This is a genomic window from Bacteroidota bacterium (genome assembly GCA_030017895.1).
Taxonomy (GTDB): Bacteria; Bacteroidota; Ignavibacteria; order UBA10030; family BY39; genus JASEGV01.
This window is the reverse complement of the sequence record JASEGV010000013.1, coordinates 1-43,775: the sequence shown is the minus strand read 5'-3', so window position 1 is coordinate 43,775 and position 43,775 is coordinate 1. Positions and strand designations below refer to the sequence as shown.

Sequence of the window (43,775 nt, the reverse complement as noted above, 5' to 3'; positions counted from 1 at the left end):
AATCCACGTCTTCGATTTTGGCACTGGTTCAATACCGATGAGAACTACTGGTGCAATGGTGCGGATATTGGTTCCGTTCAGATTAAAGTTGGAACAGGTAATTGGCAAACCATCTCACCTCAATATTACCGTTACAGTGGTTGTTGGACATACACATCCATCGATCTGACATCCTATGCTGACTCCGTTGTAAAAATTGGTTTTCTTTTCACTTCCACTAACTGTAATGAATTGGCTGGTTGGTACATAGATGATATTGCACTTATAACCGGTCCCGTTGTGTTTAACACATTTGAGAATTGGGAATCAGGTATGGGCGATTGGTATGCTGAGAGTGGAACATGGCGAGTTGGTATGGCCACAGGTGAATGTTCAGGTGGTCCATCCGGACCAAATCGTTTATGGACAGCATGTCCGGGAACTACAAACTCAAGATTCATCAGTCCATTTTTTAATGTATCAAGTGCCAGTACAAATCCAAATTTAAGATTCTGGCATTGTTATAGTTTCGGTGGGGGTACTGCATATGTACAGATTCGAACTAAAACAGGAACTTGGCAAAACCTCCTTTCATACACACAAAGCGGAGGTGGAGTATGGTCAAGACCTTATGCCGATTTAACACCCTACGCTGACTCAACTGTACAAATAGCTTTTCTCTATACAGGCGGTTCTTGGTATATTGACGATATTTTAATTACTGGTATGATACCACCGACCCCCAATCCCGTATCACCACCCAATAATAGCATTTGCGCTCCGCTCAATCCACTACTAAAATGGTCTGCTTCTGCGGGTGCAACTTTATACTATTTACAGGTGGATACTGCAAATACATTTCCAAATCCTATTTTTAGTGACTCAACATTAACTCAAACCACACATGTTGTTGGACCTCTTGAGCCACTTAAATCTTATTACTGGCGCGTAAGAGCAAAGAATGATTTTGGTAGAGGAGAGTGGTCGAATATTTGGAAATTTACAACTGTTTCAAATCCGCCCTTGGTCCCATTGTTATTATCACCCAATAATAATGCCGTTGAGCAACCCACTTCTCTTACTTTCAAATGGAACGTATCGTGCGGTGTGAGTACTTATCACATACAAATTGATACGAGTCAATTATTTAATACAACAATAATAAATGATTCGCTATTAACAGATACTTCAAAGTTAGTGAGTACATTTTCTGTTGGCACAAAATACTATTGGCGTGTTAGAGCAAAAAATGAGTTTGGTTCGAGCGATTGGTCAATTGTTTGGAATTTTACTACTATCATTGGTCCGCCACCAACCCCATTACTTATGTCTCCCGACAGTGGAGCAACCAATCAACCAACAACAATTACACTCCGCTGGCATCCAGCAAGTGGTGCAAGTAAATACTTGCTGCAAGTTGATACAAGTATCTCATTTGGTTCTTCCGTACTTAAAAGCGATTCAACAACTGGATCGTCTTATATAATTAGTTCACTCGATACTTCAAAAAAATACTATTGGCGGGTAAGGTCAAAGAATAATTATGGAGTAAGTGATTGGTCGAGTGCCTGGAATTTCACTACAGGTTCATCAACTGTAACGTGTTCAGTTTCGATTGCAAGTGGTTGGAACTTAATTTCTGTACCGGTTACATTAGATAATTATAAAAAGGAAAATGTATTTCCTTCTGCAACGTCGAATGCTTTTAAATATAATGCAGGATATATTGTCGCGGATACGCTTAAAAATGGAGTTGGTTACTGGTTAAAATTCCCAAAAGACACATCTATTGAATTATATGGAGGACGAATTGATGTTGATACTATCGAGGTTACAATAGGATGGAATATGATAGGTTCGATCTCATCTCCTGTTAATGTAAATTCAATTACATCTCCTTCTCCTATCATTGCTTCGCCATTTTACGGATACAAAAATGGATACATTGTTGCCGATTCGATTAAACCTGGAAAAGGGTACTGGGTAAAAGTAAATCAGGGTGGAAAGCTAATACTGTCAACTACCTCACCTATTTACTCCGCAAGTCGTATTAAAATTGTTGACGATGGGGAACTACCGCCCTCTGCACCTGACCAATTGAAGGAAGATATCTGTGTATCTCCAACAGAGTTTAAATTAAACCAGAATTTTCCTAACCCATTCAATCCGAGTACGGTGATTAGTTATTCAATACCAACACGTGAATTTGTAAGTCTGATAGTTTATAATACTCTCGGTCAGGAAGTTGCTGTGTTGGTAAATGAAATTCAAGATGCAGGATATAAGTCAGTAAAGTTCAATATGTTGTCATACACTGGTTTATCAAGCGGACTTTATTTTTATCGGCTAACCGCAGGAACATATATATCAATAAAAAAAATAATTTTCGTAAAGTGACACATAATTTTGTCTTATATTGTCGATTAAACCAAATAATAATAATATTATGGAGATGTTATGAAATACAATTTTTTCAAAATTATCATGATTATAGTCCTCACACAAATTGCCTTATCTCAACAAAACCGTTTACACGAAATTGTGAACAATATTGTTATAGAAGATAGCGTTAGGGGGATATGGAATCAATTACAAATTTCTGGTACTTTGCCTTACCCGCGAGTTTTTCCCACTGCAATCTATTTTCCCCCAACCGACAAAATGATAATATTTGGTGGATGGTCCCATGTACCGTTCAATTCATTAAACGATAGTTGGTCTTTTGATTTAGCTTCTAATACATGGACACAGTTGTCTACAACAGGTGGCCCACCGCCAACTCGCGCAGGTCATATTGCAGTCTTCGATAGTATAAGAAAAAGAATGATCATTTTTGGAGGAAATAACTGGTGGGGGACAGTATTTAATGATACTTGGGCGCTTGACTTGCAAACGAATACTTGGGCACAATTATCTACTTCTGGGGATCCGCCCCCAAAGCGGTGGGTTCATTGTGGTATATATGATTATTTCAGAGACAGGCTTATTATATTCGGAGGTTATTATGGACCAGCTGGAGGTCATCCTTACAATGACACATGGGCATTAAATTTATCAACTTTACAATGGGAACAGCTTAGTACCATGAATACTCCCTCACCACGAACAGATATAAAAGCTATTTTTGATAATTACAACGATCGGATGATAATTTTTGGTGGAGGTAATGGTGTTACTGGATTTAAGGAAACGTTAGCTCTTGATTTGAATACCTATCAATGGACCTCAATCGGTGATTTTGAAAATACCGTAGCAACGTATGGAAGTAATTTTGATTCTCAACGTAGATGGATGATATTGGTGGCTAGTAATGGTCTCTATGATCACGGTCAAGCAGCAGTATTCTCTACAAATGAAGATAAATGGCTACCCCTATCGATTTCCGGAAGTATCCCAAGCCAAAGAAATTGGGTTAGTTCAATTTGGGATCCCAAGAGGAAACGCGTAGTTATGTTTGGTGGTGGATTATCAAATTATGTAACTTATAAAGAAACATGGGAATTATTCTTGAATGAAGTAATTGACACGATTCGCAACGTCAATGTGAGTGACAAATGGAATATAGTATCGATTCCAGTTATTGTTTCTAATGGACTCAAATCAACTCTCTTTATAAACGCAATAAGCTCTGCTTTCGCTTACGAGGGGAATTACGTGGTAAAAGACACAATGATAAATGGAATAGGCTACTGGCTAAAATTTCCCGCCGCCGAAAGTGTTACCATTGCCGGGAAATATCTTACTACTGACACAATCAACGTTACAACAGGATGGAATATAATTGGTTCGCTGAGTGAACCAATGCCAGTGTATCTAATTACGAGCGATCCACCAGGAATAGTAACAAGCATATTATATGGTTACGAAGGAAGTTATATAATCTCAGACACTATTAAACCTGGAAAAGGATACTGGGTAAAAGTAAATCAGGACGGAAAGCTAATACTGTCAACTACTACGCCTATTTACTCCGCAAGTCGTATTAAAATTGTTGACGATGGAGAACTACCACCTTCGGCACCCGGACAACTTGTTGAACAAGTTAATGCTATTCCAACAAACTTTGAACTTAAACAGAATTACCCGAATCCCTTCAATCCAAACACAGTAATAAATTATACACTTCCCACACGAGAGTTCGTGAGCTTGAAAGTATATAACACGCTCGGACAGGAAGTAGCATCGTTGGTAGATGAGATGCAGGATGCAGGATACAAATCTGTATCATTCGATGCAGCTAATTTACCTAGCGGTGTATATTATTATAAGTTAACTGCTGGAACTTTTTCATCTGTGAAGAAATTGATTTTGATGAGATAAAAATCAAAAAAGCATATCCATTATTTAGAAAGGGATAAAATGAATTCCGTTACTTTAAGAATCGTTATACTACTTGTTCTGTTTAGAATAAATGTAGATGGTCAAGTAGTGGATAGCAAATATCCAACATGTGATAAAAGTTTACTAATTGGTGGTACAGTTAGCACATCTCTAAGTATTAATAAATCTAATAATTCTGCAACTACCATTGTGTTAGTACCTAATATTGTGCATTTTTTTTCTTCTGGAATTGGACTTGGATTAAATTTAAATTATACATTATTATCTGTTCAGGGAAGCTCGGTTGTCCAGAGGGCAATAGGTCCTAGATTTATGTTAGCTTTCGGTGATGAGAAAAATAGAGTATATCCATATTTTGGAGCCGATGTAAATTATTTAAATCTCCAAGTAAATAAAAATAATAAATCAGGTTCACTGATAAGTTTATACATTGGAATACTTGAAACCTTAAATATAAATGTTGCTATTCCTATTCAGTTAAGTATTACCTATATGGGTATAGAAAATAGTGGTGTTACAACATTTTCAATGAGTGCTGGTTTTGTAGGATTTTTTTATAGGTAATATCAATGGCTGGCATTATTCATCCGCGAAGAATTTAATTTTGATGAGATAAATAATTATTAAACAATCAAACAAACAACAAGGAGTAATAAATATGCGAGCTATCCTATTTCTCCTCTTTTTTCCACTGTTATTGATGGCTCAAACAGTAGAGATGAAGAGTATCAATAATTCCATGAACAATCTAAGTACATTTCGAAATACTAAAAAGATTGATTATTCAAATAACTTGAGTCTGAGCGAAAAATTTTCACGTTCATTTTATCAAGATTATACCAGTCCGTTCTCATTGAATTCTTTATCTGGTATTAGGGATGTTGGAACAAATCTGCAAAGCAGCGCCTATTGGCAGTATTCTTCCAACATTTTAGGATATTTATCATATTTAGGCATTAAAACAGAAACCCGAACGGAACGATCGGGTTATTATTCAACTGAAAAAACCGAAATAAAAGTAACGCCATTAGGTTATGCACTAAGCATAGGGTCAACAGTTTCGTCTTTAGTATCAATCTACAATACCGGAAGAGCAGGGGAGCGACTATATATAATCGGAAAAAATCTTCCATCAGAGTATGGGTATAAACTTGTAGACGCAGGTAACAATCTAAAAAGTTATCGAACGTTGAGTTATATAAGTAGTGGATTAGGATTAGCTTCAAGTATTTTGTTACAAAGTTCGTTAAATGAATTGAATAATGATAAAGATATTGAGGATGTGAGTGGACAAATTTATGCCGCAGGGGGTTTGGCATTAGCTGGTCTTGTTTTTAAAATTATTGCTGTTGATAATGTTGGAGAAGCAGGTGTACAGATAGAGAGTTTTTCCAACGATTTACATGATCCGCGTGCAAAGAATTATTTTTCTAACTGTGGAATAAAACTAAAGAAATTTGAAAAAAGATGGGATGCGGGTTTGATAGTAATTGGCTCAGGTTTAGTAGCGTTAATGATACCTAATCCTCTTGCTGCTCTAAGTGGGCTTTGTTTGATAATCGTAGGAGATATAATTTCATCTTGGATAGCTCCCTCTAATATGAGTTCTGCAGGCTCCGCCTTGTATGATTTTGAGGATAGATGAAAAACACATATCGTGACATTGACCTGCCCCTTTGAGGAGCATATAATTATAGTTATCAGTACTAAGCGAAAATATTAATCTTTTTTCCCTAATATGTTTCCTTCAATTTTCTTGGAAAATTGTTGAGATCCCCTGCGTGGATTTTTATTTATAGCTTACTTGTAACATCATCCTCTTTATATTGAGCATTTCTAATATACCTTCGAATTGATTATTCTTCAAATAATGTGTAAATTTGAATGAAAAATTTAATGTTAAACACGTATCTGAATATTGCTGTATTCGCCTCAGGGAAGGGGTCAAACTTCCGAGCAATTCTTGATGCAATTAAAGCGGGAAAAATTCAAAATGCTCAGATTGTTTTGGTGGTCAGTAATAATTCTGATGCAGGCGCATTAGCAACTGCCCGTGAGAATAATATTCCAACTTTGCATATTAGCCGAAAACAGTTCACCTCAGATGAGGATTTTAATGATGTGCTTCTCGCTAAGTTGAGCGAATACAATGTCAACTTTATCGCTCTTGCAGGTTATATGAAAAAAATTGATGCACGCATTGTTCGAGCATTCCAAAATAGAATGATAAATATTCATCCCGCACTTTTACCAAAGTATGGTGGGAGCGGGATGTATGGAATGCACGTACACGAAGCAGTAATAGCAAACAAAGATAAATATTCGGGCGCAACAGTTCATATAGTTGATGAAGAATACGATCACGGATCGGTTGTTTTACAGAAAACTGTACCAGTAGAAGAGAATGATACACCGGAAACATTAGCTGCGCGAGTGTTACAAATTGAACATGAAATTTATCCCGAAGCAATCCGTTTGTTTTCGGAAGGAAAGGTTGATATTTCAAATTAAATGAAAAATCCAATCATTATTAAAAAAGTATTAATAAGCGTTTCAGATAAAACCGGAATTGTTGAGTTTGCTAAACAACTCATGCGATTTGGTGTTGAGATTATTTCAACAGGCGGAACACTGAAAACGCTTCAAGACGCCGGCATAAATGCAAAGTCTATTTCCGACATTACTGGATTTCCAGAAATATTGGACGGAAGAGTTAAAACACTTCACCCAAAAATTCATGCCGGACTTCTGGCGGTAGTTGATAATCCACAGCATCAGCAGCAATTGAAAGAGTTGGATATCACACCGATTGATATGGTGGTTATTAATCTTTATCCCTTCGAGCAGACAATTAAAAAAGAAAGTGTATTGCTTGATGAAGCAATCGAGCAAATTGACATTGGTGGTCCATCAATGCTCAGAGCGGCAGCAAAGAATTATAAATATAAAGTTGTCGTAAGCAGCCCATCGAGCTATGGAAGTATCGCCTCTGAGTTTGAAAAGAACAACGGTGCAATCTCAGAAGAAACCCGTTTCGCTTTAGCAAAAAAGGTATTTCAACACACAGCAGAATACGATACAGCGATCTCGGGATACCTTGCTAAGGTGGAGGAGAATATCGCCCCTTCCTCTTTTCCAGAAACATTCGCGATCTCGTATCCAAAGACGGATGAGTTGCGATACGGTGAAAACCCACATCAAAAGGCAGCAGTATATGGTGATTTCTATAAATTCTTTGAAAAACTTCAAGGCAAGGAGCTTTCATACAACAATCTTGTGGATATTCAGGCGGCGATTGAGTTGGTTGAAGAATTCGATGAACCAACGGTGGTCATTATAAAACATACAAATCCCTGCGGCGTTAGCTCTGGAAAAACTTTAGCAGAAGCGTATGAAAAAGCATTTGCTACAGATACGAAATCGGCATTTGGCGGGATTGTAGCCGTAAACCGACCACTCGATTTAGAAGCTGCTCAGCTCATTGATAAAATTTTTACAGAGGTTATCATCGCATTCGAATTTATTCACGAACTCGGTATATCTCCAGCTCATCTGTTCTTCGGGAAAATAACGGTCTCGGACTTTTCTAACGCTAAGTCTGTTTTCGCTAAATTTAATTCCTAACTCTTCAACTAAATAGTTTTTAGAATCGGTGATTATATTCCCTCCATCCTCGACAAATTTTACTACAATATCAAAGTCGGAGGGTTTTAATGAATCAACAAAACTGAAAGGAACGAGTAAAAGGTTATAATTCTTTAAATCAATTTTTTGTCCGACATATATAGTATCAACATTTATATTTACACTCTGAAAAACCGAGACGAAAGATGCCTGATCATTGTAGGCAGCCCCTTTAGCATAATGATTCCACAATACTACCGGTCGTGCTTCATCTATATTGTCTGATGAGGGAATAATCTTATTGTAAAAATTTTCTAATTTGTAATAGGTGTTCTCATAAAAACTTACTTGTCTTTCCCGAAATTCCAGCACCTCTGCTTTGTAGAATTGCCCAGGTTTTAAATTGTCGCCTACTATAACAGTCCCGTTCAGTCTCTTTTCTGATTGTTTCCTTTTAATTATTTCACCCGATGAATTGAAGTACGCTTCTACTAAATATTGATCCTCAAGATTAAGTGTGTGCGATTGATTTCCACTTATTATTAATTTATCCTTTGTTTTTACCCAGTTTGTTCCATCTTTTAAATCAATGTATGTGTATCCCAAACCTTGAATACCATCAACTAATTCTTCTAACAAATCCAGATCAAGAAATGGATGGAAGAAACAAGAAGCAAAACCATCACGAACATATAGATTTGTTTTAGCTCCCTTAATAATATTTTGAACAGCATCCCGGCTTACTTGCTTGTTTGTTTCGTCAAGTGGTACGTATCCAAGATTTTCGGGATAAATTGTTTGTCCAAATAAATCTTTTTTTATAATGTATGGGAAGAACTGACTGTAGTCGAAATTTTCGATAGAAAGTCGCTGTTCGATACCCGTACTGAAATAATTTGAAACTGTTTTGTAAAATAAAAGCGAGGCGGTATAATGTGGAGTTTCCCAAATAAGCGGATACAATCCATTTTTCATAAACTCGTTAATCCCCATCTCTATCTTTTTTGAGAATGCTTCCGCCGATTCATCCTTAATCGGTGCATTAGTGCTTTCATCCCAGAACTCAAAATCTGCTGCCGACATTCCTTTGTATTGGTGGGTTACTCCGTGCATAACCAAAGTCCCGCCGTTTCGGACCATATATTTTAACGCATCAACTAATTCTGGCTTATCTGATAAACTGACCCGAATACCTTCGGCTGGATTTACATAAAAGGGATAAATACTGAACAAAAACGGAATACCTCGGTCGCCTAAAAAATCTGCAATATCTCTTAATTGATTTGGATTGTCGAGCGGACCTATGTCTTCTATTCTTAATATCGCAGAGTGTGATGCTTCGTGTTGTTCATTTAAAATATCGTGAAGCATATCAGCAAAAAGGAGATAACGGTCGGACTCGCTCGCCGACGCGAACGGAGAATCGGCAATATAATAAAAATTATTAGATTTGACTATGTATGGAATTTCGATTCCATACTTTGAGGAAATTGCGTGTGCGAGAACGCTGACCATTCGATTATCGCTGACATTAATAATGTTTGCATTTGGCTCGCCCTTAGTAAATACTTTTTTCCCGGATTTCACTAAATCGTATTGAGTTGCTGTATCTAAATGAGAAACATCAAAACCAAATATTTTATGTAGATCATAATTTTTTGAAAATTCTTTAAATCCTGTATTAAGCCAAATAATCGCTTTAGATGATTTAATTACATCGTTTAAGAATTTTGATGGTACATTATTATCTTTGTGGAAACCGATGTAGAATGTGAAATCATAATTATTTATTTCACTCTCGGAATAATCAACTATACCTTTGATATCAGTTTTTGTATCAAAGTGCCCAAGAAGCGTTGCGAGTTGTCGCCCATCTCCCATTGCGATATTATTAATCAGCGAAGTCCCTTCTACAAGGATAAGAACTTTTTTAGTATTTTCAATCTCCGCAAATGCGTAACTCGATTTTAATAAAAATAACAGGATGATAAAAACAATTTTGATATGCTTAATCATCTAAATTAAAACCCCAGTTCAAAATTAATAGCCCCAACATTATTTTTATGCTTGTAAAATAGATCATTGGAATTGTTGTCGATGTAATCGTACAACAAGCTGATGCTGAAGCTGTTGATAAATCCTGTAGTCGAAAAGGTTTTTTCGAGCATGAATGATGTTACAAATAGTTTATCGACTCGTTGGTTTGAAATTATGTTATCGTTTAAATCGTATGCGGGACGATTCACATAATTCTTATTCCCATACGAAGCAGAAAGAGAGGACATCATCGACCAAGGGAGGATTTGTGTGAGAGTAAGTTCGAACGAAGTTCCCTCGTATCCATAGTTATCATCAAAAATCTCGTCGTCTGAAATCATATACCCCGAAGACAAATAGCGAGTTTCTTCCTGAAGATTTTTTTGATATTGCATCGCAAAACTCAATCCTGTATTCTCTAAAATTGATTGAGCGACTCGGGCAGTTCCGATAAACTGCATTACACTTGGCGATGTTTCATTAAGAGTTTGCCGCGGCCTGCCACTGCCTATCGTCGATAATGTTTCGGGTGGTGCATTCGTGTAACTCTTTATACCTAAACCTGTCTCAAATATTAAAGTCGTTTTACTCGGTAAAAATGTGGTAACTTGTGCAAAACCGTAGTTCTCTAAATTACTTAATTCTTGTAATTCATCGTATCCCAAATATTTTAAGCGATAACCTAACTTGCCCACAACCCTTTCACCTAAATAATGCTTCGCATTAATATAAGCGGTGTATTGATTATAATTAATAAGTGAATAAGATGAGCGGTTCGATCGCGTGTTATAAGTGCCACCCATATTTAAAGCCGATTCTAAATCTTCACCAAAAAGTTTTGTATATACAAGTCCCGCTGAATGTGCATAAAATGTGCGGTCGATTGCTTTTTGAAAATAATTAAACGAACCCATGTAAAACAATTGTGTGTTTGATGATTCGCTCGTGAAATCGTAAGCCGACGATAAAGAAAACTGTGCAACTTTATCGTCTATGTTAAGATAATTATTACTGATATTATCATCGTATGATGTGTGGATACTTGTGCTTAGTAGAAATTGTGCAGAAACAGGTTGAATAAAAAGTAAAATTAGGAACACTACTCCCATGGAGATATAAATTGTTGATTTCATATTTTTTCCTATCTACGATGTCGTTTACCGGGTGTTGTTTGATCTCCTTGATGACGCAGCCGCAAGCCAATTCCGCTTGAACGGTTGTCGCAAACTCCGTCGCCATCGCGGTCGATGAACTTTTCCTGCCGACGCCCCTTCTGAACTTTTGCTTCTGTCCTATCGTCTATGCCGTTAGCATTTTCATCAACGAACTGCGAGCGCCGATTTTCCTTTTGTGTATTCCGGTTTGCAATTGAGTCGCTACCTGTTTGAGAATAAATCGGGATATGTAAAAATATTGTTATGGTTAATATTGTTAGAAATATTTTCATAGTTTTGTTTAAATATAATAAAATTAGGCGGCACATGTTTGTACCGCCCGAGGAGTTATTTTAACGCCGTCCGCTTGCGGACTTACTTTTACCACGCATACCTTTACCGCGTTCGGAAGACCATTTAGGTTTTCCTGTTTCATCGGCGAAATTCATCGCCTTTCCATCCTGCACAATTTCCCACGGATAAAATTCGAACTTGCCTTCAACTTGTTTTACTTCGCCTTTTATCTGGGCTTTTACATTATGCTTCAGTTGATATTTTTCGCGTTCCCAGTACCACTGCGGTCCCATGTGTACGCGATACTCTTTACCGTCTTCCGATTTGAATGTAGCATACGGATGTTTTACTTCTGTGATTGTGCCTTTTAATGTTTTAACATCATCAACATCCCTTTTCTCAGAAGCTTGTGTGGCTCTGCCTTCGGTTTGTACATATACTAAACTGGGCAGCAAAAGTGAAATTACCAATGCTACCATAATTATTTTTGTTTTCATTTTTTCACCTCTTGTTGTTAATTTATTGTTTCTGAAATTAGTTTAACTATTTGAATAGGAGCAATATTTTTTTCGTTCGCTAAATCCTTTAGCTTGCTGTTACTATCGGCGGTGATTCCGTTCTTTTGTAATCTCTCAATACCAATCTCCAATGGGATATCTAACTGTTCACATACGTCTTGTACTGTCTTCCGGCCATATCCGCCACCTTCGCCGATCGCAACCTTAGGCTTCTTCTCTGCCAACATTTTTTTCGATAATTGAGCAGGTGTTAAATTGTTCTGTGATGCAATTGTTTCCAAAGTTGTTTCGCTGTCATTCACCTTTATGTTTGCATTTTTTAAATTCGAGATTATTTCTTCATACGGGATATTTGTTTTCTCGGAATATTCCTTCAATGTTAATAATTCTGCGTGCGGAATGGGAGGTTCGGAAAGATTTTTCCCCCACGAATTTGAAATGTCATCGCCAAAATCCATTACTGTGCTGAATGGTGGAACATTGCCGATCGTTGCTACGAGTATAAATATGCTGAGAATAAAGGATGCTAATAATTCTTTACGAATTTTAATGCGCGAAGTAAATTTTGAAGACAGATAAGCGATGATTGGTTTCCAGTTGAAATATATATGGAATGCTGCAGCCGTTACAAAAAGAAATGTAAATATTGTATGCACTCCTTTCCATTCGTGTTTAGTAAGAAAAAGTAAAGTCCAGTTACTCCAGTTGGCAATCCTTCCGGGTGGTGTAATAAAAAGAATTATTCCTGATATGCTAATTACTATGAAAGATATAACAACGTATAAACTGATAAATGCGCGAAAGCTAAATTTTTTTCTATTTGATGTAGTCATATTTTTTTAACGTGTTGATTATAAATGAATAAAAGGCGGCAAGCATTCGCCCACCGCCTTCAGGAGTTATGGGTTAAATTATTTACCTCTACGACCTAAGTTACCTTTTGCGCCTGTTCCATCGCAGTTACCAGTACCTGTGCCTGGTCCATAACCTGAGCCATCTTTTGGACCTACACCACTTTTTCCGGTTCCGTCGCCAGGACCGAAACCGCCTTTACCTGATTTTGCAGTTTTACCGTTCATCATTTTTCGGCCGGTTCCATCTTGTGGTTTTACGAAGTCAGGATCTTTTCCGTTTGGAATTCCATCACCGTCGGCATCGAGTGCGTGGTCGTTGATTCCGTCGCCGTTGAGATCGACAAATCCTTTTACGCCGTTGCCTTTACCTGTTGTTTGTGAATTAGCATCTGAAGATGCTGCGAAAATGAATAGTGCGAACAATGCGACTATTGCTGCTGTGAATTTTAAGTTTTTCATTTTTTTAATCCTTTATTTGTTGTTTGTTTATTATTTAATTTTTTAGCTACGATTAGTATATGTTCTAATACCGTGCCAAAGACTAAAACAAATAAAACTTGCAAATATTTAATGTTTTAAAGGATTTTAAAAATAAGTTTGAGGAAGGCGCTGTACTACTCGTCAGAACGGTCGAGTGCATTCGGCAATTGTGCCGAATACTTAAAGTGATAGTATTATTTCTTCAAGCCCAACTTTTCTAATTTGTATCGCAAGTTCCTCTCTGAAATTCCTAACAACAAAGCGGCTTTAGATTGGTTGCCATCTGTTTTTTGGAGCGCCTCAAAAATTAATTCTTTCTCTAACTCTTCAACCCGCTCACCTAAATTTTGTAATTGAGTAGATTTGGAGATTGGCTGTTCACTTGGTAAATTTCTTAAGTTGATAGGCAGTTCATTGGTTGTGATGAGATTTTCCCGAACAAGTACTACTGCGCGATGGATTATATTTTCCAGCTCACGCACGTTTCCCGAATAATGATATTTTATAAGTATATCGATTGCTTCCTTCGAAAATTCTACCTGTTTCTTGTTCACTTCTTTTGAATACTTCCCGGTAAAATATTCTACAAGCGGAAGAATATCTTCTTTTCTTTGATGCAGCGGAGGAATTTCGATGGTAACGACATTGAGCCGATAAAATAAATCTTCACGAAACTTCCCCTCTTTCATTAACTCTTCGAGGTTTCTGTTAGTTGCTGCAATTACACGGACATCTACGCTAATTGTTTGCGAGCCACCGACTCGTTCGAAATTTTGTTCCTGTAAGACGCGAAGCAGTTTAACTTGAGTTGAAAGAGGTATATCGCCGATTTCATCTAAAAATATAGTTCCACCGTCGGCTAATTCAAACCGTCCTCTCCTCTGTTTATCGGCGCTGGTATAGGCGCCCTTCTCGTGCCCGAATAATTCGCTTTCAAGCAAGTTCTCGTTTAATGCAGAACAATTGACCGCTACAAAGGGTTTAGCGTAGCGTTGACTTGCAAAATGAATAGCTCGGGCAATCAACTCTTTTCCAGTTCCACTTTCACCCCTTATGAGCACCGATGCTCGACTCTTTGCCACCCTTCCTGTAAGATTTAATACTTCTTCCATCTTGGTTGAATGCGCAATGATGTCTGTAAACTTATATTTTTCAGCAAGCTGTTCCCTAAGTAAAATATTTTCCGAAATAAGCTTCTGCCTTTCACCAAGCCGTTGAATGAGCAATTCGAGTTCATCGAAATCGATAGGTTTTGTAATGTAATCGTATGCACCCGCACGCATCGCGTCGACGGCATTTTCGATTGTCCCGAATGCCGTCATTATTACAATTGCCGCTTCAGGGTTATTTGCTCGAACTTCTTTAAGCAGGTCTAATCCTGTTTTACCGGGCATCTTAAAATCTGTTAGAATTAAATCAACCATATTTTTATTCGCTAATTCAATTCCTTGTTCAGCAGAACTGGCTTCTATTACATTGTAATCTTTCTTCTTTAAATGTCCGGCGAGTATTTTCCGCTGATTCGCTTCATCATCTACTATTAAAATTGTTAGCTTAAACATTTTTAACTCACTTTCAGAGGTAATTCGATTATAAACTTTGTTCCTGTACCTTGCGCGCTTTTAACATTAATAAGACCATCGTGCTGAGATACTATTTGTTGAACGATACTTAATCCCAATCCTGTTCCTTCTGCCCGTGTAGTAAAATAGAGGTTGAATATTTTGCTTAAATTTTTCTCAGGTATTCCTATTCCCGTATCTTGGAACTCAAATATTCTTTTATCTTCATTGCAGAAAAGTTTTAAAGATATTTTGCCCCCTTGCGGCATCGAACCGATACTGTTCTGTAAGAGATTTAAAAATACTTGTTTCATCTGTTCACGGTCGATGTTGAGTATGCAGTTTTCCGTCGAAGATATTTCAAGCTCAATATTTTTCGAGGAAATTTGGACTTCGAATATATTTTTTAAATCAGTTAAAAACTCCAAAGATGGAATGCTTGCGATGTTTAATTTAGGAGGACGGGCAAAGCGAAGGAATTGTTGAACTATGTTGTTTACGCGTTGAACTTCGGAACGAAGTATTTTTGTAAGTCCGTAGTATTCATCATGGTTTGCTTGTGGAACGAATTCTTTCTCATATCTCTGAGCAATCATATTTACTGAATTCAACGGGTTGCGAATTTCGTGCGCGACCCCCGATGCAAGCTCACCCATTGCAACCAATTTTTCGCGCTGTTGTATATGCCGCTCCATTGCACGTGTCTCAGTAACATCCTTCAAAGCGGCGGTAAACGAACTTAAGACATCGCCCTCGTTGTAAACAAACGAAGTATTGATAGCAAGAATTCGACTGCCTTTATTGGGACATACGACAGTTAACTCAATATTTTTTAACGAGTTGCGGGTATTTAAACTTTCAGCCAAAACAACCAACTGATTGTTAAAAATTTTTGATATATGTTTCCCAATAACATGGTGTGAATCTGTCGCACAAAGATTCTCCGCTTGTTTATTGAAGATTGTTATAAATCCTTCGGCATCAGTAGTGATCAGTGCATCAGCCATATTTTGAATGACGCTGCCGGTGTAGGTTTGGATTTTTTCGTATTCCCGAGAAACGAATTTAAGATTTTGGTTGACGATAATTACTCCGATTACGAGTGAAGCAAGCACAAACAATACGAGAGATATAATTACAGTACGACGCGACATCCTGTCCTCAAGTGCGTGTATTTCGTCCATATCATTAAAGGAAGATACGCGGGTATGGACTGATTTTCTTTGAAGTGCATTTTCCAAAAATTCATCACCCTCAATCGAATTTATTTCGGAAACTGATTTACTCGCCGCAAGTATTCCATCGCTGTCTTGTAAAACTATGTATTCGATACCTGCATTGTTGCCTATGTCCTGAAGCATTCTTCCGAAACCGATTTTTTCACGAAAACTCAACAGATAAGCTGCATCGATATTTACGACAACAGCACCGCGTTCATTTGATTTACGGCGAACCGCAACTGCAAATCTTTTCCCGTTCTCGTATCGCGCTTCTTTCAATCCGATAATCAGTTCGGTAACTTCACCCTTGAGTATCGGTTGAATAAAATCGGAAGGCGAATGTTTGGCTTTTAAACTTTCGTGTGTGGTATCATGAGTGTAACTGCTTGCGATCTTATTCCCCTTTACGTCAAAAATATTTATCCTATCAACCTGATTCTCATCGGCAATCCTTTTTAAGTATTTATTGCTTATAGCAGTTATACTATCTAATTCTGAGACCATATATGCCACGCTTAATAATCTATCTGCGATTAAATCTTCCATTTCGGCATTCGATAAAACGGTGTTGGCACTGCTCAACGTCATTGTTTCAATCAGCAGCGTTGCTTCTTCAGTCATTAAATGGTAAAGTTCTTTTCGACTTTGCGTCAATTCCCAAATCGCAGAAATAATCATTGAGGCAGCTATCACAACTACAACGGCAATTATATATCCCGGTTGGATTAGTTTCGTAGATTTAAGTTTGATAGTTTTAAGCATCGTTAAAAATCCACATCGAAAAGTTATAAAATGCTATTATTTTATTTTCGTGAAGTTATACTTTGAAATATAAGAGGAAATCGCTTTAACTGTCCTGTCCAAATTTTTTGCTATATCCTCAATCGGTATTTTTTTATAATTATCTTTCAGGAACTCCTTTTCTTCAGCTGTCCAGGGTTTATTTGGACCTGAACTTAAACCGAGTAATCCCGCATAGTTCACGACATAATCGTAACTCCTATTCAGTTTCAAAGCGATTTCTTTTGTTGGAATTATTTTGTAGTTCTTTCTTAAAAATTCTTTATCCTCCTCAGTCCATTTTCTACCTGGCTGTCTTTTCAGAATACCCATCCGATTTACGTAATGAGAAACTGCATTGATACTAACTCCAAGCTTATCAGCAATTTCTCTATAAGTTTTTTTATGATAATGTTTTTTAACGTACTGGCGTTCTTCTTTTGTCCAATCGTGGTCGTGTAATGGCCTGCTTAAACCCAAAGTTTGTGCTTTTAGCAAAATACTATATCGTGTGCGGCCTATTTTTTGAGAAAGTTCGTGCAAAGAAATCTTGCGGTCGTGATAACAACTCTTCAGCAGATTTATTTCTTCATCCGCCCAATTTGCGGCTCTTTTTTCAGTCAGTCGCAATTTTTTTGCACGAATTAGGACAGATGGGATAGTTCTTTTTAATGTCCTGGCAATCGCCGCATTAGAGCGGTCGTTATAGTGCCTCAGTAAATAATTATCTTCCCACGTCTCCCATTTTTTAACTCGTTTTGAACGAATTCCTAATTGAATAGCTTTTGCGATGACAGAATCCGGAGAACGATTAATTTTTTTACCCACATATACTGAACCGCGCTTTGAGTAAGACGCTCTCAATATTTTAATTTCTTCTTCAGTCCACAATTTCGTCATAATAATCTTTTTGTTTTTTGCTTCGGGCTAAACACCGATTGGATTGAAATTGGATTACAGATTTGGAATTCCGCGTTACCTATTTGTGAGTTTACCCTACATTTTACGCAGTAATATATCGTTTTCATTTTAAACGAGGTCATCTTACTCGTATCTCAACGCATCAATCGGATTCATACTTGCAGCTTTGCGCGCAGGATAGAATCCGAAGAACACACCAACTGCCATCGAAAAAAATACTGCAAGTACAATCGAACCCTCAGAAACAAACGTGGGCCAATCGGCAAATTTTGATATTAAATTCGAACCAGTAACACCGAATATAATCCCGATAAAACCACCGAGAAGACTTAATACAATAGCTTCCATTAAAAATTGTGAAAGTATATCGCGCCGTCTTGCACCTATAGACATCCGTATTCCGATTTCGCGAGTGCGCTCTGTAACAGAAACTAACATAATGTTCATTATTCCAATTCCACCTACTAACAACGAAACTGATGCTATACTTCCCAAGAGTATCGTCATTATTTTGGATGTTGCGGTCGCCGTTTCAGCAATATCAGTTTGATTGCGGACTGTAAAATCGTTGTCGTCCCAAAGCTGCAGCCGGTGCCGGACACGAAGCACTTCTGTAATTTCTTGTTGTGCCTGGAAAATTTTATCCTTACTGATTGCCGATACCATAATACCCCAGATAAAATTAATTCCTAAAATTCGTTTTTGAACCGTTGTATAAGGTGCCACAATAATATCATCCTGATCCTGCCCAGAAACACTCTGCCCTTTTGATTTCATCGTGCCCACAATTTTGAATGGTATATTTCTGATACGAATCATCTGACCAACTGGATCGGCTCCTTGAAACAAATTGTCGGCGACGGTTTTTCCAATGACGCATACTTTTGCACTTGCTTTTACGTCGGCATCAGAAAACAATTCACCGTTGTCGAGTTTCCAATCACGAATCGCAAAAAAATCTGCAGTTCCTCCTTGCACACTTGTACTCCAATTCAAATTTCCGGCGACCACTTGCGAGCCCGCTCTTAGAATCGGACTCATATATGCAACAGAGGGACACTGTTCGACAATGGCTTCGGCATCGGCTACTGTTAATGTGCTAACACTTCCTGCCCCGCCGCTTACTCCGCCACGAGCAGTTGCACCGGGATAAATCATTAAAACATTTTGACCTAAGGATGCAATTTGTGACTCCACGGAAAATGACGCTCCCTGCCCAATCGCAATCATAGCAATAACTGCACCGACACCAATTATTATTCCAAGCATCGTTAACAACGAACGCATTTTATTCCTTATCAATGCATCGAAAGCAATCGTTAATATTTCAAACCATCTCATCATAAATTATCCTGACTTTAAAAACCCATTCTACGCGTGCCGGGTCCTGTTTGAGTACGCGGCGCAAATGGATTCGTTTGTTGAGCTTGTGGTCCACTGGCGCTGGGCATTTCCATTCCGATTACAATTTCATCTCCCTCCTTAAGGAAGCCACCTTTAACTTCAACATATCGGTTATCCGAAAGACCCGTTCTAACGGGTGCAGACTTTAAGTTACCCGTGCTATCAATTAACCAAACTCTTTGTATTTGTCGCATCCCGCCTCGCCGCCGTTCGCCGCGAGGGAACTCACCGGACATTCCTGAGCCGGGCATAGAGCCACCACCGCCACCGAAAGAGCGCATACGTGGTTCACCGTTGCTATGACTTGCACTGTCGGACGATTTATTCCCATTAAATTTTTCAGCTACTTCTTTTTCAATTTTTTCTACTACTTCGGCAGGGGGTTGAAACCGGAGAGCAATCGCCGGAACTCTTAAAACATCATTCTTCTCATCGATTAAAATGGAAACTGTTGCAGTCATACCCGGCATCAGCTTCAAATCAGGATTCGGAACTTCGATGATGACAGTATATGTAACTACATTTTGAACAGTTTGCGGTGCTAACCGGATTTGTGTTACAGTCCCTTTAAACTCTTTACCCGAATGTGCATCGACAGTAAATGTAACATCCTGTTCTATTTGAATATTTCCGATGTCAGCTTCGTCAACGTTTGCTTCCACTTGCATTTTTTTCAAGTCGTTAGCAATTACAAACAATTTCGGCGCTTGCAAACTTGCCGCTACGGTCTGTCCGACATCAATGTCTCGCGAAATAACGACTCCGTCTATTGGAGCTTTGATAGTTGCATATCGCAAGTTAACCCGCGCCCTGTCAAGAGATGCCTCGGCTTGCTTCAGCTGGGCAAGCGATGTCTCGTAATTTGTTTGAGCAGCATCCATCTCGGCTTGGGAAACAAGCGCTTTACTGAACAGCTCTATAAAGCGATTAAGGTTGCGCTTTGCCTCATTTACCTGCGCTTGCACACGCTCAAGGTTTGCCTCGGATTCTTTCACTGATGCAGCCAAGAAGGTCGGATCGATCTGTGCAATAATTTGACCGGCTTTAACAATACTGTTGAAATCGACATAAATTTTGGCAAGAGTGCCACTGACTTGTGATCCGACTTGAACAGTTTGAACAGGATTTACAGTTCCTGTAGCACGGACTTGTACGACAACATCGCCCTTGCTAATTTTTTCGGTTCTGTATTTGATTTCTTCAGAAGAACCCCGGAAAACAAAAAAGTATAAAGCAACAATAATTACTATTAATGCGGTTGATATGTATATTAGTTTTTTCTTCATTGTAGAATAAAGGATTTTAGTTTTTAGTTTAAAACAAATACTCTTCGCTCTTTGCTTAAAGTTTACCCTGAGCGTAGTCGAAGGGCTCTTTGCTCAACGCGCTACGCTATAAATTTGCCATCTTTCATAATTAATTTCTCGTCGAACCACACATCCGGGTTTTTCACTAAACCATCGAGATGACTTGCAACGCGGACGCTACCGCCCATCGACTTGTTGTCGCCGAAAGCAATGTGAATTGTGCCCATCACTTTTTCGTCTTCCAAAATCAAGCCGGTCAAAATTGCTTTATCGTTTGTGCCAATACCAAACTCTGCAACATTGCGCCCATCAAGCCCGTGCGGTTCCAAAAGTTTTACTAATTTTTCGGCTTCTTCACCGCCGGTAATATCAGCTGCATATCCATCTTTAACAACAATTTTTATATGAGTTTTGATCATTCCAACGCCAGCCATCGAGCCGTCAACTACAACAACACCGTTCGATTTACCTTCTACGGGTGCGAGGTAAGCTTCACCGGTCGGTAAATTCCCCCACTGTCCTTTTTCACGAAACAGTCCTGAACTTGCGTGTGACGAGCGCCCTTCAATCGGCATCGTGATATCAGTTCCGCCCGGCGATGTTACATGAATTACTTTCGTCTTCTCCATCAACTCACAGAGTTTAAAAGTTCGTTCAGCAATTTTATGATAGTCGGCGTTCATACAGCGAATCATAATTTCTTCAGTTACACCAGGCAATGTTGCGATACGAACACCGAGCGCAGTAGCAAGCCGCCGTGAGTCTGTGTGAGTTAACGATTTTGAAGTCGGGCATAAAACAATAACGAATTGCTTCATTAATTCAGCGATTTGCTTTGGTGGTTCTTCACCGTTAGTTTTGCGCGGCTGCATCTCGATGATGACTGATTCAGAGGAGCCTAAGTTTTTAGCTGCTTGCCAGAGCGAGTAGCCGATTTTGCGGAGTGGCTCATCGGTTACAACAAGGACAGTTTCGCCGTTTTGCAATCCCATACAATCGCGTATAGCGATTTCAGAAGCGTTATCTAATTCGTTTTTCATAGTTGTTTGACGGTTTTGTTTGTATTTAGTTTAAGTGTTTTCATATTTTTTCTTTTTATTTTTTCCCTTTCGCCAACTCCAAACCGTGTCCATTAGGACCCATCTCACAGCGTCGTAACAAAGTTGCAAACAAAAGTCCAAAAAATCCTAATGCTGAAAATATCCACATTCCGGCATTATAGCCAGCGGGATTAGCAGCGCTTGCACCTGAAATATCATTCGCATATCCAATTAATAAATTAAATCCGAACAAACCGATATTCTGTATCATCGTCATCAAACCATAAGCTGTACCTAATCTGGATTCATCAACGACTAAAGCAACGGAGGGCCACATTACAGCAGGTATGAGTGAGAATGCAATCCCCATCATCGACATCGGAACAATTAAATAATATGGAATGATGGTTTGTTCAATTCCGAAGAAGGCGAGGTCAACCGGTAAACCACCGCTTAAACCTATATAAGAAGCGAGGTCAACTTTGTATGCCATAATTAAATAAACCGGAATTATGAGAAGCGAGCCAAACATCATCAATAAAGAACGCTTACCTATTTTATCAGCCAACAAACCGAAGAGCGGTGTAAAAAACATTGCAGCTAATGTCAGCAGACTCGAGAGATTGCCACCCACTTCACGAGTTGTTCCGTGTGCTTCCTGAAAAAACTTTATCGCGAAAGTCTGAAACGGGAACATCGCCGAATAGAATGTTACGCATAAAGCCGTTATAAACCAGAACGATGTACCAAACTTAAATATCTCTTTAAATACAATTTTATCCTGATTCCCTTCCTTTGCTAATTTGTAATTTTTAGACGCATACGCATCCATGAAATAATAAATGAGAATACAGAAGATCGCAAATACTCCGGCAGCTACAGTTATCCACAAAGGCGACTGCCAGTAGTTATACAAACTTTTTCCCCAGCTCGGAGAATTCAGCGCCATAAAGGAACCGAATCTTGCCACGGTCAAATTCAAACCGAATGCGAACGACAGCTCCTTTCCTTTAAACCACCTCGCGATAATAGTAGTGATGGCAACTATCATCGACTCGGCGCCTAAACCAAATATTAATCTACCCGCTGCCATTAAGTACAAATCGCCACGAACCGCAGTTACTAATGCACCAATCATGATGAGAGATGTAAAAATAAAAACAGATTTTCTGGTTCCTATTCTATCAATAATTAATCCACCAATCAGAACCATTATGATGTTTGGAAAACTGTAGATTGCTTGCAGTAATCCGATATCCGAGTTGGTAAAATTTAATTGCGTAGCAAGTAAATCGGCAAGCGGACTGATACTATCGTAGATATAGTAGTTACCAAACATCGCGAAACTGATAAATACTAAAACTACCCACCGGTAAAACGCCGACGGTTCGGGTTTTAAATTCTGTACATTTGGTTGCAGAATGTTTTCCATATAAAGATAATCTTAATTTTTATTGATTTAAACTTGCTTAAAATAGTAAAAATAAGAGGAATATGCAAAGTATAGATTCGAGGATAGATTGAATAATTAATTTATTGAAATTGTTTGATAAGATGATTATAATATACTATCAATTTAGCGTCATGTCCCTTTTATAAATTCACAAAACTTTCAATAACTTAATCTGGAGGATATTATGTTAGTAAAACTTTCGAACGGGAGAGAAATTCCCGTTGAGATGCACAAAGTCAGGATTGTGCAAAAAACAAACCTTATTCCTGTCGACCAGCGGCTAAAAGCCATTGAAGAAGGCGGCTACAATACATTCTCACTACGCACTCGCGATATTTTTTTAGACATGCTCACCGATAGCGGCACTAACGCTATGAGCGATAACCAGCTCGCCGCTATGATGGTATCCGACGATGCCTACGCTGGCTGCGAGAGCTACTACAAACTTCTCGCCGCCGTAAATGATGTCCTGAGGTTTGAATACCTCCTGCCCGTCCACCAAGGCAGAGCCGCCGAACATTTATTAGCCAAAGTATTTGTAAAACCCGGCGACGTCGTCCCAATGAACTACCACTTCACCACAACCAAAGTTCACTTCGAGTTAGCCGGCGGAACAGTTCTTGAAATTTTCACCGACGAGGCTCTGAAAACCGAAAGCTCCGTCCAGTTCAAAGGCGACCTGGATATCCAAAAGTTCAAAGATGTCATCAAGAAATATGGAGCTGATAAGGTTCCTTTCATCAGAATGGAAGCGACAACAAATCTTATAGGCGGGCAACCATTCTCTATGGAAAATTTGAGAGAGGTGAAAAAGATAGCTTCCGAAAATAAAATTCCGCTTGTGTTCGACGGGAGTTTACTTTCTGAGAATGCTTACTTTATTAAAAAGCGCGAGAAAGGATATGAGAATAAATCCATCCAGGAAATTATCTGGGAGCTGATGAGTTACGCAGATATATTTTATCTCTCAGGTCGCAAAAGTACCTGCGTCCGCGGCGGTTTCATTGCAACCAACAACAAAAAATATTTTGAGGATATAAAAAACTGGCTTCCCGTGTACGAAGGTTTTCTGACTTACGGCGGTATGTCCACAAAAGAAATTGAAGCTATGGCAGTTGGTTTGCGTGAGATGACCGAGCTTAACGTTGCAGGCAGCGCGGCTGAGTTTGTAAAATATTTTGTTGAGAAACTTGTAGAAAGCAAGCTGCCCGTTGTTACACCGGCAGGCGGATTGGCATGCCATCTCGATGCGATGCGCTTTCTGCCTCACATACCTCAATCGCAGTACCCGGCAGGAGCTTTATCCGCGGCGGTGTATATCGCTTCCGGTATTCGCAGTATGGAGCGAGGCACAGTCTCGATGGAAAGAGACAAAGACGGTAACGAAGTTTATGCCGATATTGAGCTTGCCCGGCTCGCAGTGCCGCGCCGTGTTTACACAATGTCCCAGATAGATTACGCAGTTGACCGCTTGGTTTGGTTATACAAGCATAGAGATTTGGTTAAGGGATTAAAGTTTGTAGAAGAGCCGCCCGTGCTTAGATTCTTCTTCGGTAAATTAGCAGCTTTGGAAAATTGGGGAAGAATATTAGCCGATGCGTTCAAAAAAGATTTTGGGGAGGGATATTAATGATTGCCGCCGACTTTAGTCGGTGAATTATAAAATAAATAAATATACTAACCGCTTCAGCGGTTTGTTGATTCAGTGATTGGTGATCCTATTGTGAGGAACGCTATTTCAATCCTCGTTTCTTCTTTTCAATCAGAACCTGTGCATCCAACGGTGCCGCGCAAATGGTACATACATAGCGCCGCGTGGTTTCGTTGTAGTCGGGTTCGCGTACTTGTTTGCAGTTCGGGCATCGGACAACCAATGGTTTTTCTTCTTTTGGATTTGCCATTACGACTTCTTCCCATTAATCGAATCTATAATCTCTCGGAAGTTTTCAAGTCCCGCTTCTAAATTCTCTACTATCTCTATCGCAAGCACATCCGGGTCGGGAAGGTTATCAAGATCAGCTAAAGACTTATCTTTTATCCATGTAATGTCGAGACTTGTTTTATCGCGATTGATAATTTCTTCGTAGGTAAATCTCCGCCAACGTCCGTCTGGATTCGATTCACTCCACGTTGCTTTTCGTTTGTTCCGGTTCTTTGGATTGTAGCAATCGATAAATTCCTTTAAATCCTCAAACTGCATCCGGTTTTTTTTGAGTGTGTGGTGTGTATTAGTTCGGTAATCGAAGATCCAAACATCTTTTGTCCACGGTTCTTTTGATGCGGGTTTGTTATCGAAGAATAATACATTTGCTTTTACACCGTTCGCATAAAATATTCCCGTTGATAAACGCAGAATCGTGTGCAGATCTGTTTTATCTAATAATTGCTTTCGGACTGTTTCGCCTGCACCTCCTTCAAACAAAACATTATCTGGTACAACGACTGCAGCTTTACCGTCAGTCTTTAACATAGTGCGGATGTGCTGGACAAAGTTTAACTGCTTGTTGCTTGTCGTTACCCAAAAATCCTGACGATTGTAAGTAAGCTCTTCTTTTTCCTGCTCTCCTTCTTCGTTTGTAAAGGTCATACTGCTTTTCTTGCCAAATGGAGGATTTGCAAGTACATAATCAAATGTTTTAGATGGAGAAGATACCAGCGCATCAGCAGACGAGATAAAGTTTTCGCTGTCGATATCGCCGATGTTATGCAGGAACAGGTTCATGAGTGCAAGGCGTCTGGTGCTTGCTACTATTTCATTGCCGTAAAAGGTGTTATACTTTAAAAACTTTCTCTGCTCTTTATCTAAATCCTGAGATGAGAGGAAGTCGTACGCAGCAAGGAAAAATCCGCCTGTACCACACGCAGGATCGGCAATGGTCTTTTTAGGTTCGGGACGTACACATTGCACCATTGTTTTAATTAGCGCACGCGGTGTAAAGTATTGTCCGGCACCGCTTTTTGTATCTTCCGCGTTTTTCTCTAACAGCCCTTCGTAGATTTCTCCTTTTACATCTGCCGCCATTGTACTCCATTGCTCTTTGTCTATCAGATCAATGAGGCGGGAGAGTTTCGCGGGATCCTGGATTTTATTCTGGCTCTTGGTAAATATCTGACCGAGTATATTTTTTTCTTTGGCAAGATCGCGCAGCAAATTATTGTAATGTGTTTCTAATGCCGCGCCTTTAGGCGTTGTTAATTTATCCCACGTATATTCTTTTGGGATAGGCAGTTTTCTGTTGTATGGAGGTTTACTATACTCATCTGCCATTTTGAGAAAGAGCAGGTACGTGAGTTGTTCGAGGTAATCTCCGTACCCAACTCCATCATCGCGGAGTGTGTTACAGAACGACCAGACCTTTTGGATTATGCTTGATGTGTTGCCGTTGCTCATTGTTTTAATTTCTTTTTAATTTCTTCGGTTAAAAAATAGCCACCTGTTTTTTTACTTCCTCTATATTCAATCAATTGTTTATCTCTAAACAATTTGAAATACCTTTCAATATTTTTTTCGGGTTCAGAAATTTTATTTGCATAGAAGGGTATGCGCTTTCCTTCTTCAATTACCATAGTCTTAATTAAATTGATAAGTTTTTGTTTTAATCCCTCAGTTAATCCCTCAATTAATCCCTCAACTGCACCGCCACTTACACCGGCTCCGTCGAACTTCTTTGCCATCATCTTTTCACTGATGGGAATAACCATCTTAAAAGTATTTCCTTCAATAAATTCAGGCGATCTCTTACCGCCATATTCTTTCACAAAACGATTGACGTTCAAGAAACCTGAGCCCAATTCTTCTACGAGACCTAATTGAATAAAGAATTTTGCTACAGTAGGATTTTTAGAAAACGGTGTAAATTTTCCAAGAATAATAGGACCATGACCGTTTGGATTATTTGCATTTTCAGTTTCAACACGGTCGGGATGGATAACAAATGTCGCTGGATGTGCGTTTGTGTATTCCCGGTGAACAAGAATGTTCGCAACAACCTCATGAAAGATATCAGTTCGAAGACTTTTACGTTGATTCCCTTCTTTATAGAATTTATCTGGTAAATGTTTGGCAACAAAGTCCATTAACTTATCATACGATTCTATCAGGTTGGTTTGAATATATTCACGGTCGTCGTAACGATGTATGTTCTTTACGCGGAGAAGAGCATCGGTTTTATAATGAGGAAGTATTTGTTGTATCACCTCATCTTTGCCAAATAATAACACTGCCGCAAGCGTGTACCCTTCTTTACCGGATTGATAATCTTTTTTCCACAATCCTGCCCTTTCCAATATTTGTTTATCAGTTAAAGAAAGCCATGGATGATTTGCAACGTTACTCTTTATTAGGTTGCGGACTTTGGGGAAGAGATCTTGCTTAAAATCTGTAAATCGAATTTTGGGATAAATTATTCCTTCTGTGTAATGCGTTCGCTTACGATTATAGATTTCTGCTATTTGATGCGGCTGTTTTATGACGAAATGTCCATCCGCACTGCGGTCATAAACTGCACTTGCAGATTTATGTAATTGTGAGCTTGCCGGAACTTGAATGTGGATAACTGTTTTTTTATTGACGGCATGAACCAGCGGAAATAGTATGTGGGGCGGGTCGAGTTTATTTGGATTGTTGGATAAGGTGACAATTTCTCTTGTAATTTTTTCAATCGCCGTTGGTTCAACTCCTTGTAGTTCTGCATTGTCTGTAACTCCCAGTAAAATATCACCTCCGTCACGGTTGAGCATTGCACATATTGTCTCAAATAAATTTGTTGGCAATGCATGTTGAGCTTCCTTAAACTCCAGACGGATGTTTTCTTTTTGTTTTAACAATCGCTTTACTTGTTCAATACTCATATATGCCTTCTCGTGATCTTATGTTATCATCGCGAAGCGTGTTACAGAAAGACCAGACTTTTTGGATTATACTTGATGTGTTTCCGTTGCTCATAAATTTCGTTTTACTTTCTTTTTTTCTTACCACTTGATGTTCTGTAGCGAACCAACGGCTCTTCGACCCGGAAACCGATAGGCCTTTTCGGTTTTTCAGGAGGCGACAACAATTGACGAATCGCATCAAAAACAATTTTAAAATTATGATCGTATTTCTTTTCCATGTCTTCCAGTTTGCGGGCAAGGTCTTTATGTGTGGCGAGCAATTCACGCAACCGGATAAATGTACGAACAATCTGGACACTGACCTGTACTGCTTTGGGACTATTTAAAACACTAGCGAGCATGAGCGCTCCATGTTCTGTAAACGCATACGGCAGGTACGGCGAGAATTTGAGCTTGGCGAGGTGGTCACAATTTGTGACCACCTCGATTTTTTCTTCCGCAGTCAATTCAAACATAAAGTCCGATGGAAACCGATCGAGGTTACGCTTTACAGCCTGCTTAAGCACCTTCGTAGGAATACCATACAGTGCAGCAAGGTCGGAATCGAGCATCACTTTTTGCCCCCGCAAGAAAAGGATCGTGCGTTCAATTCGCGATTGTGAAATTATCAAATCATTGGATATCATTCCCTATCTCCTATAATATTTTGTTTTTCCGTTTTCACACCAACTTCCCTTCAAACGCTTTCTTTAAAATGCGTTGGCGGATTGATTTGCTTTGTTGCAGACTGGCAATGATCTTATCTGCTAATTTAGGATCATATTTCATTATTTTCTATTCTTGCGGTGTGCTTTAAACTGTGTTTCCTCTAAAAGGAAATATTTTTTAATATCCCCATGAAATTCATGATATTCGGCTAATCTAGTTTTCTTTTTGAGATTAAATACGCGATAAAGGTAATAAGACTTTCTATATTTTTTAGAATACTCAACCTCATTTGGTGTTATCTCAAAAGGAGTATTCTCATTTCCCGTTGTACTCTTTACTTCAATATATTTATCACTCCCATCTTCATGTTTTGAAAGAATATCGTATCCTTTTCCATCTTGTACTTTATTTACTTTTTCTGCTAGCTTATCTAAATCTTTCATCCTGAGAATATCCTTTTCATGCTCGACAACTAGAGCTTCACCAAGTTTTCCGCGATCGCTATTATCATGCTGTCTTTTTTCCCAATCTGTATCATGCCCTTTAAAGTTAAATTTTCTTTTGGGAATTTTATTAAGACCTTTCTTCGGTAATTCTCGCTTGATGAGACGGTTCTTAAGACCAGGAACATTGACAGTATTTTCCCACACTTCATCAAGGATTCGATTATAGAGAATTTTATTTTCTCGAATGAATTGTTCCGTTTTGTCGAGTAATTTTTTCCAATTGTAGGTTGGTATGTCTTCATAAGGTATTTGAATGTATCGGACTTTATCTGGAATTAATTGAGAGCATAACATTTTCTGTTCTGCGCTCAGAGGAGACTCTTTTACACCGTAATGGTCTATCTTATAAACAAGAGCTTTGCTTTTTGCACTTGCACCAACGGTAAAGAATATGGCTTTGTTAATGTCACCTTTTTTAAATATTCTTGCCCAAGTATATTTCTTGAACTTTGATACTCGTTTTTCATTTTCCCATCCTCTTTCCATCCAGATACGTGGATTATACGTTTCATATCCTTCAACACGTTTTACCAACTCTTTTGCCCAATATTGTGTCTTAGTCCATACATTATCCATTAATTCTTTTTTTACTTTTTTGTGCATAGGATTGTTTTTATCATAAACTCTATCCCTCCACTTTGACAGTAGTTCTAAATCTTCTTGAGTAAAAAAATCAGGCTGCTTCATAGTATTCCCATTTAATAATTGCTTTACTTGTTCAATGTTCATATAAGCCTTCTCGTGATCTTATGTTATCGTCGCGGAGTGTGTTACAGAATGACCAGACTTTTTGTACTATGCTTGATGTGTTTCCGTTGCTCATTGTTTTAATTTCTTTTTCATATTTTCAGTTAAATAATATCCACCTGTTTTTGGAGCACCCTGATATTCAATTAGATTAATTTCCCTTAGAATTTTTATATAACGCTCTATTGTTGGTTTTGCCTTTTTAACCAAAGGAACAATTCCTTCCACTCTAATCCCTGGATTTTTAGTGATTATTGTAACAACAGAAATCAGACCATTTTTTACACCATCACTTACACCATCACTTACACCATCATTTATTCCATCACTTATTCCCTCAACTACACCGCCACTTACACCGCCGCCAACCATCTTTGCCATCATCTTTTCATTGATGGGAATAAGCAGCTTGAATGTATTGTCTTTGATAAATTTGGGTTTCTTTTCTTGTGTTAACATCTGAAAAAACATTCCATCCGGAAATATCTGGAATTTGGCTCTCATTTATATTCATTTAAAATTATTCAAAAACAGCATTTTTACAAACTATGTTATTATCTCGTTACAATTCCGGAAGTATGCGGAAAAAATCTGGAAGTTTCCGGAAATGAACTATGGTTCTTTTACTTCGGTTCGGACATAAACAGTATTGCGTCCTTTACCCTGTTTTAACAACCATCCTCCATCAATTAACAATGTAAGGTCATTCCGAGCAGAACGGTCAGTCAATTTTCCACCGATAAATTCAAGGTATTTTAAAACGGTAAATTTTGTACCATGCTTGAATTCGTTTAGGAATCTAATTTGTCGCTCATTCAAATCACTTTTGAAAATTTCTTTTTGTTTTTTTTGAGAACTAGAGAACCTCAAGGTCATGATATTTTGTTTACTCACCCATTTGGGCTCTTTTAAACCGATGCTCTTACAAGCTTCAATTATTTTCAGAGTACCCCGTCCTATCTTTTCAATATATCCTCGCAAAAAGCAAATATGGGCAATATCTGGATTATGTGGGAAAGAAGGATGATTTTTTTTGAGATCAGATAACTTTATTTCATTCGGTAATTTACCATAGTTAGTGATTTCTAACTTATCCGGATATATCTGAATAGATATGGCACCAGAAATATTAGAATAATCACTATGAATTATTGCATTCAATGTTCCTTCCCGCAATGCATCCATTGGATAAATAAAATTATCAGTTCTTTGCCAGTTTGTTTTTTTAAATTCACTACTTAACGCAATATGTTTCTTAAGAATATCTTGGATATCATCAATATTTTTAAAAAGATTTCCTTCTAGATACCGATCATCAATAAAAGTTGACCCTGTTTTTCCATTGCTAAATACAGAAAAACGAATTCGACATTGAGGTATAAAACGTATAGGCTCTCTGCCAAATAATAATATTGCTGCATTCGTCAGTTGTCCGTTTTGGTATAGACTGTAATACTTTAGAAACTCTGTTATGTTGGACGGAAGTTGCTTACCGCGGTCTGATTTATTGATGTAAGTAATTGTTTTTTGAATTTCAACTTCATCAAGATCTTCAAGTTCTGCACCAAGAACAGGCTGACGCTCCCAATGAATTTCAGTAAGTTGACGATCGTGTATTAAGTTAGAAATTTCTTTTGAAGATGCCTGTACGGTTGAACTTCCTCGGCGATAAAAAATTGTACCATTAAATACATAAGGTTTCTTAGAACCACCCCATACTTTTATAGCAAGAATATTTTTCTCTTCCAATTGTTCAACGATAACGGTAACAGCAGGTTCAGGAATAATATTGTCAATCAAATATTGCTGTAATTCTTTGATATAATTATGAGCATTGTTCAGACCAATTATTTTACCTCTGTCGCTAATACCAATTAGTAATTGACCACCTTCACCATTTAAAAAACCACAAATGGTTTTGGCGACCGTCTCGTTACGCACATCTACTTTAAATTCAAGCAGTTCGCTTTCTCCCTGCTTAATTAATTCTCTTAAAAGATTCTCACTGTTCATGGCTTTTTATTCATTTCTTTCACAATTTTTCTAATACGATCAATACTTGCAAACTGTGTTTTTATACATTGCAATATATCACTTAATTCAAAATATTCATCAACCCAGTGTCCGACTCGTTGTTGAGGAGGTATATCATTCAAAATTGCTTCATTGTATAAATGTATTACCCTAATATCATCTAAAATATTGGTTTCTTTATATTTGAACGCTTTTTGGGGATTACCATTTTTATCAAACATATATTGTTTCAGTATTTGACGAGCTACACTAATATCGTGGTGAGCAACAAACCATCTTGGTTTTTTCAGTTTAATAGCACGACGCATTTCCTGGTGTGTGATTGCTAATTTTCCAATCACACCCGATCCATAATGAGGGCGAATAATTCCGAAAAAGATATCACAAGAATTAACTGCCTTTAGACAATTCTGTTTATTTGATTTACCAGGATGAACTGGAATAGTTTTTAAGTGTGAATTCCAAACCTCATAACCATAACCTTGCAAAGTTGAGCATATTTGTTCAAGTTGATCTTCAAAACCATAAATGGTCGAGGCAACCAAAATTCTAATTTTCTTCCTATTTGCTCTTTGTTTACTCATGGATTTATTTTAGTGCTATACATCTTTTACACCAACTTCCCTTCAAACGCTTTCTTTAAAATGCTTTGGCGCAATGTTTCGCTTTGCTGGAGACTGGCGGTGATTGTTTCTTCTAATTTATCGGCGACACTCAGGCGGCTTTCGATTTCTTGAACAATGCGATGCTGTTCTTCGATTGGGCAGATTGGAAGATTGAGATTTCTAATTTGTTCAAAATTTAATCCTTGCCGTGTAGCTCCTGATTGTGTATTCATTATTTCACTTTGCGCTCTGGAAGAATTTAAATAAGAAGAAAGATATTTTGAAAATAGTGTATTTTGATTTGATCTAAGAATACACACATGCTGATTTACGTTTGCACGTGGAAATTTACTTGGGACAAAGGCACTCCTTCCAATTGATGCACCCGTAATATTTAGTAAAACGTCATCTGGCTGTACTCTTGTTCTCTTCATCCTTTCATCGATTTTATCAGAAATATAAGCAACATCATCTAATTCTAATTTATTAGGATAAACATTTTGACTCCTAATAAAAATAACACCTGACGATTGATAAACTTCCCTGCCACCTTTTGGCGTTATGCCGCTTCCAACAAAATCCAGTTTTTCTCCCAACTTCACCCACTTCCATCCCTTCGGCAATTCACCATTCTCTATTTTTTCATTTTTACTTTTTAATTTTTCATTGTTTGTCAGCTTTCCTTCAAACGCATACTTCAGCACGGCTTGGCGGTATACCTTGAGCTGGTCGAGCGCCGTGTGCAGTTGCTCTTTCCCTTTTTCCAATTCGCTTAAGAGTTCTTCTAACTTTGCTACGATGCGGTGTTGTTCGGGGAGAGAGGGAATGATAAGCGATGAATGATGAACGAGGAATGGATCGAGGTGCGGAATGCCAACGCCTTTTACACGTGTATTGAATATAAGGAATTGGGATTTGAGGAAATAATAGACGTATTCCCGTTGTACGCTTTCTTTGGGTTTAATAACTGCCAACGTTGAGCCGACCGCACCTGAAATGGCTTTACCGACTAAACCGCAGCGGGCGCCATCCCAAACAATAAGAATGTCGTTGTTGTCGCACAACAAACATTTTTCTCCGTCAGTATATCGGCGAAGACTTCCCTTTTCAAACGCTTTAATATCAATATACGGATACTTGAATCTTTTACTTTGATTATCAGAAAGGTTTCTTGGCATCTTCCCTTTTTGAATTACAATATGCTCACCAAGTATATCCATTATCTTTTAATATTCTCTTTAGCGGTTAAAATTATGGAACGGATAATTTTTATCAATTCACTGCATTTTTCAGAAAGATTAAGAAATTGAGATTCGGGAATATATTTTGTCGCAACAAGTAATTCTAGCCAAAACATAGTTTCATCTGCTTCTTTTTGCGCAATGCCCATTTTATGAATAAAGTCCGGTTTGCTTTCTGCATTATCCGCTTCCCGCACATTTGCACCAACACTTGTTCCGGATTTGAGCAATTGCTTGCTGATAACATATTCTCTTTTATCTTCACTCAACATTTTACACAATTCAACAATCAGCACAGCAAATGCAAACGATTTTTCTCGGACAATATTTTTCTTATGTTCATTCATAATTCATCATTAATCGTTCATAATTCATCATTGCTTTACGCTACTAATACCTCATTCAACTCAATAATAATCTCATCCGTCTTTTCGCCAAACAATTCCCACATTTTCCCCAATCCGCCATTATCGCCAAAAGGAGACAATGCAAAATCGTCCTTCTCAATATGGAAACTTATCGCAATATGGTCTTTGATCATTCTCAGCCACTGCATTTGCTCATCCGTAAATTTGAGAGCGCCCGCCTGTTTTTTGAAAACCCATTCCTGAAAATTTTTATCAACCGTCTTATCATACGGAGAAAGAACCTTATCAATGCCCGTTACTTTGCGAAGCAACGAAACGAGTGCAACCAATTCCGTTTTTGGTGAACTGCGTTGTGTTATACCCACTAAGGCAGTTTCTTGTTGTTCGTACGCATCCCACAACCTCAAAGGTGCTAACGCTGGTTTATCGCTTTTCAGCTTGTCCAACAATTCTTTAATCATCGTAAACGTAAGCTCGCGCCTCCGATACGGCTGGTTATAGAAAATCTGTAACGCAATAATCTCATTCTTGTTTGCTTCAATCCACGCAGTAAACTCTTTTATCAGCTCATCTGCCTTTGCTTTATTCTGTCCATCCCATCCGACGCCAACAAGCGTATCGCGGTTGATCGTATCAATCAGTTGCTCGTGTGTTTTGCGAACGTTTTCGATATAGGTATTCAATTCTCCGGTAAATACTTTTGCAGCTTCTTCAATAATTGCAGAATGCGATTTTTGTACTGCGGATTCAATTGCAGCCGGAGATTCGTCCGGCATTTTATTCTTGATCTGTTCTCCCAGCTCTTCTATAACATCAGGATTGTAAGCATATAGCAATTCTTTTGCTATCTGTGCAAGTGATTTCCCTTTTGTTTTTTCAACAACCTTTGCCCGTTCCTGTTCGTTAATTTGCCGTTCAAGTCGTATCAAACGGTTTGCCAGCGAAGTGAACAAATCTTCATCTCGCGCCCCTACTGCAACCGCACCGAGTAAATCTTTTAACGGCACGGAAGGTTTCTTTTCTAACGGACGGCTATCCGTCTTTAAACTTTTAGTAACACCAATAGCATCCACAATCACAAAATGGTCTTTGGTATATTTTGCGCTCGGAGTTACTTTTTTCAATTCGTCTAATGTAATTGTCCGCGTGCCGCGCCCTTTCATCTGCTCAAAATAGTTGCGGCTTTTCACATCGCGCATAAAGAACAAACATTCCAGCGGTTTAACATCGGTTCCAGTTGCAATCATATCCACGGTAACGGCAATACGCGGATAATAGTCGTTGCGGAATTGTGCGAGCGTGCTTTTCGGATTATCGGCAGTGTAGGTAATCTTTTTGCAAAACTTATTCTCTTCCGCAAATTCCTCCCGCACGATCTGTATAATATCATCGGCATGCGAATCGGACTTGGCAAAGATAAGCGTTTTCGGAACTTCAAACTTACCGTCGGCATCAAAGCGTTCAGGAAATATCTCCGGAAAATGTTCTTTCAACGTCTTTACAATGAGACGAATTTGATTGATGTTCACTACAGATTCATCTAACTGAGTCGCCGAGTAAACAACATCTTCATCAGTTTGCTGCCAGCGTTTCTTGCGTGTCAGCTTATCGCGGTGGTCAACGTATTGACCTTTCCAGACAACGCTTCCCTTTTTCGTAATATCGGTTTCAATTATGAAGACATCGCTGCCTACATTCACACCGTCAGTGACGGCTTCTTCGTGTGTGTACTCGCTGACGATGTTTTGGTTAAAGAACCCGAATGTTCTATTGTCAGGTGTTGCCGTAAGCCCGATGAGGAAGCTATCGAAATAATCAAGCACCTGCTTCCATAAATTATAAATACTGCGATGGCATTCATCGATCACGATAAAATCAAAAAACTCTATCGGAACTTTTTCGTTGTAAGCAACTGGCACAGGTTCTTTCGGTTGGAATTTGCGTTCGTTTGGATTTTCCTCTTCCGCGCTTTCGTCTAATTCCGTTTCTTTTAGAATCGAATACAACCGTTGAATAGTGCTGATACAAACCTGCGCGTCGCCTGGAACGAAACTGCTTCTCAACCGCTGAACATTATACAACTCTGTGAATCTGCGATTATCGTCATTCGGCTGATACGCAAGAAATTCCTGTTCGGCTTGCTCGCCTAAGTTTTTGGTATCGACTAAGAAAAGAATACGCTTGGCTCCGGCAAACTTGAGCAATCGATACACGGCGGTGATAGCGGTAAATGTTTTTCCCGAACCTGTCGCCATCTGTATCAACGCGCGGGGACGGTTTTGCTTAAACGAAACATCAAGCTTGGTAATTGCTCTTATCTGGCATTCACGCAAACCATCCGTTGGTAGAATAGGTAAACTCAATAATCGTTTCCGAAGCGATGAATCTCTTTGTATTAGTTCGCTGAATGATTCGGGACGATGGAAGGAGAAGACCTCACGAGAGCGAGGTTTAGGATCTGTGTAATCAGTAAAACGAGTAACATCGCCGGTGCTTTCATACAGAAACACGAGAGGTTCGTTGTTCAGGTATTTCAGTTTTGAGGCTGCGTATTCTTCGGTTTGAGATTCATGTGTAGTTAAATGAATGCCTTCCTCTTTACGTTTTGCTTCTATAACTCCCACAGGTTTTCTGTTCACAAAGAGAATGTAATCTGCAAGACCTATATCGGTTTGATATTCACGAACAGCAACACCAACCCCCGCGCCAAGATTGATTTTATCCTTGGTTTGTATAATCCAGTCCGAAGCAACAAGCTGCTTGTCTATGTTATCTCTTGCTATTTGTTCCGGGTTTTGGTTATGCATATGTTCTTAGTTTTCATTGGTAGAAACTTACAAAAAATAGGTGAGAATGGCAATTTCATAAATTAAGATCGGCATCCTTTATCGTTATCCCGAATACTTTAGAGATAAACAAAAAAGGCAATTCTGCCGAATTGCCCTTTAATTTGTTTATTGATTAATCTATTCTTTGCTAATCATGTACCAGCTGAGTAATCATCCATATACTTTTTTTGTTCGGGAGTAAGTTTATCAATTTTTATTCCCATAGTTTTTAATTTCAAATCAGCGATGTGTTGGTCTTGCTCTACGGGAATATCATGAACTCTGTTTTCGAGCCGCCGACCTTTTTTATGAAGTTCAACAAGCCGAAGTTGCGAGAGGAATTGATTTGCAAACGACATATCCATTACTTCCGAAGGATGTCCCTCGGCTGCTGCTAGGTTTACTAATCGTCCTTGAGCTAAAACATAAATGCCCTTGCCGTTTTTAAGCGAGTATTTTTCGTTGTTGGGTCGAACATCTTTTTTAGAGCCCGATACTTTCTGCAATTCGACCAAATTAATTTCACAATCGTAATGTCCTGTATTACAAACTATGGCGCCTTCCTTCATTGTCTTGAAATGCCGTTCAACAATTACATCCTTCACACCTGTTGCAGTTATAAAGACATCACCAATTTTTGCGGCTTCATCCATCGTCATAACACGCATGCCGTCCAAATTAGCTTTTAGTGCGGCTGTAGGTTTTACTTCGGTTATTATTACATTAGCGCCCATACCTTTTGCCCGCATTGCAACACCTTTACCGCAGTGTCCGTAACCTGCGACTACAATATTTTTGCCCGCAAGTAAAATGCTCGTTGCTCTTAAAATTCCGTCTAATGTTGATTGGCCCGTTCCATAAACATTATCAAAGTCCCATTTTGTTTCAGCATCGTTCACGGCAATAACGGGATATTTTAAAGCGCCGTCGTCAGCCATTGAACGCAAGCGGTGAACTCCCGTAGTAGTTTCTTCAGTCCCGCCGATAACATATTTTTCTGCAAATTCGGGATGCTTATTATGAATTGTAAAAATGAGATCGGCACCATCGTCCAATGTCAAGTTGGGATGAAATTTTAACGTCTCCTCGATGCACCAGTAAAAATCTTTGACCAACATACCGTGCCATGCGAAAATTGAAATACCCTCCTGAGCTAACGCCGCCGCCACCATATCATTTGTCGAGAGTGGATTGCATCCGCTCCAGCTTACTTCGGCGCCTGCTTCTACAAAAGTTTTTACAAGCACTGCAGTTTCTTTTGTAACGTGCAAACAGCCGGCTATTTTATAACCTTTGAATGGTTTTGTTTTCCGGTATTTTTCCTGCAAAGCCATCAAAACAGGCATGCGCGATTCTGCCCATTCGATTAATTTCTTTCCTTCTTTTGCTAATTTTATATCTTTAACTTTATATTTTCCAACTTTATGATCCATAATTTACCAATCTATTTGAATTGTTTAATGAGCTTTTTTAAAAAGTTTAACTAAGTCTAATTTTTCCCAACTGAATTCTGCTTCATCCCGTCCGAAGTGTCCATAGGCAGCGGTCTTCCTGTAAATCGGACGTTTCAATTTTAAGCTATCGATAATTCCTTTCGGTGTAAGGTCGATTTCTTTCTTAATAAACTCAGCGATAAACGTATCGGGGAGTTTGCCTGTGCCAAAAGTATTTACATAAATTGAAACAGGTTGATCAACACCAATAGCGTAAGCAACTTGAATTAAACACTCATCGGCGAGTTCGGCAGCAACGATATTTTTGGCTAAATGGCGAGCAGCATAAGCGCCACTGCGGTCAACCTTTGTCGGGTCTTTTCCTGAGAATGCACCACCTCCATGAGGAGCTTTACCACCATAAGTATCAACAATAATTTTTCTACCTGTTAAACCGCTGTCGCCGTGAGGTCCGCCAATCTCGAACGACCCAGTAGGATTTATATGATAATTAATTTTGCTATCAAGATATTCAGGTGGAATAACTTTTTTAGTTACATGTTCGAGAATATCTTTCTTGATTACACTTTGTGTGATAATTTTTTTCCGATATTTTGGATCGTGTTGTGTGGATACCACAATCGTGTGGACCCGTTTTGGAATCTTTCCGTTATACTCGATGGTTACTTGCGATTTTGCATCGGGACGCAAGTACGGAATTAATTCTGGTTCTTTTTTCCGGATGTCTGCCAAGCGTTTCACGATTGAGTGGGCAAACATCAGAGGCATCGGCATAAATTGAGGCGTCTCGGAAGTTGCATAACCGAACATCATACCTTGGTCGCCGGCGCCCCCTTTATCTACACCTTTTGCAATATCGCCCGATTGTTTGTGCATCTTATTTTCGATGTGGCATAAGTTTGCTTCGAACAAATATTCCGGCTTTGTATAACCTATCTCGCGGATAGTTTTGCGGGCTATTTCCATTATTTCTGCATCGGAAATTTTACATTTCGATTTAACCTCCCCGCCGATTAATACGTAGTTAGTTGTAACAAACGTTTCGCATGCTACACGTGCGTTTTTATCTTTACTTAAATAAGCATCTAAAACTGCATCCGAAATCTGGTCTGCAATTTTATCAGGATGCCCTTCAGAGACTGATTCCGAAGTAAATAAATATGACATTACAAATTATCCCTTTAATTATTAATAAAAATCTATTTCCGATGAATCGCCGATGTTAATACGCCGGAAGGCGCCAATAACAACTGCTTTATTACCGATGAGTGAATTGTCCAACAACGATTTTTGTATTTCTGCTTCTTCGCTGACTATCGAGTTTCGTACTATTGAATCATAAATAACTGCGTCATCAGCCACAGTGGTGTAAGGACCGATAATTGAGGCGCTGATTTTGGCTTTGGGCGAAATATAAACCGGTGGTATTATTACTATACCGTTGGTTTTTTCGATTGTCGATTTTTTATCCAACAAATGTTTGTTGGTTGAAAGAAGTGTTTCGGGCTTGCCGCAGTCGTACCAACCCTCCACATCGAATGCAGTAATCTTCTCGCCATCGTCTATCATTTTTTGGAGTGCATCGGTTAGTTGAAACTCGCCGCGTGTCTTAATATTATTTTCAATAATATTTGAAACGCACTTCAATAAGAGTTTTGGATTTTTTATCCAATACAATCCTACCAAAGCCAAATTACTGGTTGGAACTTCGGGCTTCTCTATGAGTTTTGAGATTATTCCGTTTTGAGTTATGGCTACACCGAAGCGGCGCGGGTCTTCTACATATTTTACACCCAGCGAGGAATGTTTTCCTGAAATAACAGGTTTGAGATCAACATCAAAAATTGTATCACCCAAAATTATTAGAACCGGTTCGTCAGGGATGGTAGCTCTCGAGACGTAAATCGAATGTGCTAATCCCAAACGTTCTTCTTGTTCGATGAAATCAACTTTCAGTTTGTAGTTTGATTTCACATAGTTGATAATTTTTTCTCCCATATATCCAATGACGATAGTCGCTTCATCGAACCCATCTTCGATTATTTTATCCAAGATGTGCCCGATGATAGGTTTCCCGGCAACATTGAGGAGAACTTTGGGAAGAGTATATGTATGTGGTCGAAGCCGGCTTCCTTCTCCGGCAACAGGTATTATTGCTCGCATTATTTTCTAATTTAGTGAATTAAACGGCAATAATATATACAATTCCCAGATAGATTTCAAATTATTTCTTTACTTGAGTAACACTTGCCTGAAATATTTCTTTTGTAACATTGTTCTGCACAAACGTTACCATGAATAAATTATCATGATTTATTTGATGTTTCTTTTCTTTAAATACTTTCCGGTTAGCCCGCTTCTCCATCGAATCCAAATAAACTTTCAAGGAATCTTCAATTTGATTCAGATTTATTTTAGTTGAATAAGTAAGCTCTTTCTTATTTCCAAATGCGAGTCCTTCGGGTGAGGGGAACATTTTCCGAACAACGAACCTGTGTTCGGCAACAGTGTTGTATCCTTTATAGTCCACTTTTTCTTCAGCTAAAACGATATGTAACCGTAAATCGTTTGTATTTATTTCAGGTGTAGAAGAATTACAGATTATTGATAAGTTTTTCTTTTTGATAGAACTTTTTAAAGAGATATTTGCTTTCGGAACATTCGATAAATATTTTTCTATTGTAGATGTAAATACATTGAACCTGCTTTTTGCGACTGCCTTGTTACCTCCTGCTGATGCTTTATCAATTCCTTCGATGATCGAAGCCGGTGTGCTGTTAACTCCGTAGAACTTTGCACGAGCTTCAGTGTCGGTGTTTGTCATCGGGTCGGGTGCGGGAATGTGCAGGTGGTATTCTAAAACTGCGAGTGTGTTGGATTCGTATCTCTCAATCAATTTATCGTAAGCAACATCGGCAGCAAGACAGGGGCGACATTCGGAGCCTGTGAATAATTCGGCAAGAACTACTTTGTTGTTTTCTTCCGGTTTTTTAAAATGAGTAACCTCGAAATTTTCAGTTTTTTGAATTTCAGCTTTTATTATTTCTTCGAGTTCAGGCCCATGAATATACAAAATGGGGTGTAAGGTTTTCAACCGTTCGATAATTTTTTCCGGTGAGAAAGCTAATACACCCGATAAATAGGAATCGAATGCTTTTTTAGTTTCACCAACTTGCTCGTAAGCCTTACCCAAATAGAAATACAAATCGGTGTCGTATGGTGTGCTATATTTGATTGCCCGATTTAGATTTTCGATTCCTGCTTTGTAATCTCCACGAATAACGTTGATAACTCCTAGTGTTGTATAGCGGTTGGACTCTTGCTCGAAAGAAGTATTCTCATTGATTGCATCCACACAAGCGTTTGCCAACTCATAAGCTTCATCGAGAAGAATATTTTGTTTTGCCCAACCGAGGGCAACTACAGAACGTGCAACATTAATATCTGTTGCTGTTTTTAAATACTCATCGGCAGCGGCTTTGTAAATATCGTACTTTGTAAACTGTAATTTTTCTTTTTGGAATATTTCGTCGAGCAGCTTCGTAGCTTCCTCAAATCCGAAAAATGAAGTCCGCGCCATCAGGCGTAATCCATCTTGAGTCAAATCGTTTTTATACATATATAATGCAAGATTAAAATAATACTCTGCATAATTCGGGTCCCACTCTCTTTCTTTTGGATAAATTGCGAGTGCCTGGCGCTGAGTTTCGAGAGCTTGATTGTATTCACCCCGCTTATAATATATCCGCGCTTTTGTATCCATAAAGGGAACACGTTTACGACCTTGAGCTTTCTCGTATTCTTCATTTGCGACTGTCGAATAAGCCAATGCCGAATCTAACCAAAAACCGTTTGCGGCAAAATAATAAGCAACACGATTATAAATTGTGGCAACATCGACAGCATTTTTTATTAACTCCTGAGCTTTTTGCATCACTAACAAAGTGTCTTGCGTCTCCAATGATGTTATGAAGATAGAAGTTCGAATGCCCTCAGCGTTGTCGATTGTGGGATACTTATTCAGTAAGTCATCTAATGCTTTTATTTTTTGTATCGGATCCTTGATAGCGATAGCAGCATTGTAAAGCGAGTCGGCGTTATCCTGTGCATTCGTTTGTATGAAAAACATACATATTAGAACAAAAGCTATAGTTATTATTTTATAATATGGATTAGTCATTTTTTTATTCCAAATTTATTAAACCTGCTAAATATTAGATTTTTCGGAGATAAAAACAAATTGAAGAGCCGACCCATCCGTTATCCGTCATTCGACGGAAACGGATTGAATCGGCTCGTTAATTATCAAATCTGAAATCTTAATTCTTACTTCATCATGATCATCCTCTTCCGTGCGATAGTTGTTTTACCGCTCTGATCATTAACGGTCATCTGATAAAAGTATATACCGCTCGAGTAATTAGTTCCATCAATGGCAACCTCATGGTAACCGGCTTCTTTAAACTCATCCACAAGCGTTGCCACTTCACGACCCAAAACATCGTAAACTTTTAACATTACCCAATTGTCAATTGGCAATTTATAATTGACAATTGTTAACGGGTTAAAAGGGTTCGGATAGTTCTGATATAACTCAAACCTTTCCGGCGGAGTTACTACGATTTTTACTTGCTTCGTCCATACTTCTCCTGCAAGTGTTGAGATAGTAAATGATATTGACTGTTCTTTATTTACAATCGCTGTCTTATCAACTGAAAAAGTAAACTCGGAAGCAGTTTCACTATTCGATTCAATTGCCTCGATTATTTTCTCCTTAAATTTAAAATTTATCCACGATGGCGCATCGCTAACGTTTATCTTGATACCTGATAAAGATAGTTCCGATATATTTTGAACCGATAATTCTATTACATTACCGGAGGATAAGAAAGAAACTCGATGAATTTGCTTTCCTTCATCTTTATTTTCTTGTGAATACAAAATTACATTCAAAACAAGAATTAAAATAAGCAATTTAAATAATCTCATATTTCTTTTCTCCTATTTAATAAACTTCGCAAGGGCCCGGTGATATTGCTTGAGCTTCTATAAGAAGCAGATTGCCATCTAAACTGTTGATTGTTGTACTACCTTTTCCGCTTAGTTCGATTTTCTGATTCTTTGTTTTGTAAACCCAATACTTTGTGTTACTTTCAGGTCTTATATTCCAATTGATTGTTATTGGGAAATTTGCATCTTTTATCTTGATAGGAATCTTGCTTATCCCTTTTCCAGGAGGTACGCCCTCCACAAATTTTCCCGACTGAAACTTTGCATGAAACACACCTTCCATCGGCTCTGGAGGCATATCGTAATCTCTTAACCCTAACGCGAGCCGGCGACCACCGTTATGCGCAAACAATTGCTGTTTGTTTCCATTATTGTCTGATACTGTAAACTGATCCATTACGGAGAATGCATCTATCGGCTGACACGGGTCGGGCGGCGGTGGAGTGCCTAAAGTCCTGAACCACCAAACACTT

36 protein-coding genes and 1 pseudogene are annotated in these 43,775 nt (G+C 38.6%); 7 read left to right on the top strand and 30 right to left on the bottom strand.

Annotated features, from left to right (window positions below):
* The first annotated feature begins 66 nt into the window (after window positions 1-66).
* The 6 genes from QME58_04040 (at window position 67) to purH (ending at window position 7,944) form a co-directional block, all read left to right on the top strand.
* The gene (locus QME58_04040; GenBank protein ID MDI6803003.1) at window positions 67-2,376 is read left to right on the top strand and encodes a T9SS type A sorting domain-containing protein; all 2,310 of its coding nucleotides are present in this window, start codon (window positions 67-69) and stop codon (window positions 2,374-2,376) included.
* A gap of 60 nt (window positions 2,377-2,436) precedes the next feature.
* Entirely contained in the window at window positions 2,437-4,299 is a 1,863-nt protein-coding gene (locus QME58_04035) for a kelch repeat-containing protein (protein ID MDI6803002.1), read from the top strand.
* 39 nt (window positions 4,300-4,338) lie between these two features.
* The gene (locus tag QME58_04030) at window positions 4,339-4,884 is read left to right on the top strand and encodes a hypothetical protein (protein ID MDI6803001.1); all 546 of its coding nucleotides are present in this window, start codon (window positions 4,339-4,341) and stop codon (window positions 4,882-4,884) included.
* Between the two features lie 94 nt (window positions 4,885-4,978).
* The gene (locus QME58_04025; protein ID MDI6803000.1) at window positions 4,979-5,965 is read left to right on the top strand and encodes a hypothetical protein; all 987 of its coding nucleotides are present in this window, start codon (window positions 4,979-4,981) and stop codon (window positions 5,963-5,965) included.
* A 239-nt stretch (window positions 5,966-6,204) separates the two neighbouring features.
* On the top strand, window positions 6,205-6,831 hold the full coding sequence (gene purN, locus QME58_04020) for a phosphoribosylglycinamide formyltransferase (protein MDI6802999.1): 627 nt from the start codon (window positions 6,205-6,207) through the stop codon (window positions 6,829-6,831).
* Window positions 6,832-7,944: a bifunctional phosphoribosylaminoimidazolecarboxamide formyltransferase/IMP cyclohydrolase gene (gene purH, locus QME58_04015; GenBank protein ID MDI6802998.1), complete on the top strand. Its 1,113-nt coding sequence runs from the start codon at window positions 6,832-6,834 to the stop codon at window positions 7,942-7,944.
* Between the two features lie 627 nt (window positions 7,945-8,571).
* Here the strand turns inward: purH and QME58_04010 are convergent.
* The 13 genes and pseudogenes from QME58_04010 to QME58_03950 all read right to left on the bottom strand — a co-directional run bounded on the left by QME58_04010 (window position 8,572) and on the right by QME58_03950 (window position 22,947).
* Window positions 8,572-9,315, bottom strand: a pseudogene (locus tag QME58_04010) (polysaccharide deacetylase family protein).
* A gap of 650 nt (window positions 9,316-9,965) precedes the next feature.
* The gene (locus tag QME58_04005; GenBank protein MDI6802997.1) at window positions 9,966-11,114 is read right to left on the bottom strand and encodes a surface lipoprotein assembly modifier; all 1,149 of its coding nucleotides are present in this window, start codon (window positions 11,112-11,114) and stop codon (window positions 9,966-9,968) included.
* 8 nt (window positions 11,115-11,122) lie between these two features.
* A complete protein-coding gene (locus QME58_04000; protein ID MDI6802996.1) occupies window positions 11,123-11,428 on the bottom strand; it encodes a hypothetical protein in 306 nt (101 codons plus the stop codon).
* A gap of 60 nt (window positions 11,429-11,488) precedes the next feature.
* Window positions 11,489-11,926 carry a hypothetical protein gene (locus tag QME58_03995; GenBank protein MDI6802995.1) on the bottom strand — a complete coding sequence of 146 codons (438 nt, stop codon included), beginning with the start codon at window positions 11,924-11,926 and terminating at the stop codon, window positions 11,489-11,491.
* Window positions 11,927-11,943: 17 nt separating this feature from the next.
* Entirely contained in the window at window positions 11,944-12,780 is an 837-nt protein-coding gene (locus QME58_03990; protein MDI6802994.1) for a DUF4405 domain-containing protein, read from the bottom strand.
* 78 nt (window positions 12,781-12,858) lie between these two features.
* Window positions 12,859-13,260: a hypothetical protein gene (locus QME58_03985; protein ID MDI6802993.1), complete on the bottom strand. Its 402-nt coding sequence runs from the start codon at window positions 13,258-13,260 to the stop codon at window positions 12,859-12,861.
* Window positions 13,261-13,475: 215 nt separating this feature from the next.
* Complete coding sequence (locus QME58_03980) at window positions 13,476-14,843, bottom strand: sigma-54 dependent transcriptional regulator (GenBank protein ID MDI6802992.1); 1,368 nt, start codon at window positions 14,841-14,843, stop codon at window positions 13,476-13,478.
* A gap of 2 nt (window positions 14,844-14,845) precedes the next feature.
* The gene (locus QME58_03975) at window positions 14,846-16,825 is read right to left on the bottom strand and encodes an ATP-binding protein (GenBank protein MDI6802991.1); all 1,980 of its coding nucleotides are present in this window, start codon (window positions 16,823-16,825) and stop codon (window positions 14,846-14,848) included.
* A gap of 36 nt (window positions 16,826-16,861) precedes the next feature.
* Window positions 16,862-17,743: a hypothetical protein gene (locus tag QME58_03970; GenBank protein MDI6802990.1), complete on the bottom strand. Its 882-nt coding sequence runs from the start codon at window positions 17,741-17,743 to the stop codon at window positions 16,862-16,864.
* Window positions 17,744-17,887: 144 nt separating this feature from the next.
* A complete protein-coding gene (locus QME58_03965) occupies window positions 17,888-19,105 on the bottom strand; it encodes an ABC transporter permease (GenBank protein MDI6802989.1) in 1,218 nt (405 codons plus the stop codon).
* Window positions 19,106-19,122: 17 nt separating this feature from the next.
* Window positions 19,123-20,454, bottom strand: a complete 1,332-nt coding sequence (locus tag QME58_03960) for an efflux RND transporter periplasmic adaptor subunit (GenBank protein MDI6802988.1) — start codon at window positions 20,452-20,454, stop codon at window positions 19,123-19,125.
* 101 nt (window positions 20,455-20,555) lie between these two features.
* Window positions 20,556-21,515 (bottom strand): aminopeptidase, encoded by a 960-nt coding sequence (locus QME58_03955; protein ID MDI6802987.1) that lies wholly within the window; start codon window positions 21,513-21,515, stop codon window positions 20,556-20,558.
* A 55-nt stretch (window positions 21,516-21,570) separates the two neighbouring features.
* Window positions 21,571-22,947 (bottom strand): MFS transporter, encoded by a 1,377-nt coding sequence (locus tag QME58_03950; protein MDI6802986.1) that lies wholly within the window; start codon window positions 22,945-22,947, stop codon window positions 21,571-21,573.
* A 205-nt stretch (window positions 22,948-23,152) separates the two neighbouring features.
* Between QME58_03950 and QME58_03945 the strand changes: the two genes are divergently transcribed.
* Entirely contained in the window at window positions 23,153-24,598 is a 1,446-nt protein-coding gene (locus tag QME58_03945; protein MDI6802985.1) for a tryptophanase, read from the top strand.
* A gap of 103 nt (window positions 24,599-24,701) precedes the next feature.
* Here the strand turns inward: QME58_03945 and QME58_03940 are convergent, their stop codons facing one another.
* From QME58_03940 to QME58_03860, 17 genes are all read right to left on the bottom strand, one after another.
* On the bottom strand, window positions 24,702-24,869 hold the full coding sequence (locus QME58_03940; protein ID MDI6802984.1) for a hypothetical protein: 168 nt from the start codon (window positions 24,867-24,869) through the stop codon (window positions 24,702-24,704).
* Window positions 24,869-26,359, bottom strand: a complete 1,491-nt coding sequence (locus QME58_03935; protein ID MDI6802983.1) for a class I SAM-dependent DNA methyltransferase — start codon at window positions 26,357-26,359, stop codon at window positions 24,869-24,871. Before QME58_03935 ends, QME58_03940 begins: the two co-directional genes overlap by 1 nt.
* Window positions 26,356-27,819, bottom strand: a complete 1,464-nt coding sequence (locus QME58_03930) for a putative DNA binding domain-containing protein (protein ID MDI6802982.1) — start codon at window positions 27,817-27,819, stop codon at window positions 26,356-26,358. The genes QME58_03935 and QME58_03930 overlap by 4 nt, the downstream gene beginning before the upstream one ends.
* Before the next feature lie 104 nt (window positions 27,820-27,923).
* Window positions 27,924-28,487 carry an ORF6N domain-containing protein gene (locus QME58_03925; protein MDI6802981.1) on the bottom strand — a complete coding sequence of 188 codons (564 nt, stop codon included), beginning with the start codon at window positions 28,485-28,487 and terminating at the stop codon, window positions 27,924-27,926.
* 141 nt (window positions 28,488-28,628) lie between these two features.
* Window positions 28,629-29,744: a DUF3883 domain-containing protein gene (locus QME58_03920; protein ID MDI6802980.1), complete on the bottom strand. Its 1,116-nt coding sequence runs from the start codon at window positions 29,742-29,744 to the stop codon at window positions 28,629-28,631.
* A gap of 90 nt (window positions 29,745-29,834) precedes the next feature.
* Window positions 29,835-30,221 (bottom strand): hypothetical protein, encoded by a 387-nt coding sequence (locus tag QME58_03915; protein MDI6802979.1) that lies wholly within the window; start codon window positions 30,219-30,221, stop codon window positions 29,835-29,837.
* A 153-nt stretch (window positions 30,222-30,374) separates the two neighbouring features.
* On the bottom strand, window positions 30,375-31,775 hold the full coding sequence (locus QME58_03910) for a putative DNA binding domain-containing protein (GenBank protein ID MDI6802978.1): 1,401 nt from the start codon (window positions 31,773-31,775) through the stop codon (window positions 30,375-30,377).
* Entirely contained in the window at window positions 31,772-32,380 is a 609-nt protein-coding gene (locus tag QME58_03905) for a DUF4062 domain-containing protein (protein MDI6802977.1), read from the bottom strand. Before QME58_03905 ends, QME58_03910 begins: the two co-directional genes overlap by 4 nt.
* Window positions 32,381-32,406: 26 nt before the next feature.
* On the bottom strand, window positions 32,407-33,621 hold the full coding sequence (locus tag QME58_03900) for a restriction endonuclease subunit S (protein MDI6802976.1): 1,215 nt from the start codon (window positions 33,619-33,621) through the stop codon (window positions 32,407-32,409).
* Window positions 33,621-33,989: a four helix bundle protein gene (locus QME58_03895; protein ID MDI6802975.1), complete on the bottom strand. Its 369-nt coding sequence runs from the start codon at window positions 33,987-33,989 to the stop codon at window positions 33,621-33,623. Before QME58_03895 ends, QME58_03900 begins: the two co-directional genes overlap by 1 nt.
* Window positions 33,990-34,024: 35 nt before the next feature.
* Entirely contained in the window at window positions 34,025-36,817 is a 2,793-nt protein-coding gene (locus QME58_03890; protein MDI6802974.1) for a type I restriction-modification enzyme R subunit C-terminal domain-containing protein, read from the bottom strand.
* 173 nt (window positions 36,818-36,990) lie between these two features.
* Window positions 36,991-38,271 (bottom strand): adenosylhomocysteinase, encoded by a 1,281-nt coding sequence (locus QME58_03885; protein MDI6802973.1) that lies wholly within the window; start codon window positions 38,269-38,271, stop codon window positions 36,991-36,993.
* Between the two features lie 24 nt (window positions 38,272-38,295).
* Window positions 38,296-39,459, bottom strand: coding sequence for a methionine adenosyltransferase (gene metK, locus QME58_03880; protein ID MDI6802972.1), 1,164 nt, complete (start codon window positions 39,457-39,459; stop codon window positions 38,296-38,298).
* A gap of 21 nt (window positions 39,460-39,480) precedes the next feature.
* Complete coding sequence (locus QME58_03875; protein ID MDI6802971.1) at window positions 39,481-40,455, bottom strand: sugar phosphate nucleotidyltransferase; 975 nt, start codon at window positions 40,453-40,455, stop codon at window positions 39,481-39,483.
* A gap of 61 nt (window positions 40,456-40,516) precedes the next feature.
* Window positions 40,517-42,472 carry a hypothetical protein gene (locus tag QME58_03870; protein MDI6802970.1) on the bottom strand — a complete coding sequence of 652 codons (1,956 nt, stop codon included), beginning with the start codon at window positions 42,470-42,472 and terminating at the stop codon, window positions 40,517-40,519.
* Between the two features lie 146 nt (window positions 42,473-42,618).
* Complete coding sequence (locus QME58_03865) at window positions 42,619-43,281, bottom strand: T9SS type A sorting domain-containing protein (protein ID MDI6802969.1); 663 nt, start codon at window positions 43,279-43,281, stop codon at window positions 42,619-42,621.
* A gap of 16 nt (window positions 43,282-43,297) precedes the next feature.
* The coding region (locus tag QME58_03860) for a hypothetical protein (GenBank protein ID MDI6802968.1) at window positions 43,298-43,775 on the bottom strand (478 nt) is incomplete at its 5' end.

Excerpts from the sequence above, each read along its gene's own strand:
- QME58_03965 (MDI6802989.1), bottom strand. The coding sequence starts at position 19,105 with ATGAGATGGTTTGAAATATTAACGATTGCTTTCGATGCATTGATAAGG.
- QME58_03915 (MDI6802979.1), bottom strand. The coding sequence starts at position 30,221 with ATGTTAACACAAGAAAAGAAACCCAAATTTATCAAAGACAATACATTC.
- QME58_03885 (MDI6802973.1), bottom strand. The coding sequence starts at position 38,271 with ATGGATCATAAAGTTGGAAAATATAAAGTTAAAGATATAAAATTAGCA.
- QME58_03950 (MDI6802986.1), bottom strand. The coding sequence starts at position 22,947 with ATGGAAAACATTCTGCAACCAAATGTACAGAATTTAAAACCCGAACCG.
- purH (MDI6802998.1), top strand. The coding sequence starts at position 6,832 with ATGAAAAATCCAATCATTATTAAAAAAGTATTAATAAGCGTTTCAGAT.
- QME58_03930 (MDI6802982.1), bottom strand. The coding sequence starts at position 27,819 with ATGAGTATTGAACAAGTAAAGCGATTGTTAAAACAAAAAGAAAACATC.
- QME58_03955 (MDI6802987.1), bottom strand. The coding sequence starts at position 21,515 with ATGAAAAACGAATTAGATAACGCTTCTGAAATCGCTATACGCGATTGT.
- QME58_03905 (MDI6802977.1), bottom strand. The coding sequence starts at position 32,380 with ATGAGTAAACAAAGAGCAAATAGGAAGAAAATTAGAATTTTGGTTGCC.
- QME58_03970 (MDI6802990.1), bottom strand. The coding sequence starts at position 17,743 with ATGACGAAATTGTGGACTGAAGAAGAAATTAAAATATTGAGAGCGTCT.
- QME58_03865 (MDI6802969.1), bottom strand. The coding sequence starts at position 43,281 with ATGAGATTATTTAAATTGCTTATTTTAATTCTTGTTTTGAATGTAATT.
- QME58_04000 (MDI6802996.1), bottom strand. The coding sequence starts at position 11,428 with ATGAAAATATTTCTAACAATATTAACCATAACAATATTTTTACATATC.
- QME58_03935 (MDI6802983.1), bottom strand. The coding sequence starts at position 26,359 with ATGAGCAACGGCAACACATCAAGCATAATCCAAAAGGTCTGGTCGTTC.
- QME58_03875 (MDI6802971.1), bottom strand. The coding sequence starts at position 40,455 with ATGCGAGCAATAATACCTGTTGCCGGAGAAGGAAGCCGGCTTCGACCA.
- QME58_04025 (MDI6803000.1), top strand. The coding sequence starts at position 4,979 with ATGCGAGCTATCCTATTTCTCCTCTTTTTTCCACTGTTATTGATGGCT.
- QME58_03995 (MDI6802995.1), bottom strand. The coding sequence starts at position 11,926 with ATGAAAACAAAAATAATTATGGTAGCATTGGTAATTTCACTTTTGCTG.
- QME58_04005 (MDI6802997.1), bottom strand. The coding sequence starts at position 11,114 with ATGAAATCAACAATTTATATCTCCATGGGAGTAGTGTTCCTAATTTTA.
- QME58_03895 (MDI6802975.1), bottom strand. The coding sequence starts at position 33,989 with ATGAATGAACATAAGAAAAATATTGTCCGAGAAAAATCGTTTGCATTT.
- QME58_03870 (MDI6802970.1), bottom strand. The coding sequence starts at position 42,472 with ATGACTAATCCATATTATAAAATAATAACTATAGCTTTTGTTCTAATA.
- QME58_03940 (MDI6802984.1), bottom strand. The coding sequence starts at position 24,869 with ATGGCAAATCCAAAAGAAGAAAAACCATTGGTTGTCCGATGCCCGAAC.
- QME58_03920 (MDI6802980.1), bottom strand. The coding sequence starts at position 29,744 with ATGAACATTGAACAAGTAAAGCAATTATTAAATGGGAATACTATGAAG.
- QME58_03945 (MDI6802985.1), top strand. The coding sequence starts at position 23,153 with ATGTTAGTAAAACTTTCGAACGGGAGAGAAATTCCCGTTGAGATGCAC.
- metK (MDI6802972.1), bottom strand. The coding sequence starts at position 39,459 with ATGTCATATTTATTTACTTCGGAATCAGTCTCTGAAGGGCATCCTGAT.
- QME58_04030 (MDI6803001.1), top strand. The coding sequence starts at position 4,339 with ATGAATTCCGTTACTTTAAGAATCGTTATACTACTTGTTCTGTTTAGA.
- purN (MDI6802999.1), top strand. The coding sequence starts at position 6,205 with ATGAAAAATTTAATGTTAAACACGTATCTGAATATTGCTGTATTCGCC.
- QME58_03925 (MDI6802981.1), bottom strand. The coding sequence starts at position 28,487 with ATGATATCCAATGATTTGATAATTTCACAATCGCGAATTGAACGCACG.
- QME58_03910 (MDI6802978.1), bottom strand. The coding sequence starts at position 31,775 with ATGAACAGTGAGAATCTTTTAAGAGAATTAATTAAGCAGGGAGAAAGC.
- QME58_03890 (MDI6802974.1), bottom strand. The coding sequence starts at position 36,817 with ATGCATAACCAAAACCCGGAACAAATAGCAAGAGATAACATAGACAAG.
- QME58_03980 (MDI6802992.1), bottom strand. The coding sequence starts at position 14,843 with ATGTTTAAGCTAACAATTTTAATAGTAGATGATGAAGCGAATCAGCGG.
- QME58_04035 (MDI6803002.1), top strand. The coding sequence starts at position 2,437 with ATGAAATACAATTTTTTCAAAATTATCATGATTATAGTCCTCACACAA.
- QME58_03990 (MDI6802994.1), bottom strand. The coding sequence starts at position 12,780 with ATGACTACATCAAATAGAAAAAAATTTAGCTTTCGCGCATTTATCAGT.
- QME58_03960 (MDI6802988.1), bottom strand. The coding sequence starts at position 20,454 with ATGAAGAAAAAACTAATATACATATCAACCGCATTAATAGTAATTATT.
- QME58_03985 (MDI6802993.1), bottom strand. The coding sequence starts at position 13,260 with ATGAAAAACTTAAAATTCACAGCAGCAATAGTCGCATTGTTCGCACTA.
- QME58_03975 (MDI6802991.1), bottom strand. The coding sequence starts at position 16,825 with ATGCTTAAAACTATCAAACTTAAATCTACGAAACTAATCCAACCGGGA.
- QME58_03900 (MDI6802976.1), bottom strand. The coding sequence starts at position 33,621 with ATGGATATACTTGGTGAGCATATTGTAATTCAAAAAGGGAAGATGCCA.